This window comes from Pseudobutyrivibrio sp. 49 (assembly GCF_900100545.1).
Taxonomy (GTDB): Bacteria; Bacillota; Clostridia; order Lachnospirales; family Lachnospiraceae; genus Pseudobutyrivibrio.
The window spans coordinates 1-57,671 of the sequence record NZ_FNDP01000009.1 but is presented as its reverse complement, the minus strand read 5'-3'; the positions used below and the strand labels follow the sequence as shown (position 1 = coordinate 57,671).

Genomic DNA, 57,671 nt, shown 5'->3' with positions numbered 1-57,671 from the left:
GGATCCAGAGAAGTGTATCCAGTGTAACCAGTGTGCATTCGTATGTTCACACGCTACAATCCGTCCTTACATGCTTTCAGAGGATGAGGTTAAGGCAGCTCCAGCAAACATTAAGCTTGCTGATACAAAGCCAAAGGCTTCAGAGTACAAGTACACAATGTCAGTATCTCCACTTGATTGTATGGGATGCGGCGAGTGTACAACAGTTTGTCCAGTTGGTGCTATCACAATGGTTCCACAGGCAGACGAGGCAGACGAGCAGCCAGTATTCAACTACTTAGTTGCTAACGTTGGACGTAAGGAAGCAGCAGGTTCTGACCTTACAGTTAAGGGTTCTCAGTTCAATCAGCCACTCCTTGAGTTCTCAGGATCATGTGCAGGTTGTGCAGAGACTTCATACGCAAGACTTATTACACAGCTCTTCGGTGAGCATATGTATATTTCAAACGCTACAGGATGTTCTTCAATTTGGGGTGGTCCTGCAGCTACATCACCATTCACAGTTAACAAGGATTCTAAGAAGGGTCCAGCATGGTGTAACTCACTCTTCGAGGATAACGCACAGCACGGTTTAGGTATGGAAGTTGGACAGAAGTACCTCCGCGAGCGCGCTATCGAGTCTGCTAAGAAGGCAGCTGAGGCTGGTTCTGCAGAGCTTAAGGCAGCATTTGCTAAGTTCGAGGAGACAATGAACTCTACACGTGAGAACGGTGCAGCAACAGACGTACTTGTAGCTGAGCTTACAAAGAACGGTTCTGAGGACGCTAAGGCAGCACTTGCTCTTAAGGATTACCTCGCTAAGAAGTCTGTATGGATCTTCGGTGGTGACGGTTGGGCATACGATATCGGATTCGGCGGTCTTGATCACGTACTTGCTTCTGGTGAGAACGTTAACGTTATGGTATTCGATACAGAGATGTACTCTAACACTGGTGGACAGGCTTCTAAGGCTTCTAACATCGGTGAGGTTTGCCAGTTCGCTGCTTCAGGTAAGGAGATGTCTAAGAAGTCTCTTTCTGAGATCGCTATGTCATACGGTTATGTATATGTAGCTCAGATCGCACTTGGTGCAAACATGGCACAGGCTGTTAAGGTTCTTGCTGAGGCAGAAGCTTACAACGGACCTTCACTTATCATCGGATACGCTCCATGTGAGCTTCACGGTGTTAAGGGTGGTATGAACCACTGCCAGGATGAGATGAAGAAGGCTGTAGAGGCTGGTTACTGGAACCTCTTCTCATTCAACCCAGACCTTAAGAAGGAAGGAAAGAATCCATTCACTCTTACTTCTAAGGAAGGTGACTACAGCAAGTATCAGGACTTCCTCAAGAACGAGACACGTTATGCTCGTCTTACAAAGGCATTCCCAGAGCGTGCTGATAGACTCTTCGCTCTCAACGAGGAGACAGCTAAGGAGCGTTACGCTCACCTTAAGAAGTTAGTAGATCTTTATTCATAAGATTTAGATAGCTTAAATCAAAGCCCCATGCTTTAAAGCATGGGGCTTTTTCTGTTGCGTTCTTGTGGTCACTTTGCTAAAATATTACTAGATATTGTGGTACGAAAATTTCAATATTTGGAGGAAAAGCAATGAAGTGCCCATTTTGCGGAAGCCAAGACACTAGCGTTATTGATTCGAGACCTGCAGATGACAATACAAGTATTAGACGTCGTCGTTCTTGCCCAGAGTGTGGAAAGAGATTCACTACATATGAAAAGGTAGAGACTATTCCACTTATTGTTATCAAGAAGGATAACAATAGAGAGCCATACGACAGAGCAAAGGTCGAGAAAGGCGTTCTTATTGCATGTAGAAAGCGTCCAGTTTCTGCAACACAGATTTCTAAGGTGGTAGACGAAATCGAGACAGAGATTTTCTCTCTTGAGGAAAAGGAGATTCCTAGTACACGCATCGGTGAAATCGTTATGGAGCATCTTGAGAATGTGGATCCAGTTGCATACGTTAGATTTGCATCGGTATACCGCGAGTTCAAGGATGTTAATACCTTCATGGATGAGTTAAAGCGCGTATTAGATAAATAATGCACCAAGCGGCCCCCTTTGGGGAAGAGTGCAAAAGGGAGTTAAGTATTAATCCTTGTGTCCGATATATAGGGTACAAAGATAAATACGGAGATGTTATATGAATATTTCGGGAATTCGCCCATCAGATGGGTTTTATGAAAAGAATATAAATAAGGTTGTATCAGGAATGATTTCTTCAGCTGCTGATAGCAAAGTTGAAGAAGGAATTCAGGTGGCTGGCAATGACAGAGACATAGCTGCTTCTCTTTCAATTAGTGAGGCAGGTAAGGTTGCAGCAAAGAATATCGCTAAGGCAGTTGGCGATATGGAAAAGGATACAGCAATCCATCGTTATCAGTATTTGGTAAAGACCAATACAGAGGTTGCGAAGGCTGATGACAAGGGATTAGAAAACTTCACATTATAATCTGGATTCATCAGACTCAGGCTAAAACAAAAGCCTGAGTCTTTTTTTGCGCATTTTTTAGTCGTTTTTAATCTGCTGAAAAGTCAAGTGGGAAAAATTTTAGATATATGTGAAGAAACTGTGAAAGAAATTCTATTTACTTAATCTAGGTTTGTCTTTACCATTTTCTATGAGAATAAATAAGGGGATGAGATTTACACCCAACTCATCCCTAAAAAATATGAAGAGAATGGAGGACATGTATGAAAGGGGTTAAGAGCAAAGTTATGTCTGTTGCTCTTTGCTCGGCTATGGCCATTACAACTATTGGTAGTGATATAGGCATGGTTGTAAATGCAGAGGAAACTGTAGCCGAGACTCGTGACGAAACCGATGAATTAGTTGAGGAGAAGGTGGAAGCTGATTCAAAGGTTGAAGATGAAGTAGACGAGACAGAAGTGACGGAAGAGACAGATGTAGTAGAGACAGATGTAGCAGAGGTCGAGGAGACTGAAGAATCTGAAACTGAATCTGAGGAAGTGTCAGATGAAAAAGAGCTGAAGAAGCAGGAAGACTCTGAAGAAGATAAGGATGATGAAATCAAGCTTATTGCATCCTTTGATTTCGACAATGAAGAGTCAGGCTTTGAGGGAGCGGGAGCAAAGGCAGTAAACCACGGTGTAAAGGTGGCAGATACTGAGCTTGTTAAGAATGCAGCATACTTCAATGGGGAGAATGCTTATCTTGAAGTAGAGAAAAGCAATGGCGACAGCCTGTTAACCGGGGAAAATGAAATTACAATTTCTTACCTAAGACAGGCAGATAAAAGTGGAAAAAGTTGGACATTCTTTGCGGCTCCAAATAAAAATAGCCAGGTGTACAGAAGTGAAAAGTATCTTGGAGTCCTTGATGTAGGCAACAATATTACTGTTGAAAGATACAATTCAAATAACAATGATCGCCCAGGTCAGCTTTCTGTAAATGGAATTAAGAAAGAATGGGATCATATTGTTGTGGTTCTTGGAAAGGACTATACAGCAGTATATGAAAACGGAAAACTAAAAGAAGCAAAGCATGATTACAGCTTCGACACAGATATGTCAAAAATGCTGAAGGATAACAGTATACTCCAGATTGGTAAAGCTAATTGGGATGGTGGTGAATACTTCGGCGGTTATATCGATGACTATCGTATTTACGAAGGTGCAATGAATGCCTCAGAGGTTGCTGATTTATTCTCACAGTTTGAGGAGAAGATTGCAGAAAAGCCTGAGGAGCCAGAGGTAGTAGAGGATGAGCTTCAGGCAGATTATGATGCTCTTGAGATTTTCCAGGCTGATGATGTAAGAGGAAACATCACTCTTCCTTCAGAAGGAAAATATGGTTCAAAGATTACATGGAAGTCGAGTGACACAGATGTAATCACAGATAAGGCTACAAAGAATGATGATTACGCATCTACACCAGCAGGCGTAGTTACAAGACAGTCTGAGGATACAAAGGTAATTCTTACAGCTACTGTATCCAAGGATGGTGAAGAGAAGGAAAAGGAATTTGAGGTTACTGTTAAGGCTAAGAAGAAGCAGGAAAAGACTACAGATTACCTTTTTGCATACTTCACAGGAAATACAGTAAAAGGCGAGAATATTTTCTTCGCTGTTTCTAATGATGGTCTTAATTACAGCGAGCTAAACGATGGCAAGGATGTACTTACATCTACAAAGGGCGAGAAGGGGTTAAGAGACCCATTTGTTATGAGAAGCCATGAGGGTGATAAGTTCTACCTTATTGCAACAGACCTTAGTATTGGACGCAACGGTGACTGGACAAGAGCTCAGAAGTCTGGAAGCCAGGCAATCATGGTATGGGAGTCTAAGGATCTTATCCACTGGGGCAATCAGCGAATGGTTACTCTTACAGATACCATTGAGGCAGGCTGTACATGGGCACCAGAGGCATATTATGATGAGATTACTGGAGAGTATGTAGTTTTCTGGGCATCTAAGACTACAGCAGATAACTACGGACTTCAGAGAATCTACTATAGCAAGACGAGAGATTTCAACACCTTTACTGAGCCAAAGGTTTGGATTGATAGAAAGACAGTATCCACAATCGATACAACTATAGTAAGTGGAAATGATGGATATCTTTACAGAATCTCTAAGAACGAGGGAGGCGGAACTCTTCCAGATGGAACAAAGCTGACAGCTTCAACCGTATATATGGAGCGTTCTAAGAGTATCTTCGGTGAGTGGGAGAAGGTTGATTCGCCATCTCTTGAGGGCATTCAGGGTGTTGAAGGACCTACAGCTTTCAAGTTTAATAAGGATGATGTAGAGGAAGATACATGGTGTGTTCTTCTCGATCACTTTGGAGGAAGTGGATACAAGCCAGTTATAACAACTGATATTGCAAAGGGTAAGTTCAAGACTCCAGAGGAATATGCTCTTCCATCTGCTCCAAGACACGGAACAGTGCTCAACATTACCTCAGAAGAGTACGATGCTTTGGTAAAGGAATATGGCATCAAGGAGCCAGAGAAGGACCCACTTGATATGGAAAATATTCCAGATGATGTTTTATACTTCATCGATTCAGGTGCAAACTCAAGCACTAAGTTCAACAAAATAAGCGATAAGTTTGGTGTTCTCAATGAGACTCCAGATGCTATCTATGGAGAGGATAGCTCTTGGGGAATCGTAAATGAGGATGAAGCAAATTGTGGAAAATATACATCTTCCAGTGATGATGTATTCTCAGATGGCTGGTGGGCTAGAGGCGACAAAAACTGCGAATATATCGTCCCTCTTTCAGAAGGTGAGTACGTAGCTACTGGTATCTTCAATGAATGGTGGAGCGTAACAAGACCTATGAACTTCTATGTTACATACAAGGATGACAAGGGCAAGGAAGTTAAGTCTGATGTGACAACAGTTAAGCTTTCAGGTTCTGAGCCACGCATCATTGATAAGGTAGAATTCAAGGTGGAGAATGTAGCTAAGACTACTGAGGTTCACTTTGTTGTTACTCCTGAAAAATCAGGAGATCCAGATCCAGTTATTTCAGGCCTTATGATTTCTGGTACAGCTCAGAAAGCTGAAGTGGTAGAAGAAAAGGCTTTTGATACTGAAATCAAGCTTAACCCATCACAATCAACACGTTTCAACGATACAGATGAAGACGGATTTGGTGAGTTCCAGGGCTGGGGTACATCCCTTTGTTGGTGGGCAAACAGAATAGGCTACAATAGCAAGCTTACAAAAAAGGCTGCAGAGGCAATCTTTGGAGATAAAGGACTTCGCCTTAACATTGGACGCTATAATGTTGGTGGTGGTGATGACCCAATCCATAATCATATTATTCGTTCAGATTCTGGTGTGCCTGGTTACTGTGTAGATGTAACGAAGATGGATTTGAGTAAGCATAAGCTCAGCTACTATCAGGAGAAATTTGATAGAGCTGATAGGACTAGCGGATATGCTTGGAACTATGACTGGAGCGCTGACAACAATCAGGTTAACGTTCTTGTTGCAGCCGCAAAGGCTTCAGGAGATGATTTCATCGCCGAAGCATTTTCAAACTCGCCACCTTATTTCATGACAGAGAGCGGATGTTCATCAGGAAATAAGAACGCTAATGATGACAATCTTCGAGAAGATTGTGTCACAGCATTTGCTTGTTACATGGCAGATGTTATCGAGCATCTTGATAAGGCAGACAATGGAGTAAGCTTCCAGAGTGCAACTCCAATGAATGAGCCTTATACAAATTACTGGCAGGCAAATTCAAACAAGCAGGAGGGTTGCCACTTCGATATAGGAGAGTCTCAGTCACGTGTACTTGTTGCACTTAATAAAGAGCTTGAGAAGAAGGGACTTAATATTATCATTTCAGCATCTGACGAGACTTCTATCGACACAGCAATTGATTCTTATAACGCACTTTCTGACGAGGCAAAGGATGTTGTTACAAGAATTGACACACATACATACAGCGGTTCAAAGAGAAGCGCACTTGCTAAAACTGCAGTAAACGGTGGCGAGAATCTCTGGATGTCAGAGGTTGACGGTTCATTTACTGGCGGTCAGGATGCTGGTGAGATGTCAGCAGCTATCGGTATGGGTGCCAGAATTGCCACAGATATTAAGGGATTAGATTGCACAGCGTGGATAATGTGGAACGCAATCGATATGCATGTGGATAGCTCAGATTATGGTAAATCATGGGTTAAGAAGGGATCAGAAAATGATTACCTTACAGTAGCTGCCATGGAAAAGGCATGGGCTTCAAGGACTGACAAGGGATACTGGGGCGTTGCAGCAGCTGACCATGATAACAGCGAGCTTATCCTTTCTAAGAAGTACTATGGATTTGGTCAGTATACACGCTATATCCGACCAGGCATGACAATTATTGGAGCAAATAGCAGCACACTTGCGGCTTATGATCCAAAGAATGATCAGGTAGTTGTAGTAGCAATCAACTCAGCTAAGAAGGACAAGGTGGCAAAGATTGATCTTTCTGGATTTGATGAGATTACAGGAAAGACAAAGATTACAGCTATCAGAACAAGCGGAAGCTTGGAGGATGGTGAAAACTGGGCAGATGTAACAGACTCAGATGAGATTTCACTTAGCAAGGCAGAGTCAGCAGCTTTCGCTAACTTACTTGGCAATTCAATTACTACATATATTATTGATGGAATTCACTACTCAGGCAGTGGCAACGGACAGCAGACAGCAGAGAAGAAGACACGTACAGGTGCTGAGCTTGCAAAGCTTGAGGAAATCAAAATTGAGCGCTCTATGGTTTCAGGTTCTAAGCCATGGGCTGACAGCGCTGATGTAGATAAGGCAATCGACAGCAATCTTCATACATACTTTGATGGATTAGAGTCTGGATACCTTCTTGTGGACCTTGGCAAGGAAGAGGAAATCGCAGCATTCTCATTTGCTCCTAGAAAGGGTTACACAGACAGAATGCTTGGTGGCTGCTTCTATGGCTCAAAGGATGGCGAGAAGTACACATTACTTCATGAGATTTCATCTACAGAGGCACCAACAGCAGAGGTACTTACAAATGTATTTGCTGAGGAGTTCCAGTCTAAATCAAATACATTCAGATACATCAAGTATGAGCCAGCTGACGGAGCTTGTGCAAACATTGCAGAAATCAAGCTTTACAGAGAGCTTACAGGTGATAACAAGACAACATACTCTACAATCTCTGGTACAAACGGTGATGTAAGATATGATAACAATGGTCAGGTTATTCAGGCACACGGTGGACAGATTCAGCAGCTTACAATTGACGGTGTAAAGAAGTACTACTGGATTGGTGAGGACAAGACTAGTGATTATATGCCATGTCCTGGTGTTCACATGTACTCATCAACAGACCTTTACAATTGGAAGGATGAGGGACTTGTACTTCGCACAATGACTTCGGAAGAAGATTTCGATAAGGATTACTTCAAGTCACTTTACGGTGGTCGTGAAGATGGAAAGCTTTCAAAGGAACAGAAGGCAATTTATACAGATCTTTGGGCTGGTACAGCAGAGGGCGGAAGCGTAATCGAGCGTCCTAAGTTCCTTTACAATGAGAAGACAGGCAAATATGTGATGTTCTTCCATGCAGACGGACAGAGCCCATATGCTTCAGGTTCATCTTCAAACTATGCAAAGGCAAAGCTTGGTATAGCAGTGTCTGATACAGTAAACGGACCATACAAGCTTCTCGGTACATACCTTCTTCATCAGGATACCGGTTATGACTATGGCTGGGACAATGAAAATGGTCATGTAAGAGACATGAATGTATTTAAGGATGATGACGGTACAGCTTACGTTATCTATTCATCTGATGGAAATGCAAATATGTATATTGCCAAGCTGAACGATGAGTACACAGGTCTCGAAGGAGATGAGTACACTGTAAACTTCGTTGGAGCAAGCCGTGAGGCACCAGCAGTATTTAAGCGTGATGGAAAGTATTACATGATTACATCAGGCTGCACAGGTTGGGCACCAAACGCTGCACAGTATGCAGTGGCAGATTCTATGCTTGGTGAGTGGTCAGTAAAGGGAAATCCTTGTACAGACGAGGGTGCATCTACAACCTACGATACACAAAGCACATGTGTGGTAGATTTAGGAAAGGGCAGATATATGTACATGGGAGATCGTTGGTCAAATCCTGACAAGGGATACCTCCTTCGTGATTCTAGATATGTATGGCTCCCAATCGAATTTACATCAGATGGCGGAATCAGAATCTTTAGATACAATGACTGGGATTTATCAATTTTTGATTCATTAAAGTCATACGATATAGTTACATCACTTCCTACAGTTGTGGCAAGTGTAAAGGAATTAAAGGAAAATCTTCCAACTGATATCGAAATTAAATATCAGGGGGAGGAAGAGACAATTAAGATTCCAGTTGTTTGGGATTCAATTGAGGCTGACGATAATGCAATCGGTGAAATGGAAGTTTCCGGTCTCATGGAAAATGGACGTACAATCAAATTTACAGCAAATGTTGTAAATGACAAGCTAATCTATTTCTTCGATTGTGCCTCTACAAATGCAGACGGACAGAAGATTGATAACAGCTTCTTCAATAAAGTTCAGAATATGCAGGGTAAGGTACTTCGCAATGACGAGACAGACCAGGCATATACTTCAGAGAATCACGCTGGATACACAGGAAACTTTACAGACGATCTTGGCGTGAAGTATTCAAGTGACGATATCTGGGGACATGGCTTCTGGGCTCGTTCAAACAAAAATATTGATTACAGCTTTGATCTTGAGGCTGGTAAATATGCTGTAGATCTTGGTGTTTCAGAGTGGTGGAATACAACTCGTCCACTTAGAATTACAGTAACAGATGGTGATAAGGAGATTGCAGTTAAGGACTTCACACTTAAATATAGTGATGTTGAAAATCAGCAGACCGTACTCTTCGAGCTAGAAAAGAAGGCAACAGTAACAGTATCACTTTCTAAGACAGGAAGCGCTGATGGTGTATTAAGCTGGATTGCTCTTATCAAGACTGATTTAGTAAAGGCTGAGCCAACACCAGAGCCAACTCCAACTCCTACACCAGCACCACAGCCATCAACTAGTGGAAGTACGGGTGGTTCTTCATCCAGCGCATCATCAGGTAGCAGCTCATCTTCATCAGGAAGTAGCACTAGCACAGCATCATCTACAACTACAACAGTATCAACAAATACTGAGGCTGTAACAGTTCCTGAGACTCAGGTGCCACTTGCTGGAGATACAAATAAGCCTAAGACAAATGGTTCTACTAAAAAGCAGACTAAGACAGAAGAGACTGCTGAGGAAGAAGTAGCTGAGGAAGAGGAAGTAACTGAAGAGACTTCTACAGAAGCTTCTGAAGAGAGCTCAGAGGTAGAGGAAACAACTCCTGAGACATCAGAGGAAACAAAGGAAATTTCTGAGGAGGAAGCTCCTAAGTCAGTATTAGATAAGAGAGATACTTCTTTTGCTCAGAAGGTTGCAGCAGTCATAGTAGTACTTGGCGCAATAGCAGTAATCGCTTATACAACACTCTTAAGAAAAAGAAATTTGAAAAAATAAGACAGTGATATAGGCAATAATTATACAGGGGCATGGTTTTCATGTCCCTGTTTTTGTGTTAAAATCGAGCCTATGAGTAAAAGAAATTTATATCCAAGAGACTATGTAGATAGTACTTATTCAATTGATTTTAAAAAGCTTTATGAGCAGGGCTACAGAGGAGTTATCTTTGATGTTGATAACACACTTGTCCCTCATAATGCCCCAGCAGATGACCGAGCAAAGGAATTTTTTAAGGAGCTTCACGAGATAGGCTTTCAGGCGTTGCTTCTATCTAATAATAAAGAGCCACGTGTAAAGACATTCAAGGAGGCTGTTACATATTGTTCTTACATCTACAAGGCAAATAAGCCATCGGCAAAAGGCTACCAGAAGGCTATGGAGCAGATGGGCACAGATGTCACCAACACTATCTTTGTAGGAGATCAGATTCTCACAGATGTGTGGGGAGCTAACCGTGCAGGCATCCGCTCAGTAATGGTTAAGCCAGTATTAAAATGGAAAGAGGAGCCTCAGATTATCCTAAAGCGCTTCCTCGAGGCGGTTATTTTGCTTGGCTATAGAATTTATAAATTATATGGAAAGGAAATAAATAAGGTACCTGTAAAATGAAAATCGTAATCGCTAACGACCACGCAGCACCAGAACTTAAATTTGAGATTAAGGAGTACATTGAGAGCCTCGGACATGAGGTAATCAACATCGGGACAGATTCAAAGGAAAGCTGCCACTACCCAGAGTACGGCGAGAAGGCAGCCAGAATGGTAGCAGCAGGAGAGGTTGATCTTGGAGTTCTCATCTGTGGAACAGGTGTAGGCATCTCCCTTGCAGCTAACAAGGTTAAGGGCATCCGCTGTGGTGTTTGCTCAGATACAGCTACAGCACGTCTTATCCGTCAGCACAACAACGCAAACATGATTGCTTTCGGAGCAAGAATTGTTGGCTCTGAGCTTGCAAAGGATATCGTAAAAAGCTTCTTAGAGGCTGAGTTTGAGGGCGGTGGACGTCACCAGACAAGAATCGATATGATTTCTGCTATTGAAAATAAAAATTAGTTCTGCTATAATTTTTTGGCATGTTTAAATGCGCAAATAATAGACCTTTAAGGTCGTACCTGATATATACATTAGAGGAGGAATATTAGTAAATGAACGTACAGGTAGAAAATCTTGAGAAGAACATGGCAAAGCTTACAGTCACAGTTGACGCAGCTGAGCTCGAGAAGGCTATTACAAAGGCATATAACAAGCAGAAGAACAGCATTTCTGTTCCTGGCTTTAGAAAGGGCAAGGTTCCTCAGCACATGATCGAGAAGATGTATGGTGCAGAGATTTTCTATGAGGACGCTGCTAATATTATTATGCAGGAGACATATCCACAGGCTTATGATGAGTCTAAGCTTGATATCGTTTCACAGCCACAGGTTGATATTACACAGCTTGAGAAGGGCAAGGATTTCATCTACACAGCTACAGTTGCTGTTAAGCCAGAAGTTAAGCTTGGTAAGTACAAGGGTGTATCTGTAACAAAGATCGATTCTAAGGTTACAGCTACAGAGGTTAACGATTCAATCAAGGCTGAGCTCGAGAGAGATGCTCGCATGGTTACAAAGAACGGTAAGGCTGCTAAGAACGATACAGCAGTTATCGATTTCGAAGGCTTCATCGATGGTGTAGCATTCGAAGGTGGAAAGGGTGAGAACTATGATCTCGTTCTTGGTTCTGGTTCATTCATTCCAGGTTTCGAGGATCAGCTCATCGGTCACAAGGCTGGCGAGGATGTAGATGTTGAGGTTACATTCCCAGAGACATACCAGGCTGAGGATCTTGCAGGAAAGCCAGCAGTATTCAAGTGCCACATCCACGAAGTAAAGAAGAAGGATGTTCCAAAGCTTGATGATGAGTATGTTTCAGATCATACAGAGTTCGAGACAGTAGACGAGTATAAGGCATCTGTTAAGGAGCGCCTTGAGAACAATAAGAAGGCAGAAGGCCGTCGTGCACAGGAAGATGAAGCTATCGCTAAGATCGTTGAGGATTCAGAGATGGAAATCCCAGACGCTATGCTTGATTACCAGGTAGAGAACATGATCAACGACTTCGCTAACAACATGGCACAGCAGGGTCTTTCACTTCAGCAGTACATGCAGTTTACAGGCATGACAATGGACGCTTTCCGTGATCAGGTTCGTCCAGATGCTCTTTCACGTACACAGTCTTCACTTGTACTTGAGGCAATCGCTAAGGCTGAGAAGATTGAGGCTACAGACGCTGATGTTGACGCTAAGCTTGAGGAGATGTCAAAGCAGTACGGCATGGAGCTTGAGCAGATCAAGAACCTTGTTGGTGAGAACGAGAAGGAGTCTATGAAGAAGGATATCGCTATCGAGAAGGCTATCGAGCTCATCATGGACAACGTTAAGGAAACAGCAAAGAAGAAGACTACAAAGAAGGCAGAGGCTGAGGCAACAGAGGCAGCTGACGCAGAATAATAGTCTATTTTGTAAAGTTTTTATTAACTTTTTGTAAAATCCGAGACAGAAGGTTTAAAAACCTCTATAATTAATAACGTAATTTAGCAATAGCCTGAGCGTAAGCTCGGGCTTAGCTTCTATTAAAGGAGGATACTTAAAACTATGGCAACAATACCTTATGTCATTGAACAAAATTCACGCGGAGAGCGTTCGTATGATATTTACTCTAGACTTTTAAAGGATCGTATCGTATTCCTTGGTGAGGAAGTTAACGAGGTTACTGCATCACTTGTAGTTGCTCAGCTTCTTTTCTTAGAGTCAGAGGATCCTAGCAAGGATATTCATCTTTACATCAACAGCCCAGGCGGTAGCGTTACTGCTGGTATGGCTATTTACGATACAATGCAGTACATCAAGCCTGATGTTTCTACGATCTGTATCGGTATGGCTGCATCTATGGGTGCATTCCTTCTTGCAGGTGGACAGAAGGGTAAGAGATTTGCACTTCCAAATGCAGAGGTTATGATTCACCAGCCACTTGGCGGCGCAAAGGGACAGGCTACAGAAATCGAGATCGCTGCTAAGAACATTTTAAAGACTAGAGAAAAGCTCAATCGTATGCTTGCTGCTAACACAGGTAAGGATTACGAGCAGGTTTGCATCGACACAGAGCGTGATCACTGGCTTGATGCTCAGGAAGCTCTTGATTATGGTCTTATTGATGAAATCATTACTAAAAAGAACTAAATAGCCGATAAATATATAGGGCTATTGTTTTTAAATTTATTTAAGAGGTAGTTATGTCAAGAAACGATGATAGAATTCGCTGCTCATTCTGCGGCAAGACACAAAATCAGGTTCGCAAGCTTATTGCAGGTCCTAATGGGGCGTTCATTTGTGATGAGTGCGTAGATATCTGCCAGGAGATTATTGTTGAAGAGCTTGAGGATTTTGCTCCAGCAGCTGACAACGATTCAATCGAAATCAACCTTCAGAAGCCAGAAGACATGAAGGCATTCCTTGATCAGTATGTTATTGGTCAGGATGAGGCTAAGAAGGTTCTTTCTGTTGCAGTGTACAATCATTACAAGCGAATCATGGCAAATCCAGACGACATCGATGTAGAGCTCCAGAAGAGTAATGTGCTTATGCTTGGACCTACAGGTTCAGGTAAGACACTTCTTGCTCAGACACTTGCCCGTGTACTTGGTGTTCCATTTGCTATCGCAGATGCTACTACTCTTACAGAGGCTGGTTATGTAGGTGAGGATGTTGAGAATATCCTTCTTAAGCTTATCCAGGCAGCAGAGTTCGATATAAAAAAGGCAGAAATCGGTATCGTTTATATCGATGAGATAGATAAGATTACAAAGAAGTCTGAGAACGTATCTATTACACGTGATGTTTCAGGTGAAGGCGTTCAGCAGGCACTTCTTAAGATTATCGAGGGTACAGTTGCAAATGTTCCACCACAGGGCGGACGTAAGCATCCACAGCAGGAGACTATTGCCATCGATACAAAGAACATTCTCTTCATTTGCGGTGGTGCATTTGAAGGTCTTGAGAAAATCATTTCTCAGCGTACTAATGTCAGCGCTATTGGTTTTGGTGCAGACGTTAAGGATAAAAACAATCAGAAGATTGACGAGCTTTTACAGCAGGCTCTTCCACAGGATTTCATTAAGTATGGTCTCATTCCTGAGTTCATCGGACGTGTGCCTATTAATGTATCCCTCAATGAGCTTACTGAAGAGGATATGATTCGTATCCTTAAGGAGCCAAAGAATTCTCTTACAAAGCAGTACCAGGCATTATTTAAGATGGATGGTGTAAAGCTTCACTTTGAGGATGAGGCACTTCGCGAAATCGCTAAGAAGTCAATCGAGAGAAAGACTGGAACCCGTGGTCTTCGTGCTATCGTTGAGTCAGTTATGATGGATTACATGTATCATGTTCCATCTGACGAGAGCATTACAGAGATCACAGTAACAAAAGAGATGGTAGATGCAAATCTTCTCCTTATCGATAAGGAAGCAGAGGATGAGGCAGCAGTCGTATCCATCGAGGATAAAAAGGAAAAGAGCGCATAATGGTTATCCGTTCATGTAATCTTGAAACAGTGTGCGGGCCTACATCCACACTTCCTAAGAACGATCTCCCAGAGGTTGCCTTCGCAGGTAAGTCAAATGTAGGCAAGTCATCACTCATAAATGCGGTTATGAACCGCAAGGCTTTAGCCAGAGTTTCAGCACAGCCGGGCAAAACTCAGACGATAAATTTCTACAATATTAATGACGAAATTTACGTAGTTGATTTGCCGGGCTATGGCTTTGCTAAGGCATCTGAGAAAGAGCGTGAAAGATGGGGTAAGATGATTGAAACATATCTCAACACCTCAGATATGATTCGCGCTGTTTTTCTGCTTGTGGATATTCGTCACGCACCATCTGCCAACGATAAGCAGATGTTTGAGTGGATGGATTATGTTGGCTACGATCCAATCGTTATCGCCACAAAGGCTGATAAGATTAAGAGAAGCCAGCTAGACAAGCAGATTAAGATCCTTCGCGAGGGCTTAGGTGCTGGAAAGGACACCATCATTGTACCTTTCTCATCTCAGACTAAGCAGGGATTAGACACTATCCAGGACTTCTTAGACCAAGTAATAGAAAACGAAGCATCTCTCACAGATGTGGATGACTTAGACTAATGAAAAAAAACAAATATATTTTTGTGCTGCTACTGCTAATCTCCATCACCGTGGTGTGCAGTATCGGCACATTTTTTTATGTAAAACTAAATAATGAACAGGTGGCAAAGGAGGATGAGATACTGGTAATGACCAGCTGTAATCCTGTATACATTGCCACTTTAAACCTTCTTGATGGAGTAGAAGGCTATAAGGTTCAGAATCTTTCACAGCCTACCACAGGTTGCCTTCACGATTACACCCTTACCACAGAGGACATGAAGAATCTGTCAAAGGCAGATGTGCTTATTGTAAATGGCGGGGGTATGGAAGGCTATCTTGATGATGTGGTGGCCGCATACCCAGACCTTAAGATTATAGATACCTATGAGGCTATAGAGCATTCAGATGGATTCATTGGTATGGACGAGTATTTGATAGAGGAAGATGAAGAGGAAAGCCATGAAGAAGAGGATGAGGTGTCTGAACACCATCACGATCATGGTGCCAACAGCCATATTTGGATGGATGACAGATTATATAAATGTCAGGTGGCTGCTATAGCCAATGAATTAATGGGGCCTAATCCAAATAGAGAAGAGACTCCTATTTCTAAGAACTTTTTCGAGTATAGCCATAAGCTTGAGAATGAAATAGACAAACAGGGATTAGATGTGGCAGTGGCAAATGAAGACGTTGCCATCCTTCATGAAGCATTTGCATATACAGCACAGTCTCTTGGAGCCAATGTAGTAGCAACTATGGACTTAGATGAAGAGCGCCAGGTCAGTGCAGGTGAAGTCAGCACATTCATTGATGAAATCAAAGAACATAATGTTAAGCTTGTCTTTGCAGAATATGACTATGGCAAATCTATGGGAGACCTCATCGAGGAGCAGACAGATGCGAAGGTAGTATACCTTGAGACATTGATGCATGGTAATTATTCTAAACAAGACTATATCAAAGTGATTAATGAGAATTACTCTAGAATAGATAATAGAATAAATAATTGACGGCTAAGAGTGTAGATGTTAATATTTATATGTAAAAAGTGCTACCGATAGACGGTTAGCCCTAATGAAACAGTTACTAAAAAATAGCCGCTTGTTTTCTCAGGACAGGGCGGCTATTTCTTTGTCTTAGTACTAATTACAAGAATTAGTGTTATGACAGATACTAACATGTCTACAAACATGAATAAATCACTATATGAGACCATTGGCATCACCCTCCTTTATACTCAGAGGGAAGAACCCTCTGGTGAGGGCTAACCGCCTACCGTAAATCGTAGCACCAAACCATAATATCGAATGCATGTTTTGGTGTCAAGGAGTATTTATGACATGAAAAAAATTATCCCATGTGGATTCCACTGTATTAAATTCAATAATTTAGGCGTAGCCTTCGGAGACCAGCAGGTACTGGAGAATATTAATCTACATGTGCACTGTGGTCAGATGACTGCTGTGGTAGGCCGTAATGGTGCAGGTAAGTCTACTTTGGTGCGTGCCATCCTAGGTGAGGTGCCATATACAGGTGAAATCCAGTTTAAGAATAAAATGAATAATAACATGCCAAGTCTTAAGATTGGCTATGTGCCTCAGACTGTTAATATAGATAGAAGCACACCACTTTCAGTGTATGATTTATTCCAATCCTTCACAGGCAAACTCCCAATTCTTCTTAATAGCAAGAAAGAGCATGAGCATGTCCGTGAAGCCTTAGCAGAGTTTGATGTGGCCGAGCTTATTGACCAGCCAGTAGGTACACTTTCAGGTGGACAGCTACAGAGAGTGCTTCTTGCTATGGCAGTGCATGATACCCCAAACCTTCTATTATTAGATGAACCAGTTTCAGGTATCGATAAGAATGGTATGAATGCCTTCTATGAAAAGATGAAATATCTGAAGGAGACACATGATCTTGCAATTATCCTTGTAAGTCATGACCTTGATTATGTATATAAGTATGCAGACAATGTCATCCTTATAGATAAGACAGTGGCAGCAGCAGGCCGTCCAAAGCTTGTGTACGAGACAGACGCATTCAAGAATGTATTTGGCAAGGGAGCAACAGGAGAAGTGGAGGTGAATGCAAATGTTTAACGAAATGTTTAGCTACGCCTTCATGATTAGAGCTACAATAGCTATCCTGCTTATTTCTCCATTGTTTGGAATGGTAGGTACCATGATTGTTCAAAAACGAATGGCATATTTCAGTGATGCACTTGGACATTCAGCACTTACTGGTATCGCAGCAGGTGTCATCATGGGCATAGCCAACACCACAGTGTCCATGATTATCTTTGGTGTTTGCTTCGCACTTCTTCTTAATTATATAAGTAGAAAGGGGCTCAGCTCATCAGATACACTTATCTCTGTTTTTGCAAGCTGTGCCACAGCCCTTGGTCTTGCAATCCTTTCAAGAGGCGGCAGTTTTAGCAACTACTCAGCAATACTTGTAGGTGATATATTATCAATCACCGTTACAGAGATTATTCAGCTTATAGTATTGTTCGCTGTAATCCTTATTTTCTGGTGTGTAAGTATCAACAGACTGACAGCTATCAGTATCCATGCCACTTTGGCAAAGAGCCGAAGCATGCAGGTGCGAGTAATGGAAGATGCTTTTGCGGTACTTATAGCACTTCTAGTAATGCTTAGCATTAAGTGGGTTGGAATCCTTCTTATTAATGCATTGCTTATCCTTCCAGCAGCCAGCAGCAGAAATATCTCTGAGAATTTTAGAGAGTATACCTACTTCTCTATGATATTCAGTATTTTCTCTGGCGTGGCAGGACTTTTTGTATCCTACTTCACAGATATGGCCACAGGCCCAATGATTGTAATCATAGCAAGTGTTATTTACTTTGCGACATATATATACGGCAAAGACCGTTAAAAGGAAGGCTTCCCAATGTGGAAGCCTTTTATGATGAATTATGATAAAAAATGCGAATTATGATTGATTATGATAATATTATCAAAAATTGGCAGTTTTATGATAGATTATGATAAAATATGCGTATTATGATAATTTATGATATAATATGCATATCAATAGAATTGGAGTTTGGAGGGAACTATGAAGAAGGATAACCCATTTACACTTACCTTTGGAAAGCAGCCAGGTGAATATATTTCTAGATATGAGAATACTGATACAATCATTAGCACATTCGAGGCAGACAATCCTATTAGTAATGCCTATTTGATAGAAGGTGTTAGAGGTAGTGGTAAGACTGTGCTTATGACTACTATTGCTAATATTCTTTCTGAGAAGACAGAATGGGTTGTTGTAGATCTTAATTCTACTCAGGACTTGGTTGAGGATTTTGCACAGAGATTAAGTGATGAATGTAGGAAAATCCCCAATTTGTTTAAGAATGGATTTAGTGTTTCTGCCGGTGGTATTAGTATAGGACTAAATGGAATAGGGCAGACACAGGATAATGTAGGTATTATAGATAGCATACTGGCATCATTGAAAAAGAAGAATAAGAAAGTTCTTATTACAATAGATGAGGCTATGCCTACAGAGAATATGAGACATTTTGCAAGCCAGTTTCAGATATACCTGAGAAAGGACTACCAGATTTTCCTATTGATGACAGGTTTATATGAAAATATTTATGCAATTCAGAATGACCCTGCATTAACATTTTTGCTTAGAACTCCTAAAATAAACATGGAACCGCTGAGCATACCACAGATTACCAAGCAATATAAATCAATTTTCAATCTTGAAATAGAGGATGCTCATAAGATGGCTATTGTTACTAAAGGGTATGCTTTCGCATTTCAGGCATTAGGAATGCTATATTATGAGTATAATGATAGCTTGGAATGGGACGAGATTTTATCTAAGCTAGATGATTTGTTAGATGATTTTGTTTACAAAAAGATATGGGAAGGCTTGTCAGAGAAAGATCGAGATCTTATAAGAGCAATTGGTTCAAAGGTTGCATCAGTTTCAGACATATGTGATGTGCTTCAAATTTCAAACACCAGCTTCCCTAGATATAAAGAGCGTCTGCTAAAAAAAGGAGTTATATCTGTGGCAGGCAGAGGATTGGTTGAACTTTCTTTGCCTAGATTTGCAGAAGTTGTTGAGTTATATCCATAAATATAATATTTAGAAAAGAGCGTCCATTTTGGAGGCTCTTTGTATTATATAACAACAAAATAAATGAATATGGTAAATTAAATATAACAAAACCTGATCTTGTCGTTATTTTTGAATGAAAGTTAACAGGCAATTTATGAACAATTAGTGAAAAGTCTGTTAATTTCAAAAAAAGGTGCTATTATAAGGTTACAGAAACGAGGAGAGATTTCTGTGCGTTAAAATTTTATAACGCAAAAGCAAAGACAGTATACCGCACGAGTACTGTTGGTTAGGTATTAACATTCAAGTCTTTTTGGAGATTCGGATTTGGGTGTTAATGTGAGGTTATTAACTGATGTGCTAGGCACATCAACCGGGAAAGGATTCTCGGACAGGTATCTACAAGGAGGTAGAGATTATGGTAGTACAACACAATATGCAGGCGTCAAATGCTTCAAGAATGCTTGGTATCACAGCAAGTAGTCAGGCAAAGTCAACAGAGAAGTTAGCATCTGGTTATAAGATTAACCGTGCAGCTGATGATGCAGCTGGTCTTTCAATTTCTGAAAAGATGCGCAAGCAGATTAGAGGGCTTTCTCAGGCGTCTACAAATGCACAGGATGGTGTATCTGCAGTGCAGACAGCTGAAGGTGCTCTTACAGAAGTTCATTCAATGCTTCAGAGAATGAATGAGCTTGCAGTTCAGGCTTCAAACGGAACAAACAGTGAGTCAGATCGTTCTTCTATCCAGGATGAAATTAATCAGCTTACAACTGAAATCGATCGTGTTGCTGAGACAACAAAGTTCAACGAGTCTTACTTATTAAAGGGTGACTACGGAACAAAGACAATCAAGATTGCAGCTCATGATGCAGGTCTTGCTGGAACACTTACTCAGAACACAGAGAGAGCAACTCTTACAATGAATGCTCTTGCTATGGGCGATTCAGTAACAATCGGTGGAACAAAGTACACTATTGGTGTTTCAGGGGCTGACGCTGATACTCAGCTTGCTAATGCTTTGGATGTACTTGGTACATCTTCAGGCGGTTTAAAGGATGGTGAAGTAATTAAGATTGATGGAAAGTCATTTACAATTAATACACAGAAGACAAATGCAGATACTTCTGAGGTAAAGGGCTCTGATCTTGGATTATTTGCTGGTAAGGGTTCTGAGATTGAGTACAATGGTAAGACAGTTAAGCTTTTCAGCAAACATACTAACGCAGGAGCAGATCCTGATACAGATGATAATGATTCTCAGCTTATTTCTGCAAAGCAGGCTTATACACTTATTCAGAACGAATTCAAGGCAGCTTCTAACATTGGAGCTACGACACAAGTATCTGATCTTAAGTTTAAGTTTGGCTCAGGTACAGCAGCAACATCAATTTCAGGTACAGATGTAAATGGAAAGAAACCATCAGAGGTTAGACCAACAGGTGCAAATGCTACACCTACAAAGGTAGAATTCTCACTTAAGAAGGGCGAAACAACTGTTCAGGAAGACCTTACATTCAACCTTCATGTTGGTTCTGATGCTGATATGACAAATAAGATTGGTGTTACAATTAGTGCTATGGATTCAGCAGCTCTTGGTATTAAGGGTGTTAATGTAGCTGATGCTACAGGTAAGGCTGCTACATACGCTATCGATGCAATCGCTGATGCTGTTTCTAAGGTATCTGCACAGAGATCTTCTCTTGGTGCTATCCAGAACAGACTTGAGCATACAATCGCTAACGTTGATAACGTAGTTGAGAACACTAACGCTTCTGAGTCACGTATCCGTGATACAGATATGGCTGAAGAAATGGTTAACTACAGCAAGAATAATATTCTTACACAGGCAGGTCAGGCAATGCTTGCACAGGCTAACCAGTCTACACAGGGAGTACTTTCTATCTTAGGGTAATGAAAGTTAATCTTGGGTAACTATTAACCAATTATATCGTGCGACTAGATAATAAAGCATAATTACAGGGGCTTCTTCCATTTGGAAGAGGCCCCTTTTTCTAATTAATAGGAAATTTCAAAGAAATCTCCTATTAATTAGAAAACATGCTTCGCATGTAAGATGTGTCTCGGCGGCAGAGGAATATAATTGCTTTCAGCAATTGCCGCCTCGCACTGCTGGAGTTTGCAAAGCAAACTCTATTAAAATAAATATTTTTTTAGAAATTTTTAAAATAGGGGTTAAGTTTATAACACTGTCTCCGATATATAAGGTGTACGGAAGAGAAATGGCTTAAAACTAACCCGATTTAGAATAGAAATAAAAAAGATTAAAAAAATTTCTAAAAGGGGTTAAGTAATAAAACCAATCTTCCGATAAAGCATATGTAAGGTGAAAGAAAAGGAATTCTTTACCTTCGAAAAATAATAATCCAATTTCAAATGAATTCGAAACAGGACATGGATGTTATGGATCGAAAGTAATCAAATTTATTTTCCAATCTCGCTTTACAACTAAATATGCAACTTGAAAAACTTGTACTAACTATACTAGATATTGTTTCGATATTCATAAACAGTATGCCGCGCGAGTACTGTTTTGGATATAAATGTAATTTGTTAACAATATGTGCATAGCACATCTTCCGGGAAAGGAATCCAGGAAGTATCTACAAGGAGGTAGAATTTATGGTAGTACAACACAACATGCAGGCAAGTAACGCTTCAAGAATGCTCGGTATCACATCCGGACAGCAGGCAAAGTCAACAGAGAAGTTAGCATCTGGTTATAAGATTAACCGTGCAGCAGATGACGCAGCTGGTCTTTCAATTTCTGAGAAAATGCGTAAGCAGATCAGAGGTCTTGATCAGGCATCTACAAACGCATCTGACGGTGTATCAGCTGTACAGACAGCTGAAGGTGCTTTAACAGAAGTTCACTCAATGCTTCAGAGAATGAACGAGTTGGCAGTACAGGCAGCTAACGGAACAAACAGTGAGTCTGATCGTTCTTCAATCCAGGACGAAATTAATCAGCTTACAACAGAAATCGATCGTGTTGCTGAGACAACAAAATTCAATGAAACTTACTTACTTAAGGGTGACTACGGCAAGAAGACAATCAAGATTGCAGCTCATGATGCAGGTCTTGCAGGAACTCTTACCCAGAACACAACAAAGGCTACATTTACAATGGATGCTCTTGCAATGGGTGATACCTACACAATCGGTGGTACAAAGTACACAATCGGTGTAGAAGGAAATAATCAGGCAGATCAGCTTAAGAATGCGCTTAAAGTTCTCGGAACAAAGGCTCAGGATTCTGATGAGACTACTGATACTAACATCAAGACATTATCAGTTGGCGAAGTAGTAAAGATTGATGGTAAGTCATTCACAATCGCTAATACTACTAATGCTGATACATCTGAGGTTAAGGCTACACAGCTTGGATTATTCGCAAGTATGGGCTCAACAATTGAGTACAACGGCAAGACAGTTAAGCTTTTCAACACAGCTACAGGCCCTGCAGCAGATAAGGGTGGCGTAGATGAGAAGGACGCAACACTTATCACAGCAGCAAAGGCTTATCAGCTTATAGCTAACGAGCTTCGCTCAGCATCTTCAATTGGTGCAGATAAGGTTATTAATCCTGCAAATGCTAAGTTTGGCACACAAGATATTACTGTATCAGATGCAACTACTTCAACTGGTACTGTTGATGCTAAGTTACCTTCACAGGTTAAGAATTATACTATTGGCACAACAACTACACCAGCTACAAAGGTTTCATTCACTCTTACAAAGGGCGAAGCTGAAGTACAGAATGACCTTACATTCAACCTTCATGTTGGTTCTGACGCTGATATGACAAACAAGATTGGCGTTACAATCACAGACATGAGCTCTGCATCACTTGGTATTCAGGGACTTAACGTAGCTGATGCTACAGGTAAAGCTGCTACATACGCTATCGATGCTATCGCTGACGCTGTTGCTAAGGTATCTGCACAGAGATCTTCACTCGGTGCTATCCAGAACAGATTAGAGCACACAATCGCTAACGTAGATAACGTAGTTGAGAATACAAATGCTTCTGAATCTCGTATCCGTGATACAGATATGGCAGAAGAGATGGTTAACTACAGCAAGAATAACATCCTCCAGCAGGCTGGTCAGGCAATGCTTGCTCAGGCTAACCAGGCTACACAGGGCGTACTTTCAATTCTTGGATAATAAATACATGAACATCTTAAGCATAGCTTAGGATTTATCCAAAATAATTGTTTCGCGCAGACTAGTTACCAACTAGTAAAATTGGGGCTCTCCGAAAGGAGAGCTCCTTTTTTGATGTGCGGACTAAAGTTTTTTCACACTCCTCCGATAAAAAAAGTAGATGAAACATTATTCATCATAATAAAATCGTAGCTTTAAAACTGAATAAGGCTATACTACTTAATTTCTTTCCTACTTGATAACCTGGGGTGGTTGGTCACACCTCTTGTTATATAGATACGGATGCAGCCTAAAGTATGTAGCATTCCATATCAGCGAAACTTTTAAAATTTTGTTATGCGTTCGTCGCATCTCTTATGAATGGAATCAGAAGAGTATCTACAAGGAGGTAGAAATTATGGTAGTACAACACAATATGCAGGCAGCTAATGCTTCAAGAATGTTAGGAATAACAACAAATGCTCAGTCTAAGTCTACTGAGAAACTTTCTTCAGGATTTAAGATCAACCGTGCAGCAGATGATGCAGCAGGTCTTTCAATTTCTGAAAAGATGCGTAAACAAATCAGAGGTCTTGACCAGGCGTCAACCAACGCGTCTGACGGTATCTCAGCAGTACAGACCGCCGAAGGTGCCCTCACAGAAGTGCACTCTATGTTACAGAGAATGAATGAGTTGGCAGTCCAGGCAGCAAACGGTACAAACTCTGAATCTGACCGTTCATCTATTCAGGATGAAATCCTTCAGTTAACAACAGAAATCGACCGTGTAGCTGAAACGACAAAGTTCAACGAGACCTATCTTCTCAAGGGGGATTACGGCACTAAGACTCAGGTAATCGCAGCTCATGACGCAGGTCTTGCCGGTACAATCACACAGAATACCACAACAGCCACATTTACTATCGATGCCCTTGCAATGGGTGATACAGTCACAATCGGTGGCGTTAAGTACACAATCGGTATTCAGGCAGACGAAGGCGCAACAGATTCAGTTGCAAGCCAGTTGGCTAATGCATTAACAGTTGTTGGAACATCAGCAGGACAGTTAAAAGATGGTGAAGTAGTAAAGATTGATGGAAAGTCATTTACAATTGCTTCTAAGACAAATGCTGATACATCAGAGGTTGCAGCTACAGAGCTTAACAAGTTTGCTAGTCAGGGTTCTACAATCGAGTACAATGGAAAGGTTGCAAAACTTTTCAGTACAGCAGATGGCACAGACCCTAAGGACGGTGTAGATGCAAAAGATGCTACACTTGTTACAGCAGCAAAGGCATATCAGCTTATGTCTAACGAGCTTAGAGCAGCTTCATCAATCGGTTGTGATGCAATCGTAGATCTTCCACAGGCTAGATTTGATACAAAAGAGTTCTACAATCCATCAACAACAAATCCAAACAACACAGATGCTAAGAAAGCTGTTAACGGCTTGAAGCCAACAATGGTTACAGGTGATAACCTGAAGAAGGTTGAGTTTGTATTGAAGAAGGGTACTGCAGTAGTTCAGAAGAGCTTATCATTCAATCTTCATGTTGGTTCTGACGCTGACATGACAAACAAGATTGGTGTAACAATTGACTCTATGACAGCTACAGCACTTGGTCTTCAGGGACTTAACGTAGGTGATGCAACCGGTAAGGCAGCAACATATGCGATTGACTGTATTGCAGATGCCCTTGCAAAGGTATCAGCACAGAGATCTGGTCTTGGTGCTATTCAAAACAGACTCGAGCACTCTATCGCAAATCTTGATAACGTAGTTGAGAACACAGAAGCTTCTGAATCTCGAATTCGTGATACAGATATGGCAGCAGAAATGGTTACATACAGCAAGAACAATATTCTTGCTCAGGCAGGCCAGTCAATGCTCGCACAGGCAAATCAGGCAACTCAGGGTGTTCTTTCATTACTTCAGTAATTAGCGTGGCCAAACGCAATAAGGTACTTTACGTACTATCCACAAAATTGGGGTCCTTCGGGACCCCGATTTTAATTTGCAAAAATTGCTATAAACCTATATAATTGATAAGGATAATATCTTTTTGTCCAACTATTGTTTGCACTTTCTAAATTGGAAAAATATGGTGCTATACAGTTAGAAGGAGTTTTAAATGAAAAAAGTAGAAGATTACGTAAGAACTATTCCGGATTTTCCAGAACCAGGTATTATGTTTAGAGATGTCACAACAGTTCTTCAGGACGCTGAGGGCTTCAAGCTCGCCATCGATGAGATGAAGAAGCTTCTTGATGGAGTTGATTTTGACGTTATAGCAGGAGCTGAGAGCCGTGGATTCATCTTCGGCGCACCACTTGCATACGCTATGGGCAAGCCATTTGTCCTTATCCGCAAGAAGGGTAAGCTCCCATGTGAGACAGTTGAGAAGTCTTATGACCTCGAGTACGGTTCAGCTACAATCGAGATGCATAAGGATTCAGTTAAGCCAGGACAGAAGGTTGTTGTAGTTGACGATCTTATCGCTACAGGCGGTACTATCGAGGCAGCTTGCGAGCTTATCGAGGAGCTTGGTGGCGAAGTTGCCAAGGTTGTATTCCTTATGGAGCTTGCTGGTCTTAACGGACGCGAGAAGCTTGCAAAGTATGATGTAGCTTCAGTTGTAACATACGAAGGAAAATAAATAAAAATTTTAGGCTTCCCATTGTGGGGAGCCTTTTTTATAATATAAATATGGAATTAACGCAGATTGCTCATATAAACACAGGATTTACACAAAAGTTTGGTATACCTAGACAAAGTGGATTAGTTGGTGAAATAGGCCACATTATCTTCGAACCAGAATTCAGAAATCCCACTTTCATCGATGGAATCACGGATTACGACTATCTGTGGCTCATCTGGGGATTTTCCAAGAATAAGCCCTTAGAGGGAGGCACAGTTCGTCCTCCTCGCCTAGGAGGGCAGAAGCATATGGGGGTCTTCGCCACCCGAGCACCATTTAGGCCAAATAATATCGGTCTTTCATCTGTGGAGCTCATAGAGGTTCAGGAGACAGAGGAGTTCGGCCCAGTCCTTGTGGTAAAGGGCGTGGATATGCTTGATGGCACACCAATCTACGATATAAAACCTTACATTCCTTATGCGGATGCTCATCCCGATGCCAGGGGAGGCTTTACAGATGAGCTTTCAAAGGAAGCACAGGTTAAGGTGGATTTTCCACAGGAGTTTTTACAGAAGCTTCCGGAGGAAATCAGAGAATCAGCAGTGGAGCTGTTAGGGCAGGATCCAAGAGCTGGCTATGACCGTGGAAAGCAGCGAGATTTTAGGCTTGCCTATCACGGATATGATATAGTATTTTTAGGTAAAGATGGGGAAATAACAGTTACTGATGTATTGAAAATTTGATTCAAATTAAGGAGGGGCTCATTATGTATGACTATATTGCCATTGAACGTACCTACGGTAGTGGTGGACACAAGATTGCTGAACAGCTTGCAAAGCGATTAAATTATCGCTTGTACGACCGCAGCGTAGTAGTTGAAACCTGTAAACGTATGGGGCTGGATTATGATGTGGTTTCAGGCATGGATGAGCAGAATCCTGTTAAGACATTCTTCAATGCTCCAGGAGATAATCCTTCCATGGAGGAGAAGATTTATGATACTCAGGTGTCTATTATTAAAGAGGCAGCTGAGCAGCCAGGCTGTATTTTTGTAGGCCGTGGCGCCAGCGAGATTCTTAAGGATAAAAAGATTCTTAAGGTATTCATTACAGCACGTGATTCATATCGCCGTGACCGTGCTAAGAATGTCGAGAAAATCGAGGAAAACAAAATCGATGAGACAATGAAGAAATTTGATAAGAAGCGTGAGAAATTCTTTACCACCCACGTAAATGGTGGAAAGTGGGGTTCTATCGAGTACTTCGATTTGATTATTGATTCCAGCGAGATTTCAGAGGATGGTGCAGTTGCAATGTTAGAGGCATTGGCAAAGGCTTAAGATTATTGGTTATAAAGGCTACTTCAGGAGACTGGAGTGGCCTTTTTTTATTGTGTTTGGACCTTGTAAAAATTTAGTTGTTGGTGGACAACTTTTTGTTGATGGTTATTATTTTTAGACAACGTTAAAATAATAACAAAGTAAAAGGAGGATTCAACAATGAAATACCAGGGACTTTTTGAGCCTATCAAGATTGGTAAGCTCGAAATCAAGAACCGTTACGCAATGGCTCCTATGGGACCTCTTGGTCTTGGAGATTGCGAAGGTGGATGGAATGACAGAGGTATCGACTACTACACAAGACGTGCTCAGGGTGGTATCGGTCTTATCATCACAGGTGTTACTTTCTCAGACACTGAGGTAGAGAAGCCTTCATTCCCAAACACACCAAACTCTACTTACAATCCAGTTCAGTTCGTAAGAACAAGCCGTGAGATGACAGAGCGCGTACACGCATACGGCTCAAAGATTTTCTTACAGATGTCAGGTGGATTTGGACGTGTTACTATTCCTACAAACTTAGGTGAGTTCCCACCAGTTTCAGCATCAGCTATTCCACACAGATGGCTTGATAAGACTTGCCGTCCACTTACAGTAGAAGAGATTCACGGAATCGTTGAGAGCTTCGGTAAGGGTGCTTACAATGCTAAGCGTGCAGGCTTCGATGGTGTTGAGATTCACGCTGTTCACGAGGGTTACCTTATCGATCAGTTCGCTATTTCATTCTTCAATCAGCGTACAGATGAGTACGGCGGAAGCTTAGAGAATAGACTTCGTTTTGCTAAGGAAATCCGTGAAGAAATCGCAAAGACTTGTGGTTGGGATTTCCCAGTTGCTATGAGATTTTCTCTTAAGTCTATGGTTAAGGACTTCCGTGAGGGAGCACTTCCAGGTGAAGAATTCGAAGAGAAGGGCCGTGATATCGAGGAAGGTATCGAGGCAGCAAAGCTCCTTGAGAAGTATGGTTATGATGCTCTTGATGTAGATGCAGGTACATACGATGCTTGGTGGTGGAATCACCCACCAATGTATATGGAGAAGGCTCCTTACAAGGAATTCGCTAAGATTACTAAGGAGCACGTTAACATCCCAGTTATCATGGCGGGTCGTGTTGACAATCCAGATACAGCGCTTGACTGCTTAAACAATGATATCTGCGATATGGTTTCACTTGGTCGTCCTACACTTGCAGATCCAGATATCGTAAACAAGATTCGTAGAGAGAATCTTAGCCAGATTCGTCCATGTATCAGCTGTCAGGAAGGCTGCATGGGTCGTATCCAGACATACTCACTTATCAACTGTGCGGTTAACCCACAGGCTGGTAAGGAAAGACTTAATCAGTACAACCCAATCGTTAAGAAGAAAAAGGTTCTTGTTGTTGGTGGCGGTGTCGCAGGTTGTGAGGCAGCACGTGTACTTGCAGAGAGAGGTCACGAGCCAGTTCTTTATGAGGCAACAGGTCGCCTCGGTGGTAACCTTATCCCTGGTGGTGCTCCAGCATTCAAGGAGGATGACATCGCTCTTGCTAAATGGTACGAGGATGAGATGGTTCGTCTTGGCGTAGAGGTTCACCTTAATACAAAGGCTACTGACAAGGAAATCCTTGATAAGCAGTTTGATGCAGTTATCCTTGCTACAGGTTCACGTCCAAAGATGTTCTCACTTGGCGATGATGAGAAGGTTTACTCAGCAGAGCAGGTACTTCTCGGCGAGAAGGAGACAGGCGACAATGTAGTAGTTGTTGGTGGCGGTCTTGTAGGTTGCGAGCTTGCACTTGATCTTGCTCAGAAGGGTAAGAAGGTTACAATCGTTGAGGCTCTTGAGAAGCTCATGGCTGTTAACGGACCTCTTTGCTCAGCTAACAAGGAAATGCTTGAGAAGCTTATCCCATTCAATGGTATCGATGTAGTTACAGGCGCTAAGGTTACTGAGTACAAAAACGGTGTACTTAAGGCTTCAGTTGGCGAAGATACTAAGGAATTAAATGCGGACAGTGTTGTTCTTTGCGTAGGCTACGCTAGCGAGAATACACTTTACAACCAGCACAAGAATGATGTGGACGAAATTTATCTTCTTGGCGATGCTAGACAGGTATCTAACATCATGTATGGTATCTGGGATGCATTCGAGGTTGCAAACCACATTTAATTACTTTTAACCCCAATTAATTACATAAAACCCTATACTGTTATATTATTTTTATAAAAAATCCCCCATTTTTATATAAAAAACTTATCTCCCCTATTAATATATATCCCGTCAGGTCCGTTGCCTGACGGGATTTTTTATATTAAAATTATCCTATGAATACGCGAAATTTTAAATGTTTCCAAACTGTATATGAGGAGAGAAATCTTCAGGTAGCTGCCAGTAAGCTTTTCATGTCTCCACAGGGCCTCAGCAAATTGATTAAAGGATTGGAGGAGGAGTGTGGTACTACGCTTTTCTCCAGAACAAAGGACGGCTTTATCCCTACAGAAAGTGGTAAGGTTTTCTACGAGAAATCCAAAATCATTACAAAGGATCTCAATGAAATGTTTTCCGCTATCGAGGCGGTGAACGACAGGGAAAAGCGTTTCAGAATGGGTTTTGCAGCGGGAACTATTCGTGCAATCAATATCCCTGCGGTAAATGATTTCATGAAGTCCAATCCAGAGATTGTGGCCAGCTGGGACGAGCAGGAAAATGGCACGGTGCTGAAGCGGGTTCTAAACGATGAGATTAACTGCGGCCTGGTGGTAGGAAAGCCAGAGGCTACAGGTCTTGTGACCAAGTTGATAAAGTCAGTTGAAATTGTGCTTTATGTTTATAAGGGGCACCGACTTTGGGACTGCGACCATGTGAACATTCGTGACATTAAGGACGAGCAGCTGATTTCCATGGGAGAGAAATACCGTATTTACCATGATGTGGTCAATGCCTGTCACATGAATAGCTTTAATCCTGAGATTATTGCCAGAGTAGGAGACGGTGTTACCCTTCACAGCCTTGTTAAGAACAAGATTGGCATCGGTATTTGTCCTAGATTCTTTGAAGATGATGAGGACATAAAGTCTGTTGCTATTAATGATGCCTACACCTGGGATGTGTACGGAATATACATGGAGAATTCGCCAGATGCGGGGCTGGCTAAGAGATTTTTACAGGAAATGTAATACAATATGTAATACAAAATGTAATACAACTAAAATAATTTAAGGGGGAATATTTGTAATGGAAAAGATATTTGTTAATCAGGTAGGCTTTTTGTCTGAAGGGGCGAAGAAGGCTGTCTTGAATTTTGATGCGCCAGAATTTAGACTTGTGGATGAGTCCGGAAAGTCAGTATTTGAAGGCAAGACCAGTCATTTTGGTACTGATGAGATTTCCGGTGAGGACACTTTTGTAGCGGATTTTAGTGGCTTCAGCGGACAGGGCAAATTCAAGGTGGAGGCAGATTCTGTAGCAAGTGCCACATTTGCCATTGGTGACAGCGTCTACGACAAGCTTATGCACGATATCTGCAAGTGCTTTTATTATCTTCGCTGTGGAGATGCTCTTGATAAGAAATATGCTGGGGAATATTATCACGAGCCTTGTCATCTTTCAAAAGCTACAGTTTATGGGGAGGATGTGGAGCCCGTTGATGTAACGGGTGGCTGGCATGATGCAGGTGATTATGGTCGCTATTCTACAGCTGGTGCAGTAGCAGTTGCCCATCTTTTATATGGCGTACGTTTCTTCAAGAATCTTCTCGATGTAAAGTTTGAGATTCCTGAGGAGAAGTGCGATAAGGGCACATTGCCAAACATCCTTGCAGAGGTAAAGGTGGAGTTGGATTTCCTTATGAAGATGCAGCGTGAGAACGGCAGCGTTTGGCACAAGGTTACCACATTTAGTCATGCCCCATTTATCATGCCAGAGGAGGATAAATCTGAGCTTTTCCTATTCAGCGTTTCATCTCTTGCAACTGCTGATATTGCTGCAGTATTTGCACTGGCTTATACAATATATAAGGATTATGATAAGGCTTATGCCGATTTGTTGATGGAGCGAGCATTAAAAGCTTATGCATGGCTTGAGGCAAATCCACAGGCTACATTATTCAAAAATGCCGAAGGCTCTAACACTGGCGAGTATCCTGAAAACGAGGACAACTCTAACAGATTCTGGGCTGCAGCAGCATTATTTGAAGCTACCGGAGAAAAGAAATATTATGATGAGGCTATGAAGCAGAAGCCACTTATCGAAGCATATGATAAGAGCGATGCTTTCAAGGAGTACACAGGAAACGTGTTCACATGCCTTGGATGGGGTGATGTGGCAGGTCTTGGCGCATTATCACTCATTCTTAAGAATGATGGCAGCGAGCTTTGCACATTTGCAAAGGAGTGCTTCGCAGGTGAGGCAGATAGACTTTGCAAGAATGCTAAGACAAACGGCTTTGGCTTATGCATGCTTAAGGAAAACTTCATCTGGGGCAGCAACATGGAGCTTTTGAAATATATGATGGTTCTAACTGTTGCTAACACATTAAAGCCAGAGGAGAGATTCGTAAATGCGATAACAGCTGGTCTGGATTATCTTCTTGGCTGTAACAGCATGGACGTAAGCTACGTTACAGGCAATGGCGAGAAGGCATACAAGAACCCACATCTTCGTCCAACAGCAGTAGATGACATTGAGGAGCCATGGCCAGGCCTTGTTTCTGGAGGTCCAAACACAGGTCTACAGGATGAGCAGGCTCAGAAGCTTCCAAAGGATACAGCTCCTATGAAATGCTATCTGGATCATGTGGACTGCTATTCTCTTAATGAGATTACCATCTACTGGAATTCACCACTTGTATTTGTAATGGCCGGACTATTAAAGTAATACTGATGATTCCATGAAAATAGTGGGAGCTTGCCTGATGGCAGGCTCCTTTTTTGGACAATTTTACTCGTGTTTTAGGGTGTAAAATGTGGACTAGATTTTTTATGGAAGGAATTAGTGTATGAATTATTCTGTAATAGCTCTTGATTTAGATGGCACACTTTTAAATAGCAAAAAGGAAATTAGTAAGCGAAATAAAGAAACAATTATGAAGGCAGCCAAGGCCGGAGCAAAGATTGTCCTCGCCTCTGGACGCCCAGTTCCTGGGGTTAAGAAAATTGCCCATGCACTTCGTTTGGAGGAAGTGGGAGGATACATTCTAGCCTACAATGGTGGCATGATTATCGATTGTAAGACTGGAGAGGTGATTCGTCGCGAGACAGTACCTACCGAGTTCTATCACACAATCGTTCAGATTGCCCACAAACATGGTGTTACACCACTTACATACGATGCAGAAGGAATCATCACTGACAATGCGGACCATGAGTACGTGCAGCTTGAAGCAAGAATCAACAACATCCCTGTAAAGGAAGTTTTCCATCTCAATGAGGTGGCAGCCCTTGACCCACCTGTAAAGTTTTTGATGGTGGGAGACCACAAGGTTTTGAAGCAGGCCGAGGCTGAGCTTAATGAAAAGTTAAAGGGTGAGGTAGAGGTGTTCTTCTCAGAGCCATTTTTCCTTGAAATTACTCCACGAGGAATCGAAAAGGCTTCTTCTTTGGAGCTTCTTTTGAATCGTATCGGTATGGAGCGAAAGCACCTCATGGCTTGTGGCGACGGTTTCAACGACATTCCTATGATGAGATATGCAGGTCTCGCTGTTGCCATGGAAAATGCCCAGGATGAGACAAAGGAATGGGCAGATTACGTTGCACCTTTAAATGATGAGGATGGCGTTGCAGTAGCAATAGAGAAATTTTGCTTAAGTTGACATCTCCTGAAAAGCGTGTTATAACTGTATTACTACAGTTAATACAGATAGTAAGGAGATTTTGAGATGAAAAAGAGATTTTTAGTAATGATGATGACAATGGTAATGGGCTTATCCATGGTAGCTTGTGGAAAGAGCAATGATGATTTCTACAATTCGAACTGTGGATGCGGCGTAGATTACGATTGTGATGACGATGGTGTTGTAGAAACAGGTCTTAAGGCAGAAGATGCACATACTGAAACTACTATAGATAGCGATGTGTTTGATATTCATATTTCAGTAATGGATGATGGTGATACAGTACTTGACAGACTTACAGAAGAGTTTGGTGACCCTACAAACACAGAGGTTAATGACAACTATCACACAGATACATTTGATGATATTTCAGTTACATACTGTGAGGAAGATGGTAAGAAGGAGCTCATTGAATTTAAGGTTATGTCTGACAGATACAAGACTAGCAAGGGAATCACAATCGGCTCTACAGTAGATGATGTAAATGCAGCTTATGGTGAAGCCTTATGTGAATATGATGAGGGTGATGAGCACTATATGAATTACTTCTACGATGATGGCTTCAGCATCTACTTCACATGCGCTAACGGTGAAGTAATCACATACCAGATCGTAATGGGTAGAGGCTAAGAGCAACTAAATTTAACTAAAAGAGTAAAATATGTAAGCTTCGCTTGGTAGACAGGCGAAGCTTTCTTTTTTATTATTAAGAAAAATGTTAAAATATTTAGCAAAGGTGGTAAAAATATGAGAAAGACATACTTAGATAATGTTCGTTGGATAACAGTAGTGCTAGTTGTCATATATCATGTTATTTACATATTCAACGGCGTAGTTGTACATGGAATCATCGGACCATTTAGTGAACATCAGCCACAGGATACATATCAGTATATCGTGTATCCATGGTTTATGTTTTTGCTTTTTGTGGTATCGGGCATGTCAGCTCGCTTCGAGCTGGGCAAACGAACAGAAAAAGAATTCATCAGAGTAAGGACAAGAAAACTTCTTGTGCCTTCCACAATCGGTCTTCTGGTCTTCGGCTGGGTTCTCGGCTATTACAACATGCTTATAAGCGGTGCATTTGATACTATGGGCAATGTACCAAAGCCGGTTCTTTTTCTGATAATGTCAGTCAGTGGATGTGGCGTTTTGTGGTACATCCAGATGCTTTGGATATTCAGCATGATTCTGGTATTGATTAGAAAGATTGAAAAGGACAGATTCTATAATATCTGTGGAAAGGCCAATCTTCTGATAGTCATGCTACTTGTCATCCCAGTATACGGAGCTGCCCAGATACTTAATACACCGATGATAGTGGTGTACAGATTTGGTATCTACGGACTGGGCTTTTTGATTGGCTATTTTGTACTGTCACATGATGTCGTGATGGATAGACTTGGCAATAACTGGCTGATATTAGGTATTCTCGCAGTTGTATCCTGCGTAGCCTTTGTGATTTTATACATAGGTCAGCCTTATGCAGATCATGTTGTCTTAGATACAATCATGTGCAACGTTTACACATGGTTTGGAACTATTGGCATACTTGCCTTCATGAAAAAATGGGGCAATTTCGAGAATGCCTTCACTAAGTGGATGTGCAAAAAATCCTGGGGCTTATATGTATTCCATTATCTGATGATAGCAGTCAGTGGATGGTATCTGCATACATTATGTCCGGACCTTGCACCTGTTATCGTATACCTGCTGGTTGCAATAGCAGCATTTGCAGGTTCATACCTTCTGTATGAGATTATTAGCAGCATACCTTTCATAAGATGGTGTGTTTTAGGAATAAAAAAGTAGAAGAGATAATGAGTTTTGCAGATAACTCAGTTGTTGCCGGCGATGAATTCAAGGGTGGAGATATTCCTCGAATTATGGTAATATACTGTAGATTTAGACAAAATATTTAAAACATAAGAGATTTTTCATATAGAAGGAGATATATTACCATGAAACTCGGAATCGTAGGTTTACCAAACGTTGGTAAGTCAACCTTATTTAATTCACTTACAAAGGCAGGAGCACTTGCAGCAAACTATCCATTTGCTACAATCGACCCAAACGTTGGTGTCGTATCAGTTCCTGATAAGCGTCTTGATGTACTTACAAAGATGTACAACTCAAAGAAGACTGTTCCTGCAACAATCGAATTCGTTGATATTGCTGGACTTGTAAAGGGTGCTTCAAAGGGTGAGGGACTTGGAAACCAGTTCCTTGCAAACATCCGTGAGGTAGATGCAATCGTTCACGTTGTACGTTGCTTCGAGGATGCTAATGTAGTTCACGTTGATGGAAGCATCGACTCACTTAGAGATATTGAGACTATCAACCTTGAGCTTCTTTTTGCAGATATGGAAGTTATGGAGCGTCGTTACTCTAAGACAGAGCGTTCAGCTCGTATGGATAAGACACTTCAGAAGGAAGCTGCTATGCAGAAGCGTCTTCTTGATCACATGGAAGCTGGCAACATGGCTAAGACTTTCGAGCTTAACGATGAGGATGAGGAGAACTACTTCAAGGAGTACAATCTTCTTACAGCAAAGCCAGTTATCTATGCTGCAAACGTTGAGGATGAGGATCTTGCAGATGATGGCGCTAACAATAAGAACGTACAGGCTGTTCGTGAGTACGCTGCAAAGGAAGGTTCTGAGGTATTCGTAATCTCAGCTCAGATTGAGCAGGAGATTTCAGAGCTTGAGTCAGAAGAAGAGAAGCAGGAGTTCCTTGAGGCTATGGGACTTTCAGAGTCAGGTCTTGACAAGCTCATCACTGCATCTTACAGACTTCTTGGACTTATCTCTTACCTTACATCAGGTGAGGATGAGACTCGTGCATGGACAATCAAGAAGGGAACAAAGGCTCCACAGGCTGCTGGAAAGATTCACACAGATTTCGAGCGCGGATTCATCAAGGCAGAGGTTATAAGCTATGATGATCTTATGGCAAACGGTTCTATGACAGCTGCTAAGGAAAAGGGTCTTGTACGTATGGAAGGTAAGGAATACGTTGTTGCTGATGGTGATATCATCAACTTCAGATTTAACGTATAAGCCGTATCGCTTCACACTTTTTTGAATATTATGTATTATTATGAGGATTATAGATAGATAATCATTTATTTTCCTTCAAAGGAGGTACATATGAAGCTTACAAATATCAAAGATACGGAAGCATTTTTCAAGGTTATTGATAGCTGCACAGGCACAGTAGAGCTTGTTACAGGCGAAGGTGATAGATTAAATCTCAAGTCAAAGCTTTCACAGTTTGTTTCACTTGCAAATATCTTCAAGGCAGAGGAGAGTATTCCAGAGCTTGAAATTATTGCATATGAGCCAGATGATGCAAAGAGATTACTTGAATTTATGATTAATCAGTAATATAACATTTAAAAGATGAGGGGGTCACGTTTATAAGTGCCCCCTTCTTTAATGTAAATTTTTAATCAACTAAGGAGCGACATAAATGTTAGAGAATCTTATTTTTTGTTTGAATGCAACTGTACCAATTTTTCTTCTGATGGTTTTGGGAGGAGTGTTCAGAGCCACTGGGATTTTTAATGAAGACCTCACCAAGGGACTGAATAATTTCGTTTTCAAGATAGCTCTTCCAGTCCTTGTTTATAAGGAGCTTGCCACATCAGATGTGGAGGAGCTGTGGGACACAGGCTTCATTGTTTTTTGTTTTGTGGCTACCTTGATTTCTATTCTGATTGGCTGGGCCTTTTCATTTCTTGCTCACGATAAGCGCACCCGTACCGAGTTCATACAGGGAACTTATCGAAGCAGTGCAGCACTCCTAGGAGTGGGAATTGCAGTAAATCTTTACGGCACAGCAGGCATGACGCCCCTTATGATCATTGGAGCAGTTCCTCTTTATAACGTGGCTGCTGTAATTATTCTTACTCTCGGCTCTAACGACGGTAAGCTTACACCGGCACTTTTAAAGAAGACTGCCATAGGAGTTATCAAGAATCCTATCATCATAGGAATCACACTGGGAATAATCCGTTCCTTTATTCCTGTTTCAATTTTACTTCCAAAGACACTAGATTCAGTTAGTGCACTTGCTACACCGCTTGGACTAATGGCTCTTGGAGCCAGCTTCCAGATGGGTGAAGCTATTAAGAAGTACAAGCCTACAATTGTGGCTACTTTCTTTAAGCTGATTGGTTTTTGTGCCCTTTGGTTGCCTGTTGCCATAGCCCTTGGCTACAGCCATGATAAGCTGGTGGCAGTCCTTATTATGACAGGTTCACCAACTACAGTTTCATCATTTGTCATGGCTAAAAGTATGGGGTATAATGGAAACGTTTCAGCAGGTATTGTAATGCTGACCACCATATTGTCAGCCTTCACACTTACAGTATGGCTTTATATTTTAAGGTCCATGGGACTTATTTAAAGGAGAATTTATTTTTATGAGAGCGTATGAGAGATTATTAAATTACGTAAAAATATACACCACTAGCGATGAAGACAGCACTACTGTGCCTTCTACAGCTCGTCAGTTTGACTTGGCTAAGCTTTTGGTAGAGGAGCTTAAAGGTCTTGGCGTTGTAGATGCACACGTAGATGACAAGTGCTATGTTTACGGCACTATCCCTGCAACAGCAGGCTATGAGGACAAGAAGGCTATCGGCTTTATTGCCCACATGGATACTGCACCAGATTTCACTGGTGAAAACGTTAATCCAGTTGTTGAAGAGAATTACAGCGGCGAGGATGTAGTTCTTGGCACATCAGGTCGTGTGATCAAGGTCTCTGATTTCCCACATCTTAAGACATTAAAGGGTCGCACCCTTATTCATACAGATGGCACTACACTTCTTGGTGCAGATGATAAGTCAGGAATCGCAGAGATTATGACTTTTGTTGAGGAGATTCTTAGCAGCAATCAGCCTCACGGCAAGATTTGCATTGCCTTCACTCCAGACGAGGAGATTGGCGCTGGCGCAGATCATTTTGATGTAGAGGGCTTTGGTGCAGATTTCGCTTATACTGTAGACGGAGGCGAGGAAAACGCTGTTGAGTATGAGAACTTCAATGCAGCAGGTGCAGAGGTTAAGTTCAATGGTGTTAATATCCATCCAGGTGATGCAAAGGATATCATGGTTAATGCAGCACTTGTAGCAATGGAGTTCAATGCACTTCTTCCACCTACAGAGGTTCCTTCACAGACAGAAGGATATCAGGGCTTCTTCCACCTTACAGATATGTCAGGTGATGTTGCAGAGGCTACACTTTCTTACATCATCCGTGACCACGATGAGGAGAAGTTTGCTTACAAGAAGAAGATTATGGAGCATGCAGCCAACATCATCAATCAGAAGTATGGTGAGGGCACTTGCGAGCTTACAGTTAAGGATCAGTACCAGAACATGCTTGAGATGATTAAGCCACATATGTTCTTAATAGATTATGCCTTTGATGCCTTAAAGGATGTAGGAGAGAATCCTAAGGCAGTTGCAATCAGAGGTGGCACAGACGGTGCACGCCTTTCATTTATGGGATTACCATGTCCAAACCTTGGAACAGGTGGATACAACTTCCACGGCCCAATGGAGCACATCACAGCCGAGGGTATGGATACCGTAGTTAAGGTTCTTCATGGAATCACTAAGCGCTTTGCGGAAAATTAAACTGGCGTAATTAGGGGGAAGATAAATGTCATCAGAGAAGAGAAAAGAAATATTTGTAGATATTTTGATGGATGCCTTGTCAGGCTTGTGTATAGGTATTGCATTGTATAATTTTGCTGCAGATGCAAAATTCCCATTGACAGGACTGACTGGTATCGCTATGATTTTCTATCAGTACTGGGGATGGAAAATCGGTATTGCCACCATCATCATGAACATTCCACTTATCGTGTGGGCATATAAGGTTTTAGGAAAGAAATTCTTGCTGAAATCTTTCAAGACTATGGCTGTAGGCACGGTTATGATGGATTTTGTGGCACCGCTGGTGCCAAAGGTTAATATTGGCAATCTGTTTTTGAATGCCGTAGTAGTTGGCGTGTTTACAGGACTTGGTTATGCGCTGGTTTATATGCGCAATTCATCTACTGGTGGAGCTGATTTCATCATGATGATTATCAAGGCAAAGCATCCACATATGTCCCTTGGAAGAATTTTCTTCATCGTGGACACTGTAATTATTGTTATCGATACCATTGCATATGCTCATTCCTTTGAAGCACTTTGCTATGGTTTTGTAATAAGCTATATTGGTTCTCTTGTAGTTGATAAGGTAATGATTTCTGCCGATGCAGGTATGATGTGTATGATTGTTACCAACAAGGCTGAGGCCATCGCAGACGCTATCGATAAAGCTGTGGAGCGTGGCACCACAATTTTTACCGCAAAGGGCGGTTATAAGGGAGATGAGAGACAGGTGCTTATGTGTGCCTGCTCAGACAAGCAGATGTATCAGGTCAATCGCGTTGCAAAGAAGATTGATGTGGATGCATTTATTGTCATCATGGAATCTAAGGCCGTTTACGGCGAGGGGTTCAAGCGTTTTAAGGGTTAAAAGTAATAAGGAGTATTTATGTCAGAGAAAATTTGCGTTCTTGGCGTAGCAGGAGGTTCTGCTTCAGGCAAGACTACAATCATCAACAAATTACAGGATTTCTTTGGAGAGGATATTGCAGTAATCAGCCATGATGCTTATTACAAGGCTCATCCAGAGATGTCTTTTGAAGAGCGTAGCCAGCTTAACTACGATCACCCAGATTCATTCGAGTCAGATAGAATGGCTGAGGATGTTAGAAAGCTTATCAAGGGTTATGCCATCGATATGCCTGTTTATGACTATGTAAATCACAACCGTTCAGATGAGACTGTTCGTGTTGAGCCTAAGACTGTTATCGTTATGGAGGGTATTCTTATTCTTGAGAATAAGGAGCTCCGTGATTTAATGGATATTAAGATTTTTGTTGATACAGATGCTGATGAGCGTCTTATGCGTCGTATCCAGCGTGATATGATTGAGCGTGGTCGAAGCATCGAGTCAATCATCGAGCAGTATTCAAAGACAGTTAAGCCAATGCACGAAGAGTTCGTTGAGCCTTCAAAGAAGCATGCTGATATCATCATCCCACGTGGTGGTGAGAACGCAGCCGGCATTGAAATGCTTACTACATATATGACCAAGAAGTTACACGACGAGGAATAATCCTCATTTTGCTTGTGCAAAATGCTTTTTGCGCCACAGAGGTTTTTGTTTATTACAGCAAAAATCCCTGTGGCGTTTTTGTTTCCCTTTATTTAAGGAATACATCTATGATAAAATCGAATAGCAATAATTGATAATAATTTATCAATTTGCGATAGGAATTAAAGGGAGAAAAAATTAAAAATGGAAAAGAAGCCTATAGTGTTGGCTGTTGCTGGTAAAGGCGGAGTTGGTAAAACCTCTCTTGCGTCAGTAATGGTCAAGTTATTAGTGGAAGCTTATCCAGACAAGAAAATCTTAGCAATTGATGCGGACCCAGCTGTTGGTTTGTCCACAGCCCTTGGCGTGGAGCCAGAGCTTACTCTTGATGATATCAGGAAGGAAGCTGTGGAGGCAGCTGAGAATGGGGATGCCAAGGCTACTGTTGAGGTGCTTGGCGAAGCCAGATATCGCATTTTCGATGCTATGGTTGAGATGGATGGCTTTTCTTTTATTGCAATCGGACGTCCTGAAGCGGCAGGATGCTATTGCAAAATTAACACATATCTTAAAGAGGTCATCGCTCAGGTGGCCGACAATTTCGATTATATCGTTATAGACGGCGAGGCTGGTATCGAGCAGATTAATCGCCGTGTCATGGAAAAGGTTACACACCTTGTTCTTATTACCGATTCTAGTAAGAAGGGCTGTGGAGTAGTTAAGACAATCAAAGAAGTGGCAGACAACCTTGTAATGTACGACGAGATCGGAGTAGTAGTAAATCGTGTTCCATCCGAGGACGTTTTACAGTACATGGATTTGGGAGATATTCCACTTTTAGGTTGGATTCCAGCAGATGCCAATCTTACAGAACGTGATCTAAAAGGAGAATCCGTTTTCTACATTCCAAGCGAAGCACCAATCGTAGAGGGCTTACGTAGTTCGCTCAAAAAGATGGGTGTTTTATAAAATTTTTAAATGAGCATGTAGCTATCAAGCTCTTAGTGTTGCACAGCGAGACATGTTAGTCGAGCGGAGCAATATCTAAGGCTTGAGAGTGTAACATGCGGATTAGGGAGAATTGAATATATGAAGGATTTAAAGCATTTATACTACTTTGAAAACCTTCTAATGGACGCCGATAATGAGCTGGTTAGACAGGCCCAGGCTGAGGGCCGCGTCTGCGTTGGTTCAGTTTGTTATCAGATTCCAGAAGTGTTGATGAACTTAGGTAATGCTTTCACAGTAAGACTTCGTGCGCCTCGTACAGGTTCCATGGAAATGGGAACCTACTACCTGACCAGTCTTTTATGTGAATATTCCAGAGCATTGCTTGAGCGTGCCATCGAAGGCGGATACCAGTTTTTAGATTGCCTTATGGCACCAGATGGATGCACCATGATCAACCGTTGCGTTGAGAACATGGAGCTCCTTAAGATGAATGAAAAGGAGCATTTCTTCTACCAGTACCTTGAGGTTCCAATGAAGGCTGATGAAAATGGATTAAACCTCTATATTGGTCAGTGCAGAAGCAAAATCCTTGAGCCATTACATGAGAAGTTTGGTATCGACATTAGTGATGAGGCTCTTAGAAAGGCAGTAGAAGAACACAACAAAATCTGCCGTCTTATCACAGAGCTTGGAAACTTCCGTAAGGAAGAGAAGCCTCGTATTACAGGCTATGAGTTCCACATCATCACAATGTGTACTTATGTGTGCCCTCACGATTTACTTATCGAGAAATTAGAGGAGACACTTGAAGAGGTTAAGAATCGTCAGCCAGACGAGAAGTGGCCATTTAGAGCAAGAGTTGCTGTGGTTGGTTCTGAGATTGACGATATTGATATGATTAAGCTTGTTGAAGATTCAGGAGCTTATGTTTGCGCAGACAGATTCTGCTTTGGTTCATTGCCAGGACGACAGGAAATCATCCTTAACGATGAGGAGGATGTTCTCACACAGATTTGCCGTCAGTATATGATGAGCTGCATGTGTCCACGTCACATGGATACACCAAAGATGAATCGTAGACGCGAGTATGTAGATGAAATTGCCAAGGAATACAAAGCAGATGGAATCATCTACGAGCAAATGAAATTCTGCGACCCATGGGCATATGAGAGAATGGTTGGAAGCCATGTTTTACGCGACGAATACGGCTACCCAGTTCTTACAATTGACCGCCCATACGCAGTAGGAAATTCCGGACAGTTACGCACCCGTGTACAGGCCTTCGTGGAGAGTATCGAAATCAAGAAAATCCAAGGAGGTAGAAAGTAATGGGAAAAGCAGTCGGCAGCTCACAGCTTGGAAAGCTTTATAGTGGTGATAAAAAGGTTTTCAAGCATCGTGAATGGAGAGGAATAAAAGATACTTGGTACGATTACACCAGATGGCTGGGAATTATGGCCATGCTTGGTAAATTTATGCTTCATCCAAAGAATGTAAAAGGATTCTTTAGATATCGTTGGATGCTCAATTATTTAGCTGTTCCAATGATGATTGATAAGCATTCAATGGGGCTTCGTGGCCCACAGCTTCGCATCTGTCGTGAAGAGTACGATTTAGTAGCTTCAGACGTTGCTAAGCTTCTTACAAAGATCTTTTCTATGGATCAGAATCTTGGCGCTAAGCCTGAGAAGTCAAAGCATGTAGTCCTTATGGATGAGAATGAGATGACCAACATCATGTGTGGTTTTCCAAATCTCGAGGGACTTAGCTGGGAGACAGCAAGCTGCTATGTTTGCGTGCTTCTTCAGGGAGATGCCATGACACATTATCTTGATGTAGTTCAGGAATGTGGTATGCCTGGTGATGTTTGCCCTATGCCAGCATCCGAGGCAGGTATTTGTATCGATGGAGATATGCCAATCTTTGGTAAGTGTGCCGTTCAGTGTAACACTACCTGTGATGGTTCCCTTATGGGAAATGGTGTTATTTCACGAGCTCTTGAGCGCAATGGAATTCCAGTTCATCAGCTTGCTACACCACTTCGTCACACAGAGCCAGGAGTTCAGGAGTATGCTGCTCAGGAGGTTAGAAATGCAATCGCCTTTATCGAGGAGCAGACAGGCGAGAAATTCGACTGGGATTACTACTTCGAGTGTGCTAAGCGCATCAACATCGGAGCACGTGAGTGCTCAGAATGGCTTGAGCTTTCAAAGACAGATTATCCTCAGGTAATTGGAAATAACATCCTTCTTTACCGTGAGACAGAATACATGGCAATCGCTGGTAAGGTTCCAGCCTTTGCAGAGCTTGATAAGAAGATTACAAAGATGGCTACAGAAGCCTACAAGAACAAGACAATGCTTGCTAAGGAATACCGCCATCGTGCAGTAATCTGGGGCGTTCAGTCACAGTTCTATACAGATTTTGTAGCATGGCTGTTAAATTGCTGGGGAATTCTTCCACTTTTTGATATGCTTACTATGGTTTCTCTTGATCCTATCTCAGAGGATGATAAGGAACAGGCATATTACGATATGGCTCACCAGTACGAGAACATGATTATGAGAAACCGTACTCATGGTGGTTACGAGGTTCTTCTTGATGATCTTTGGAGATACTGTGAGGAGTTCAATGCGGATATGGTAATCCTTTGGGAGCACATTGCATGCAAGGCTCTTGATGGTATGCACGGTATGTTCGAGCAACAGGCCAGAGAGCATGGCATTAAGCTTGTGTGGGTAAACCACGATCTTTACGATCCACGTGTTATCCCAAGAAAGAATCTTCGTCAGGATGTTAACCGCTATATGCGTAGCGTATTGCGTGAAGAACCGTTAGATCCTACATTAGAGGACTACGATGATACTAATTTATGGTAGGAGAATAATAATATGAAATATTTTGGTGGATGTGATTCCGGTTCTACATACACAAAGTGTGTAATCATTGATGAGACCGGAAAGATGGTAGCTGATGTGACTCTTAAGAGTCGAATCAATGCAGTGCTTTCTTGTCAGGATGCTCTTGACCAGGCAGTAGCTCAGGTTCCAGAGTTAAGCAGTGCTGAGGATTTAACATATCTTGTAGGTACAGGATATGGTCGTAACAAGGTTCCATTTGCTGATGAGAACATTTCAGAGATTAGCTGTCATGCCATGGGTGTGCACGTTGCAGACCCTGAGGTAAAGGCTATAATTGATATCGGTGGTCAGGACGTTAAGGGTATCGCTGTGGATACAGACGGTACAGTTCTTAACTTCGCCATGAACGATAAATGTGCAGCAGGTACAGGACGTTTCTTCGAGGCTATGGCAAGAGCCTTCGAGATGGATTTGGACGAGTTCTCAAATCTTTCCCTCAAGGCAAAGAACGTTATTCCAATCACTGCTCAGTGTACAGTTTTCGCTGAGTCAGAGGTTATCTCACTTGTTGGTGAAGGTAAGCCTATGGATGAAATCGCTGCAGGTATCGAGCTTTCAGTTGCTAAGCGCTGCTTCGTAATGTCGAAGAAGGCTGGTGCTGTTGATAAGATTACACTTACAGGTGGTTGTGCAAAGAATGCAGGTCTTAAGGCAGCTATTGAGCAGGTTCTCAAGCTTAAGGTAATCGAGCTTCCAGTGGACCCACAGCTTATGGGAGCACTTGGCGCAGCTGAGTTCGCACGACAGAAAGGACTATAAAATGTTGAAAATTCTTTTAATAATTGCACTTATTTTGCTGTGTCTCTTCGTATTATCGTTTATCGTTTATTTCTTTAACTTAGATATGAAACTTACATCAGCAATTCAACCGCTGTTAGCTAAGCACTATGACAAGATAAAGAGAAATAGAAAGATTTAATCAATGAAGCTATATGATGAGACTATAAAGTGCATTATGTCTTCCTTTGAAGGGGCGCCATTAAAGCAGCTTGATATCGCAAATGCGAATTGGGCTGATGCAGGCGATCACAATCTTATCCTTAGAGCAGACATGGCTTATGAGCTGGGTGGTGGCACACATCCCGCAGTCAGCGCAATGGGTGTTACAGCAAACACCGAGCTTGTTCCAGCTGATGAAGTTTATATTCTTGGACCAAATTTGTCTGAGATAAAGGCAGATCAGCCTTACGCCAGAGTTGCTCTTGTGAGGGTAGCAGAGGACAGCCTGGGAGATGGCAATGTACTTTATAACGCTATTAGAAAAATCGAATATGTGAGATATCACATAAATCCAGAAGGGTACATGACTCGTATCTCTGCATCAAACGGCAGAGAGCCGGTTAGAGTCAGTGCTGAGGCTATTAAAAAAGGTCTTGGTTTCGCCCAGGTAGGTAAGCTTTTCTTGGATACCTACCATGAAAACAAAAATATTGAAGCTGTAAAGCTCATATTTATAACTGATCCAGATTTCGATTATAAATCGTTGTCTGAGCAGTCACGTCATCTTGAAGAGATCACTGGCACAATCGATCACATCTTCAAGAACGTAATGATGGATTGTGGCTCGTGTTCATTGCAGAAGGTTTGTGACGAAGTTGAGGGGCTTCGCGAGCTACATTTTAAAGAAAGAAAGGGAGTATAAGGAAATGCCAGAAATGAGTAAAGCAGTCATTCCACCACACATGAATGACAAGGCACCAAGCAAGAAAATCATTGAGCTTGGTAGAAAAATTACAGATGTTGCTGGACACAAGATGTTCGGTGTAAAGGTTGAGGATCCAGAGTACTGGGGTCTTGCAGAAATCGTAACAGAGGAGATGGCAGAGGTTGGTCTTACTATGAAGCTTCGCCATCATTACACATTTGATGAAATGTGCAAGATGAATCCTGAAAAGGCAAAGGACAAGGAAGCATTTCAGAAGCTTCTTGATGAGATGTCATATATTGGTCTCTTAGAGTACGATTACGGCGATCACTACGACCACAATGGCCGCACAGCTGAGCCTTCAGAGAGAAGATATTGTCTTCCTATGTTCGTTCCAGGTTCTGCGGAGCTTTTCAACATGGAAGAGTCAGTTCCTGGCGAGCGTTCAAATAATAGATTAAAGGAGCATCCAGCTCTTGCATCCTTCTTCGAGAGAATGACATTTATGCCACTTGATGGACTTACACACCTTATCCCACCAGGCGGTGCTGGTGTAGGTATGCACGTTATCCCTGTTGAGAAGGCTATCGAGTTCGAAAACGAGAAGTTAGACCTTGAGCAGATTTCATACTGGCTCAAGAAATACGAAGGCCACATCGGTGTTGGTCAGTGTTCATGCCGTGTATCAAGAGCTTGTCTTGAGGAAGGTTGTGGCGATGACGAGATGAACTGGTGTATCGGTCTTGGTGATTTCGCTGATTACTGCCGCGAGACTGGTAAGGGTCATGACATCACATACGAAGAGGCTATGCGTATCGTTGAGCGTGCTGAGACTCTTGGTTATGTTCACCAGATTACAAACATCGATGGTGAGAACAAGATCTTCGGTCTTTGCAACTGTAACGTAAACATCTGTAATGCCCTTCGTACATCACAGCTTTTCAACACACCTAATATGTCACGTTCAGCTTATACAGCTCACGTTGAGGCAGAGAAGTGCGTTGCCTGCGGTAAGTGCGTAGAGTACTGCCCAGCTGGAGCTGTTAAGCTTGGTCAGAAGCTTTGCAAGAAGGACGGAACTCAGGTTGAGTATCCAAAGGTAGTTCTTCCAGACAAGGTTCACTGGGGCAAGGAAAAGTACGATGAGAATTATCGTGATAACAACCGTAAGAACTGCTACGAGACAGGTACAGCTCCATGTAAGGTAGCTTGTCCTGCACACGTTTCTGTTCAGGGTTATGTAAATATGGCTAAGGAAGGCCGCTATGAGGATGCTCTTGCCCTTATCAAGAAGGACAACCCATTCCCAGCTATCTGCGGTCGTGTATGTAACAAGAGATGTGAGGCTGCTTGTACACGTGGTACAATCGACGCTCCTGTTGCTATCGATGACATTAAGAAGTTTATTGCTGAGCGCGATCTTCACGCTGAGACAAGATACATTCCACCAATCGACATCGCATCAAACCGCTTAACACAGTGGGATGACAAGATTGCTATTATCGGTTCAGGCCCTGCAGGTCTTTCATGTGCTTACTACCTTGCAACAAAGGGTTATAAGCCAACAGTATTCGAGAAGAACAATCGTCCAGGTGGTATGCTCACATGGGGTATCCCTTCATGGAAGCTTGAGAAGGACGTTGTTGAGGCTGAAATCGATGTTATCCGTCAGCTTGGTGTTGAGATTAAGTGCGGCGTTGAGGTTGGTAAGGACATCACTCTTGATGAGCTTCGTGCTCAGGGCTACAAGGCATTCTATGTTGCAATTGGATGCCAGGGTGGTAAGATTCCACCAATCCCAGGTACAGATGCTAAGAGCGGTATCGACATCGCTGTTACCTTCCTTCACAAGGCTACAGAAGATCAGAACCAGAAGATGGATGGCAATGTAGTTGTTGTCGGTGGTGGTAACGTAGCTATCGACTGTGTACGTACAGCTGCTAGATTTGGTGCTGGCAAGCCACAGATGTTCTGCTTGGAGCAGCGTGATGAGATGCCTGCAAACAATATCGAGATTACAGAGACTCTTGAAGAGGATATCGCAATCAACAACGGTTGGGGGCCAAAGGAAATCCTTAAGGATGCTGAGGGCAACGTAGCTGGTATCGTATTCAAGAAATGTACATCTGTTAAGGATGCAGATGGCAAGTTCAATCCACAGTACGATGAGAACGACACTATGACAGTAGAGTGCAAGAACATCATCTTCGCTATCGGTCAGGGTATTGAGTGGGGCGGACTCCTCGGTGATGGAAAAGAAAAGGTTGAGTTCTGGCATGGCAACTACCCAGTGGCAGATCACCTTACATACCAGACAGCGCAGCCAGACATCTTTGTTGGTGGTGATGTTTACTCAGGTCCTAAGTTCGCTATCGACGCTATCGAGGCTGGTAAGTGCGCTGCTGATTCACTTCACAGATTCGTACAGCCAGGCTGCTCTATGACAATCGGTAAGAACCGTCGTGATTTCACCGAGCTTGACAAAGACAATATTCTTGTGGAAGAATATGATACAGCAGGACGTAATGAGCCTGCTATCGATACAAGCATTGATATGAAGCATTCCTTCAGAGATGCTCACCTTACTCTTACAGAGGAGCAGGTTAAGGCAGAGGCTAGCCGTTGCCTTAAGTGTGGTGCGTCAGTAGTAGATGAGAATAAGTGTATCGGATGTGGTGTCTGCACAACTAAGTGTGCTTTCGATGCTATCCACCTTCACAGAACTCATCCAGAGTGCACACACATGGTTCCTGCTGAGGATAAGTTCAAGCATATCGGTGCTTACGCACTTAAGCGTGCTGCAAAGGTTGCCTTCTCTAAGAAGACAGAGGCTGAGAAGCAGGCTGAGCGCGAACACAAGGAGTATAAGCGTAACTGTAAATAATTCATGGTTATGTCAATGAGCCAGTAAGTAACAAGCTCTTAGGTTTCTGAATGAGGCATGCTATGGCCGAAAGAAGAAACACTAAGGCTTGTGACTGTAACTGGCGGTGTTGGCTTAGAAAGGGTAGTATAAGTAATGCATGAGTTAGGAATTGTATTTCACGTTGCGAAACAGGTAGAGGAAGTAGCCGAGCAGAACGGTGCTGAGCATATCAGCGAGGTAGTTCTCTCAATCGGTGAGGTTTCTACAGTTATTCCAGATTATCTGATTGATTGCTGGGCATGGAATGCAAAGAAATATCCAAGACTTGAGGGTAGCAAGCTTGTTTGTGAGACCATCAAGGCTGTGACTTTCTGCGAGGATTGTAAGCAGGAGTATGAGACAGTTGCTCACGGAAAGACTTGTCCACATTGTGGCAGTGGCAATACATATCTTGTCACAGGAAATGAAGTTATACTAAAAGAAGTTATAGCGGATTAATAGAAATCCCACGGCTGAGAGCCGTGGGATTTTTTTACATAATCTTGTTTTAATCTGTAGCTTCTACTGAAAGATCAACATCAACATCTTGATCTTTATCTTCAATCATTCTTCTATAGATGTTTGCAAGTAAGGCGCCTGAGATGTTGTGCCATACTGAGAAGATGGCACCAGGTACTGTTGCCATTGCAAGATCAGGGAATGCTGTAGCAGCAAGTGAGGTAGCAAGACCAGAGTTCTGCATACCAATCTCAACTGAAAGAGCCTTCTTTTTAGAAAGAGGAAGCTTAAGAGCCATTCCAAGTAACAATCCACAAGCGTAACCAAGAAGATTATGAAGGATTACAACCACGAAGATGATTGCGCCTGTTGTAAGAATTTGTTCAGAGTTGTGTGATACAACAGCAGCTACAATCAAAGTTATAGCAAGTACAGAAACAAGAGGAAGTGCCTCTTTAACCTTTGCTGTATATTTGCCAAAGAAGTGGTTGATGACGAATCCAAGAGCGATAGGAACAATTACCACCTTGATAATTGAGATAAACATTGCCAACACATCAACAGATACTGTTGTGCGAAGGAATAAATAAGTGATTACGGGTGTAAGAAGTGGAGCAAGAAGTGTGTTTACACTGGTCATTCCAACAGATAAAGCTACATCACCTTCGCTAAGGTATGTGATGACGTTGCTTGATGTACCACCAGGGCATGTACCAACGAGGATTACACCTGCAAGAAGTCCTGCTTCCAGTCCAAAAGCCTTTCCAAGAAGAAAAGCAAGAAGCGGCATGATAGTGAACTGTGCAAGGCAACCGATAAGTATATCCTTTGGATGAGTAAATACTAAAACAAAATCTTCAGGCTTAATTGTAAGACCCATTCCAAACATTACTATCATAAGGAGATAGTTAATCCAACTAGTCTGAATCCAAAGGCAGGTGCCAGGCTTAAAAAGAGCCAAAGCCGCTACTACAAGTACGATGATTGCCATGTACTTTCCGATAAAGCTACTGATTTGTTTCATAACAAAAAATCCATCCTTTCTGAACATATAATTTAGCGCTTTAAAGTGCTACTGCTATAAATCAAGATATCACTACAGATTTTATTTTTCAACTATCAATGGTAAAATTATTCATGATTAACATCTAAACGAGGGTGTGACTATGAATAAGAGAATCTTTATATTGTTGATTGCACTAGGGCTGTCTATGTCAAGTTGTGGAAATCAGATAGAAAATGTTGAATCAAATGAAAAAGAAGAAAAAGAAGAAAACATTGTTATGAATAAAAATGAAACAGAGAATAATAAAGATTTCTACGCCGTGGAATTTGATGAAAACAGCGATATCTTCGCCAGAATAAAAGGGAAATCCTACAAGGACAATTGCACCGTACAACTATCGGATTTACGATATTTACATGTGAAGCATATAGGCTTTGATGGACAGCCACATGATGGAGAGATTATCTGTAACAAATATATAGCAGAAGATTTGCTTGAGATATTTGAAGAGCTTTACAATGCAGGTTATCCAATCGAGAAAATCAGACTTGTGGATGAGTACAATGCAGATGATGAGAGTTCTATGGCTGACAATAATTCATCAAGCTTTAATTTTAGATTTATCAGCTACACCACAAAAATTTCCAAGCATGGTTATGGTCTTGCCATGGACATCAATACTTTGTACAATCCATATGTGAAAACCGTAGATGGTCAGCTTTCAATTGAGCCTGCTAATGCAGCAGCTTACGTTGACCGCACACAGGATTTTCCCTATAAGATTGACGAGAATGATTTAGCATACAAGCTCTTTACAGCCCACGGTTTTGAGTGGGGCGGTGCCTGGAAAAAGTCAAAGGATTATCAGCATTTCGAGGTACCAGACTCAGTGGTAAAGAAGCTTTACAACTAAGGAGAATAGACATAATGAAAAAAATTGCATCTACTATCTACTGGCTTGCTGTAGCAGTCGGGAGTTTAGTGTTGTTAAACTATACAAGCTATGTAAAACCCCAGTGGCTATTCTTTGGGATAGCAGTGGCAGTTGGGGCTGGCATATGCATTTTCAAATCAATAAAAAACGAGAACTATGTAGGCCAGACGCTGGCTATATCTAAGAATAACAACAGAAATCCTGTATATGATTACCTGAGACTGGTGGCGGTGCTTCTTGTAATCATTATCCATGTACTTAATCTGGATTTGAGACTTGCAACTGATATGGCAGGTACAGGTATCTACAACACCATGAATTATATTCGTTGCTGGAGTGGAAATTGTAATACCTTCTTCATTATGATTTCCGGAGCACTTCTGCTGGTGGATAAGGAGGAATCCGTATTTACCTTTTACAAAAAGCGACTTCTTAGAATTGCTATTCCTTTGATAGTTTATTATCTTTGGTATCTTTGGCAGTATGAAAAGATTGGTGTGCTTACATGGCAGGAGATAGCCATAAAGATATTATCAGCAGATGTTTACAACGATAATGTGCCACATTTTTGGCTTGTGTACGAGATAGTGGCAATTTATGTGGCTGTGCCATTTCTTAGAATTATGCTTAAGAACATGTCATATACAATGCTGACACAGCTTGTGGTTATTACTTATGTTCTTTCGATTTTTATGAAGTTTATTCCAAATCAGATTGGAACTATTATTCCACTTTCAGGCTGGTGCGCAGTGGCAATAGTTGGATATTGGTATAGCCGAGAGGAATCTAGGAAGTTTGATACATGGATGATAATCGCTGGAGTTCTTGTGAGCATACTAGAGTACTTTAAGATTGATCCAAACCTGGCTTATCAGGATTCAATGACAGCGCTTACTCAGTATTTTATAATCACTGTTCTTGCAGTATTTGCCATCTGCTTTAAGCTTCAGAACCATCTTAAGAATTTTTACCTTTTGAGATTGGTTAGCAAGTACAGCTACGGAATCCTTTTGATTCATATGTGGGCTTTGTATTTCGTTGTAAGAAACATTATTCATGTTTCATCGGTAATGTACAAGGGCGTGGGCTTTATAATTTTGGTGGTAGTTACTCTGCTTATTTCCACAGTGGCTGCATATCTTATAGAAAATCTCTTTATTGATATTTTCAATACAGTCATATCAATTATTTATAGAAAAAAATAAATAACAACAAAGGAAATACCCTCGGGTGGCTGAAGCCCGAGGGTATTTTAGTTTGCATGTCAATTAGAACATGCAGATATAGGGAGAAAATATATGAAAGGTCCGAATGACCTGGATATAAGCTAATTAAAAGAAACAACAGATGTTGCACAGCAGATTAAGAATAATCATGCTTGCACACCAGCGAACAACGCCGAAATATGGGCGATTGTAGCCGTAATAGTAACGTTTGTATTCATACCAGTTGTCATAGTTCTGTTGATTCTGGTTTTGGTTGCCATAAGGTCCATAATTATTGTAAGGACCATAGTTGGCAGACTGGTTATTGTTGTAGTAATCCTGATAAAAGGGACCGCCATTTTGGCGCTCATCCATAATACGGTTATATGCTGCCTGGATTTCTTTAAACTTTTCTTCTGCAGCCTCTTTATTAGGATTGTTTATATTGGCATCTGGGTGATATTTTCTACTGAGACTTCTGTAGGCTTTCTTAATTTCGTCTTCAGAAGCATTTCTTGATACACCTAATATGCTATAAGGATCTGTCATTTACGATTCTCCTTGGAATTATTCTTTCTCTTTTCTTTAAGCTGAAGATATTCGTATCTGGTCCATACACCGGAGTAAATAATATTTCTTAGAATATCTACATTATCGACTATAGGTAGTCTTTCAAAGGATTTGGCACATTCTGTCATCAGCGATGTAAGATTGATTTTTACAAAGCACTCAAATTCCTTTGGTGATTCTTTTTTCAAAAATAGGAGAGGATTGTAGCTTCCTCTTTTTTCATCTTTTTTTATGTCATCATAGGCATCAATCAAATAAATGAATTTGCCCATGTAATAACCCATACCATGAAGGGTTTGTCCCCAGGAATCCTGTTTCCAGTTAAATAGCTCGCCCAGCATTTCACCGGTGTAGCCTGAAACAAGATCAATGTTTCTTTCGCCTGTTTTTTCAGCATATGACAGCTTGTTGATATAATCCTCAACTGCCTTAACCTGTCTAGGATACTGTATACTGATTCTGTCGTAATCTTTTTTCAGCGAACTTGCAGCCATGCCTGAAAGCTTTGAACCATCATCGGCATAATTATCCATTAGGCTATGGTAGGAAAGAATGATATCCATAGCGGCTGCGTATTCCATAGCTTCGCTGGAAAATCCCTGCTTCTTTTTTGCAGGATGAATCATGCATCTGAAATCCTGTTGATTAAGCTCAGGTTCATAGAGACTCTGAAGCAGTATTGCTAAAAAGCATAAATCAAAATTAAGAAGCATCTGGCCTTTGACACCTGCCTGCTTTCCTAATTCCCTGCACAAGCCACAGTAAAAGCTCTGATATGTGCGCTTATCTTCTGGAGATAGCTGACTTCGATCTGCGTTAATATATCCAAACAATCCTTTAAACCTTCTTTATAAACTGTGTGCGACATCTATTACAGGTAACCTGAATTTTACCTCTGCCTCTTGGTACACGAAGCTTTTGCTTACAGCTAGGACATTTAAAAATCTTGTAGGTTCTACGCTGGTCCATGTCGTAGCGCATTTTTGCGATTTTGTTTTTTATATTTGGTGTAAGTCTAATAAAGAAGCCTCGAATCTTTGCTGTCTTCTGAAGAAACATCTGATTCTCATAATATCTCTTCTGATAGTTTTTGGAGAACATTCTCCATATGCTATAAATTAGACATGCCATTGCAAGCAGGTAGGCTATATTGGAATGACTAAACATAGTAACCAGCATTAGTATCATCGCAGCCCATGTAAAGGTTCTGCCTAGAGCATCCACACCGGTTCTTCCAGCGAACATTCGTGCTAATTTGTATCTGAAATTGTTCATTTGCTACCTCCTAAACAATTAGCTTATCTGCACTTTAAAGGTTTCCAGGTCCACCGTCAACAGTTTGGGAAGGGATTTAAGAAAAGTTTAATAAATGCTTAAGAAAGCTTGATAAATCAGTTGGGTTAGTGTAAACTAACTTTAGTTTAACGAGTTGCACAGGAGTTGGAAATATGGTACTCTTTTAATTGTGGTGAGTTGTATGCAATCGATTTATCACAGGTTCAAAATAACAGGAGGTTTTTATTTTGAGAACATTTGTAAATGAATCGTCAGAGAACTATTTAGAGACAATTCTTGTACTTAGCAAGAAGCTCCCAGTTGTTCGTTCTGTAGACGTGGCTAACGAGTTGAATTTTAAGAAATCATCAGTCAGCATTGCTATGAAGAATCTTCGTGAGAAGAATCACATCACAGTGACTGACGCTGGATATATTTACCTAACAGATGAAGGAAAGGCCATCGCTGAGATGATTCTCGAGCGCCATGAGCTTATTACTGATATTCTTGTTAAGCTCGGTGTTGATGAGGAGATTGCGTCTGAGGATGCATGCCGTATCGAGCACGTAATCAGTAAGGAAAGCTTTAAGGCTGTTCGTGATTATGCGAAGGATAAGATTTTAAAGTAATTATGGATATTGCAGTAAATAATAACGAACAAAGAGACATTATCGTGCAGCAGCTTCGAGAGGCGGGCTGTCGAATTACAAAGCAGCGTCTTGTGGTTTTGGATATCATCCTTAATTCAGATCCTTCCTGCGTGAAGGAGATTTACCGCGAGGCCATCAAAATCGATAAAAATATTGGTACTGCCACAGTTTACCGTATGGTAAATACCCTCGAGGAGATTGGCGTACTTAACCGCAAGAATATGTATCAGGTGGATTGTACAGCCTGTGAGCAGCATTGTGCTGATGAGGACTGTGATCCAAATTGTCCTGGTGGAAGCTGTCTTGCCTGTGAGACCAACGTGGTTGTCACATTGGACGACGATTCAAAGATAGTATTAAACAGAGCAGATTTACAGGACATTTTATACGAGGGATTGAAGGCAAAAGGCCGAATTTCTGACCAGAAGATATCTAGACTTGCGTTATAAAAAGGTGTATTATAAAAGGGCTGTCAAACCGTTGACAGCCCTTAGTTTTATTTATTAGAAGAGGAGATATAAAATGACTCAGTCACGTACACACAACTGTAACGAGCTTCGTCTTTCAGATGCAGGCAAGCAGGTTACTTTAGTTGGTTGGTTCGAAAACATTAGAAAGGTGTCTAAGAATCTTGGCTTCGTTATCCTTCGTGATTTCTATGGCACTACACAGATAGTTGTTGAGACAGAAGAGATGATGGCTGTTATCGATTCTGTTAATAAGGAATCTACAATCTCTGTTACTGGAGAGGTTCGCGAGCGTTCTTCTAAGAACACAGAGCTTCCAACTGGTGAGATTGAGGTCGTTCCTACATCAATTGAGATTCTTGGAAAGTGTACTCACAACGAGCTTCCATTCGAGATTAATCGTTCAAAGGAAGCAGATGAGAACACTCGTCTTAAATATCGTTATCTTGATCTTCGTAACCCAGAGGTTAAGAGCAAGATTATCCTTCGTAGCAAGATTGTAGCAGAGCTTCGTGCAGCTATGATTGCTCACGATTTCATGGAGATTACTACTCCAATCCTTACATGTTCATCACCTGAGGGTGCTCGTGATTACCTTGTTCCAGCTCGTAATCATCCAGGAAAGTTCTATGCACTTCCACAGGCACCACAGCAGTTCAAGCAGATTCTCATGGCATCTGGTTTCGACAGATACTTCCAGATTGCTCCATGTTTCCGTGATGAGGATGCTCGTGCAGATCGTTCTCCAGGAGAGTTCTATCAGCTTGATATGGAGATGGCATTTGCATCTCAGGAAGATGTCTTCGCAGTTATCGAGGATGTACTTCCACCTATCTTTGCTAAGTACGGCGTTTACAATTCAGCTTCTACAGCTCCATTTGTACGCATTCCATATCTTGAGTCTATGGACAAGTACGGTTCAGATAAGCCAGATCTTCGTATCGACCTCGTTCTTCAGGATGCTACAGAAGTTATGGCTGATTGTGGATTCGGTCCATTCGAGGGCAATGTTGTTAAGGCTATCGTTGTTGATAATCTTACAGCTACACGTAAGCAGATTGATGCTATGATCGCTGAGGTAGAGGTTGCTACAGCTCAGAAGACATACTGGTTCAAGCTTGATGAGAACGGCGAAATCGTTGGTGGTATCGCTAAGTTCCTTCAGGAGAGAAAGCAGGCAGTCATCGATGCACTTGGTCTTAAGCCAGGCGATTTCGTTGGTCTTGCAGCAGGTCCACTTCTCGTTGCTCAGAAGACAGCTGGTGTATTCAGAAAACTTCTCGGCGCAGCAGCAGAGGGTCACATGAAGAAGGATACATACGAGTTCTGCTGGATCGTTGATTTCCCTATGTACGAAATCGGCGAGGAGTCAGGCGAGCTTGAGTTCTGCCATAACCCATTCTCTATGCCACAGGGCGGTATGGATGCTCTTAAGAACAAGGAGCCACTTGATATCTTAGCTTACCAGTACGACTTAGTATGTAATGGTGTTGAGCTTTCATCAGGTGCTATCCGTAACCACGATCCTGAAATCATGATCGAGGCATTCAAGCTTGTTGGTCTTGGTGAGGATGATGTTAAGGCTAAGTTCCCAGCTATGTACAACGCATTCACATATGGTGCACCACCACACGGCGGTATCGCTCCTGGTGTAGACCGTATGGTTATGCTTATTGCTGGTGAGGAAGCTATCCGCGAGGTTATTCCTTTCCCAATGAACAAGAACGCACAGGATATCATGATGGATGCTCCTGCAACAGTAGAGCAGAAGCAGCTTGACGATGTACACATCGCAATCGTGATGCCTAAGGAAGATTAATAAAGAATTTATGAAGAGATCTAGTCTTTGACTAGGTCTCAGAGTGTAGACAAAGAGGATGCTGCAAAACCAAGTTTTGCAGCATCCTTTCCTTGTTTGCGCGCCATGGGCGCGCTCTAATGGGTGAAAGTCCCGAACATGCCCAGATAGTGGGAAGTGTATAGCCGAACAGCAAGGGTGTCCATTGTGAGGTGGAATCTGAAGGAAGCTGTAAGCAAATCTCCGGTCCGACGGACAGAAATCACATATAAGGCTAGGCTACGAGAGATAAGTTGGCAAGGAACAACGAAGTCTAATAACTATCACATTTGTAGTAGCAGAGTAAATGTGGCGGATATATGGAGAGAAAGAGCGTGCACCTTAAGCGTGGAGGTCTCACAGAGGTTTCATTAGCCTAGTAACAACGAACTGTGAGAAGTCAGCCG

Annotated in this window: 47 protein-coding genes and 1 pseudogene (1 of these 48 running past the window's edge); 44 read left to right on the top strand and 4 right to left on the bottom strand. The window is 41.8% G+C overall.

Annotated elements, in window-relative coordinates:
* The 39 genes from nifJ to BLP54_RS09045 all read left to right on the top strand — a co-directional run.
* Positions 1 to 1,459, top strand: partial view of a pyruvate:ferredoxin (flavodoxin) oxidoreductase gene (nifJ, locus tag BLP54_RS09235; protein ID WP_090169036.1) — the 3' end only. It extends 2,075 nt beyond the left edge of the window; 1,459 of the gene's 3,534 nt are visible here — the last part of the coding sequence; its start codon lies beyond the left edge, outside the window; it ends in the stop codon at positions 1,457 to 1,459.
* Positions 1,460 to 1,590: 131 nt separating this feature from the next.
* Positions 1,591 to 2,043, top strand: a complete 453-nt coding sequence (nrdR, locus tag BLP54_RS09230) for a transcriptional regulator NrdR (RefSeq protein WP_090169035.1) — start codon at positions 1,591 to 1,593, stop codon at positions 2,041 to 2,043.
* A 100-nt stretch (positions 2,044 to 2,143) separates the two neighbouring features.
* Complete coding sequence (locus BLP54_RS09225) at positions 2,144 to 2,452, top strand: hypothetical protein (protein ID WP_090169033.1); 309 nt, start codon at positions 2,144 to 2,146, stop codon at positions 2,450 to 2,452.
* Between the two features lie 242 nt (positions 2,453 to 2,694).
* Positions 2,695 to 10,041, top strand: a complete 7,347-nt coding sequence (locus BLP54_RS09220) for a family 43 glycosylhydrolase (RefSeq protein WP_090169031.1) — start codon at positions 2,695 to 2,697, stop codon at positions 10,039 to 10,041.
* A gap of 72 nt (positions 10,042 to 10,113) precedes the next feature.
* Entirely contained in the window at positions 10,114 to 10,653 is a 540-nt protein-coding gene (locus BLP54_RS09215) for a YqeG family HAD IIIA-type phosphatase (RefSeq protein WP_090169028.1), read from the top strand.
* Positions 10,650 to 11,096 (top strand): ribose 5-phosphate isomerase B, encoded by a 447-nt coding sequence (gene rpiB, locus BLP54_RS09210; RefSeq protein WP_090169026.1) that lies wholly within the window; start codon positions 10,650 to 10,652, stop codon positions 11,094 to 11,096. The genes BLP54_RS09215 and rpiB overlap by 4 nt, the downstream gene beginning before the upstream one ends.
* A gap of 92 nt (positions 11,097 to 11,188) precedes the next feature.
* Positions 11,189 to 12,532 carry a trigger factor gene (tig, locus tag BLP54_RS09205; protein ID WP_090169025.1) on the top strand — a complete coding sequence of 448 codons (1,344 nt, stop codon included), beginning with the start codon at positions 11,189 to 11,191 and terminating at the stop codon, positions 12,530 to 12,532.
* A 144-nt stretch (positions 12,533 to 12,676) separates the two neighbouring features.
* Entirely contained in the window at positions 12,677 to 13,261 is a 585-nt protein-coding gene (gene clpP / locus BLP54_RS09200) for an ATP-dependent Clp endopeptidase proteolytic subunit ClpP (protein ID WP_090169022.1), read from the top strand.
* A gap of 53 nt (positions 13,262 to 13,314) precedes the next feature.
* Positions 13,315 to 14,604, top strand: a complete 1,290-nt coding sequence (gene clpX, locus BLP54_RS09195) for an ATP-dependent Clp protease ATP-binding subunit ClpX (RefSeq protein WP_090169019.1) — start codon at positions 13,315 to 13,317, stop codon at positions 14,602 to 14,604.
* Entirely contained in the window at positions 14,604 to 15,224 is a 621-nt protein-coding gene (yihA, locus tag BLP54_RS09190) for a ribosome biogenesis GTP-binding protein YihA/YsxC (RefSeq protein WP_090169018.1), read from the top strand. Before clpX ends, yihA begins: the two co-directional genes overlap by 1 nt.
* Positions 15,224 to 16,219 carry a metal ABC transporter substrate-binding protein gene (locus BLP54_RS09185; RefSeq protein ID WP_090169015.1) on the top strand — a complete coding sequence of 332 codons (996 nt, stop codon included), beginning with the start codon at positions 15,224 to 15,226 and terminating at the stop codon, positions 16,217 to 16,219. Before yihA ends, BLP54_RS09185 begins: the two co-directional genes overlap by 1 nt.
* A 330-nt stretch (positions 16,220 to 16,549) precedes the next feature.
* A complete protein-coding gene (locus BLP54_RS09180) occupies positions 16,550 to 17,311 on the top strand; it encodes a metal ABC transporter ATP-binding protein (RefSeq protein ID WP_090169013.1) in 762 nt (253 codons plus the stop codon).
* A complete protein-coding gene (locus BLP54_RS09175) occupies positions 17,304 to 18,107 on the top strand; it encodes a metal ABC transporter permease (RefSeq protein ID WP_090169012.1) in 804 nt (267 codons plus the stop codon). The genes BLP54_RS09180 and BLP54_RS09175 overlap by 8 nt, the downstream gene beginning before the upstream one ends.
* A 183-nt stretch (positions 18,108 to 18,290) precedes the next feature.
* Positions 18,291 to 19,331 (top strand): ATP-binding protein, encoded by a 1,041-nt coding sequence (locus BLP54_RS09170; RefSeq protein WP_090169010.1) that lies wholly within the window; start codon positions 18,291 to 18,293, stop codon positions 19,329 to 19,331.
* Between the two features lie 400 nt (positions 19,332 to 19,731).
* Positions 19,732 to 21,228: a flagellin N-terminal helical domain-containing protein gene (locus tag BLP54_RS09165; protein ID WP_090169008.1), complete on the top strand. Its 1,497-nt coding sequence runs from the start codon at positions 19,732 to 19,734 to the stop codon at positions 21,226 to 21,228.
* Between the two features lie 728 nt (positions 21,229 to 21,956).
* Positions 21,957 to 23,504, top strand: a complete 1,548-nt coding sequence (locus BLP54_RS09160) for a flagellin N-terminal helical domain-containing protein (RefSeq protein ID WP_090169006.1) — start codon at positions 21,957 to 21,959, stop codon at positions 23,502 to 23,504.
* 397 nt (positions 23,505 to 23,901) lie between these two features.
* Complete coding sequence (locus BLP54_RS09155) at positions 23,902 to 25,422, top strand: flagellin N-terminal helical domain-containing protein (protein ID WP_090169004.1); 1,521 nt, start codon at positions 23,902 to 23,904, stop codon at positions 25,420 to 25,422.
* A gap of 193 nt (positions 25,423 to 25,615) precedes the next feature.
* Complete coding sequence (locus BLP54_RS09150) at positions 25,616 to 26,140, top strand: adenine phosphoribosyltransferase (protein ID WP_090169002.1); 525 nt, start codon at positions 25,616 to 25,618, stop codon at positions 26,138 to 26,140.
* A gap of 50 nt (positions 26,141 to 26,190) precedes the next feature.
* Positions 26,191 to 26,865, top strand: a complete 675-nt coding sequence (gene tsaA, locus BLP54_RS09145) for a tRNA (N6-threonylcarbamoyladenosine(37)-N6)-methyltransferase TrmO (protein WP_090169000.1) — start codon at positions 26,191 to 26,193, stop codon at positions 26,863 to 26,865.
* A 23-nt stretch (positions 26,866 to 26,888) separates the two neighbouring features.
* Positions 26,889 to 27,461, top strand: a complete 573-nt coding sequence (locus BLP54_RS09140; protein WP_090168998.1) for a cytidylate kinase-like family protein — start codon at positions 26,889 to 26,891, stop codon at positions 27,459 to 27,461.
* A 159-nt stretch (positions 27,462 to 27,620) separates the two neighbouring features.
* Complete coding sequence (locus BLP54_RS09135; protein WP_090168996.1) at positions 27,621 to 29,612, top strand: oxidoreductase; 1,992 nt, start codon at positions 27,621 to 27,623, stop codon at positions 29,610 to 29,612.
* Positions 29,613 to 29,767: 155 nt separating this feature from the next.
* A complete protein-coding gene (locus tag BLP54_RS09130) occupies positions 29,768 to 30,619 on the top strand; it encodes a LysR family transcriptional regulator (RefSeq protein WP_090168994.1) in 852 nt (283 codons plus the stop codon).
* Between the two features lie 58 nt (positions 30,620 to 30,677).
* The gene (locus BLP54_RS09125; protein WP_090168993.1) at positions 30,678 to 32,318 is read left to right on the top strand and encodes a glycoside hydrolase family 9 protein; all 1,641 of its coding nucleotides are present in this window, start codon (positions 30,678 to 30,680) and stop codon (positions 32,316 to 32,318) included.
* Between the two features lie 121 nt (positions 32,319 to 32,439).
* The gene (locus tag BLP54_RS09120) at positions 32,440 to 33,252 is read left to right on the top strand and encodes a Cof-type HAD-IIB family hydrolase (RefSeq protein ID WP_090168991.1); all 813 of its coding nucleotides are present in this window, start codon (positions 32,440 to 32,442) and stop codon (positions 33,250 to 33,252) included.
* A gap of 66 nt (positions 33,253 to 33,318) precedes the next feature.
* A complete protein-coding gene (locus tag BLP54_RS09115; protein ID WP_090168989.1) occupies positions 33,319 to 33,903 on the top strand; it encodes a hypothetical protein in 585 nt (194 codons plus the stop codon).
* A gap of 117 nt (positions 33,904 to 34,020) precedes the next feature.
* Entirely contained in the window at positions 34,021 to 35,085 is a 1,065-nt protein-coding gene (locus BLP54_RS09110) for an acyltransferase family protein (protein ID WP_090168987.1), read from the top strand.
* Between the two features lie 149 nt (positions 35,086 to 35,234).
* Complete coding sequence (gene ychF / locus BLP54_RS09105) at positions 35,235 to 36,335, top strand: redox-regulated ATPase YchF (protein ID WP_072911057.1); 1,101 nt, start codon at positions 35,235 to 35,237, stop codon at positions 36,333 to 36,335.
* Between the two features lie 90 nt (positions 36,336 to 36,425).
* On the top strand, positions 36,426 to 36,662 hold the full coding sequence (locus BLP54_RS09100) for a polya polymerase (protein WP_090168985.1): 237 nt from the start codon (positions 36,426 to 36,428) through the stop codon (positions 36,660 to 36,662).
* A gap of 85 nt (positions 36,663 to 36,747) precedes the next feature.
* A complete protein-coding gene (locus BLP54_RS09095; RefSeq protein ID WP_090168983.1) occupies positions 36,748 to 37,686 on the top strand; it encodes an AEC family transporter in 939 nt (312 codons plus the stop codon).
* 16 nt (positions 37,687 to 37,702) lie between these two features.
* Positions 37,703 to 38,923, top strand: coding sequence for a peptidase T (gene pepT, locus BLP54_RS09090; protein WP_090168982.1), 1,221 nt, complete (start codon positions 37,703 to 37,705; stop codon positions 38,921 to 38,923).
* A gap of 25 nt (positions 38,924 to 38,948) precedes the next feature.
* A complete protein-coding gene (locus BLP54_RS09085) occupies positions 38,949 to 39,815 on the top strand; it encodes a YitT family protein (RefSeq protein ID WP_090168980.1) in 867 nt (288 codons plus the stop codon).
* Positions 39,816 to 39,833: 18 nt separating this feature from the next.
* Positions 39,834 to 40,460, top strand: coding sequence for a uridine kinase (gene udk, locus BLP54_RS09080; protein ID WP_090168978.1), 627 nt, complete (start codon positions 39,834 to 39,836; stop codon positions 40,458 to 40,460).
* 183 nt (positions 40,461 to 40,643) lie between these two features.
* Entirely contained in the window at positions 40,644 to 41,408 is a 765-nt protein-coding gene (locus tag BLP54_RS09075; protein ID WP_090168976.1) for an ATP-binding protein, read from the top strand.
* Between the two features lie 120 nt (positions 41,409 to 41,528).
* Positions 41,529 to 42,719, top strand: a complete 1,191-nt coding sequence (locus BLP54_RS09070) for a 2-hydroxyacyl-CoA dehydratase family protein (protein WP_090168974.1) — start codon at positions 41,529 to 41,531, stop codon at positions 42,717 to 42,719.
* Positions 42,719 to 44,269: a 2-hydroxyacyl-CoA dehydratase family protein gene (locus BLP54_RS09065; protein ID WP_090168972.1), complete on the top strand. Its 1,551-nt coding sequence runs from the start codon at positions 42,719 to 42,721 to the stop codon at positions 44,267 to 44,269. Before BLP54_RS09070 ends, BLP54_RS09065 begins: the two co-directional genes overlap by 1 nt.
* Before the next feature lie 12 nt (positions 44,270 to 44,281).
* A complete protein-coding gene (locus tag BLP54_RS09060) occupies positions 44,282 to 45,070 on the top strand; it encodes an acyl-CoA dehydratase activase (protein ID WP_090168969.1) in 789 nt (262 codons plus the stop codon).
* A gap of 163 nt (positions 45,071 to 45,233) precedes the next feature.
* Positions 45,234 to 45,953 carry a carbon monoxide dehydrogenase gene (locus tag BLP54_RS09055; protein WP_090168967.1) on the top strand — a complete coding sequence of 240 codons (720 nt, stop codon included), beginning with the start codon at positions 45,234 to 45,236 and terminating at the stop codon, positions 45,951 to 45,953.
* 13 nt (positions 45,954 to 45,966) lie between these two features.
* Entirely contained in the window at positions 45,967 to 48,840 is a 2,874-nt protein-coding gene (locus tag BLP54_RS09050) for an FAD-dependent oxidoreductase (protein WP_442960170.1), read from the top strand.
* A gap of 135 nt (positions 48,841 to 48,975) precedes the next feature.
* Positions 48,976 to 49,320, top strand: a complete 345-nt coding sequence (locus BLP54_RS09045; RefSeq protein WP_090168965.1) for a hydrogenase maturation nickel metallochaperone HypA — start codon at positions 48,976 to 48,978, stop codon at positions 49,318 to 49,320.
* A gap of 49 nt (positions 49,321 to 49,369) precedes the next feature.
* Here the strand turns inward: BLP54_RS09045 and BLP54_RS09040 are convergent, their stop codons facing one another.
* Positions 49,370 to 50,344, bottom strand: coding sequence for a bile acid:sodium symporter family protein (locus BLP54_RS09040; protein WP_090169118.1), 975 nt, complete (start codon positions 50,342 to 50,344; stop codon positions 49,370 to 49,372).
* Positions 50,345 to 50,486: 142 nt separating this feature from the next.
* Here BLP54_RS09040 and BLP54_RS09035 point away from each other — a divergent pair, with 142 nt between their 5' ends.
* Both BLP54_RS09035 and BLP54_RS09030 read left to right on the top strand, forming a co-directional pair.
* Positions 50,487 to 51,239: a M15 family metallopeptidase gene (locus BLP54_RS09035; protein WP_242870669.1), complete on the top strand. Its 753-nt coding sequence runs from the start codon at positions 50,487 to 50,489 to the stop codon at positions 51,237 to 51,239.
* A 14-nt stretch (positions 51,240 to 51,253) separates the two neighbouring features.
* On the top strand, positions 51,254 to 52,465 hold the full coding sequence (locus BLP54_RS09030) for an acyltransferase (protein WP_090168963.1): 1,212 nt from the start codon (positions 51,254 to 51,256) through the stop codon (positions 52,463 to 52,465).
* Positions 52,466 to 52,828: 363 nt separating this feature from the next.
* Here the strand turns inward: BLP54_RS09030 and BLP54_RS16395 are convergent.
* The 3 genes and pseudogenes from BLP54_RS16395 to BLP54_RS09015 all read right to left on the bottom strand — a co-directional run.
* Positions 52,829 to 53,014 (bottom strand): annotated as a pseudogene (locus BLP54_RS16395) (DnaJ domain-containing protein); the annotation flags it as partial.
* Entirely contained in the window at positions 53,011 to 53,868 is an 858-nt protein-coding gene (locus BLP54_RS09020; RefSeq protein ID WP_090168959.1) for a DUF5685 family protein, read from the bottom strand. The pseudogene BLP54_RS16395 and the gene BLP54_RS09020, both read right to left, overlap by 4 nt.
* A gap of 4 nt (positions 53,869 to 53,872) precedes the next feature.
* Positions 53,873 to 54,310, bottom strand: a complete 438-nt coding sequence (locus BLP54_RS09015; RefSeq protein ID WP_242870668.1) for a hypothetical protein — start codon at positions 54,308 to 54,310, stop codon at positions 53,873 to 53,875.
* A gap of 248 nt (positions 54,311 to 54,558) precedes the next feature.
* Here BLP54_RS09015 and BLP54_RS09010 point away from each other — a divergent pair, with 248 nt between their 5' ends.
* The 3 genes from BLP54_RS09010 (at position 54,559) to aspS (ending at position 57,246) form a co-directional block, all read left to right on the top strand.
* Entirely contained in the window at positions 54,559 to 54,939 is a 381-nt protein-coding gene (locus BLP54_RS09010; RefSeq protein ID WP_090168957.1) for a metal-dependent transcriptional regulator, read from the top strand.
* Between the two features lie 2 nt (positions 54,940 to 54,941).
* Positions 54,942 to 55,409, top strand: a complete 468-nt coding sequence (locus tag BLP54_RS09005; RefSeq protein WP_072911114.1) for a Fur family transcriptional regulator — start codon at positions 54,942 to 54,944, stop codon at positions 55,407 to 55,409.
* Between the two features lie 73 nt (positions 55,410 to 55,482).
* Positions 55,483 to 57,246 carry an aspartate--tRNA ligase gene (gene aspS, locus BLP54_RS09000; protein WP_090168955.1) on the top strand — a complete coding sequence of 588 codons (1,764 nt, stop codon included), beginning with the start codon at positions 55,483 to 55,485 and terminating at the stop codon, positions 57,244 to 57,246.
* Positions 57,247 to 57,671 lie beyond the last annotated feature (425 nt).

What these genes read in the sequence shown, in the direction of transcription:
- BLP54_RS09175 (WP_090169012.1), top strand. Translation starts at nt 17,304, where the DNA reads ATGTTTAACGAAATGTTTAGCTACGCCTTCATGATTAGAGCTACAATA.
- BLP54_RS09185 (WP_090169015.1), top strand. Translation starts at nt 15,224, where the DNA reads ATGAAAAAAAACAAATATATTTTTGTGCTGCTACTGCTAATCTCCATC.
- BLP54_RS09100 (WP_090168985.1), top strand. Translation starts at nt 36,426, where the DNA reads ATGAAGCTTACAAATATCAAAGATACGGAAGCATTTTTCAAGGTTATT.
- BLP54_RS09060 (WP_090168969.1), top strand. Translation starts at nt 44,282, where the DNA reads ATGAAATATTTTGGTGGATGTGATTCCGGTTCTACATACACAAAGTGT.
- BLP54_RS09065 (WP_090168972.1), top strand. Translation starts at nt 42,719, where the DNA reads ATGGGAAAAGCAGTCGGCAGCTCACAGCTTGGAAAGCTTTATAGTGGT.
- tig (WP_090169025.1), top strand. Translation starts at nt 11,189, where the DNA reads ATGAACGTACAGGTAGAAAATCTTGAGAAGAACATGGCAAAGCTTACA.
- BLP54_RS09055 (WP_090168967.1), top strand. Translation starts at nt 45,234, where the DNA reads ATGAAGCTATATGATGAGACTATAAAGTGCATTATGTCTTCCTTTGAA.
- BLP54_RS09125 (WP_090168993.1), top strand. Translation starts at nt 30,678, where the DNA reads ATGGAAAAGATATTTGTTAATCAGGTAGGCTTTTTGTCTGAAGGGGCG.
- BLP54_RS09165 (WP_090169008.1), top strand. Translation starts at nt 19,732, where the DNA reads ATGGTAGTACAACACAATATGCAGGCGTCAAATGCTTCAAGAATGCTT.
- BLP54_RS09005 (WP_072911114.1), top strand. Translation starts at nt 54,942, where the DNA reads ATGGATATTGCAGTAAATAATAACGAACAAAGAGACATTATCGTGCAG.
- aspS (WP_090168955.1), top strand. Translation starts at nt 55,483, where the DNA reads ATGACTCAGTCACGTACACACAACTGTAACGAGCTTCGTCTTTCAGAT.
- BLP54_RS09155 (WP_090169004.1), top strand. Translation starts at nt 23,902, where the DNA reads ATGGTAGTACAACACAATATGCAGGCAGCTAATGCTTCAAGAATGTTA.
- BLP54_RS09035 (WP_242870669.1), top strand. Translation starts at nt 50,487, where the DNA reads ATGAATAAGAGAATCTTTATATTGTTGATTGCACTAGGGCTGTCTATG.
- BLP54_RS09130 (WP_090168994.1), top strand. Translation starts at nt 29,768, where the DNA reads ATGAATACGCGAAATTTTAAATGTTTCCAAACTGTATATGAGGAGAGA.
- yihA (WP_090169018.1), top strand. Translation starts at nt 14,604, where the DNA reads ATGGTTATCCGTTCATGTAATCTTGAAACAGTGTGCGGGCCTACATCC.
- BLP54_RS09220 (WP_090169031.1), top strand. Translation starts at nt 2,695, where the DNA reads ATGAAAGGGGTTAAGAGCAAAGTTATGTCTGTTGCTCTTTGCTCGGCT.
- BLP54_RS09070 (WP_090168974.1), top strand. Translation starts at nt 41,529, where the DNA reads ATGAAGGATTTAAAGCATTTATACTACTTTGAAAACCTTCTAATGGAC.
- pepT (WP_090168982.1), top strand. Translation starts at nt 37,703, where the DNA reads ATGAGAGCGTATGAGAGATTATTAAATTACGTAAAAATATACACCACT.
- BLP54_RS09215 (WP_090169028.1), top strand. Translation starts at nt 10,114, where the DNA reads ATGAGTAAAAGAAATTTATATCCAAGAGACTATGTAGATAGTACTTAT.
- BLP54_RS09170 (WP_090169010.1), top strand. Translation starts at nt 18,291, where the DNA reads ATGAAGAAGGATAACCCATTTACACTTACCTTTGGAAAGCAGCCAGGT.
- BLP54_RS09050 (WP_442960170.1), top strand. Translation starts at nt 45,967, where the DNA reads ATGAGTAAAGCAGTCATTCCACCACACATGAATGACAAGGCACCAAGC.
- BLP54_RS09180 (WP_090169013.1), top strand. Translation starts at nt 16,550, where the DNA reads ATGAAAAAAATTATCCCATGTGGATTCCACTGTATTAAATTCAATAAT.
- BLP54_RS09030 (WP_090168963.1), top strand. Translation starts at nt 51,254, where the DNA reads ATGAAAAAAATTGCATCTACTATCTACTGGCTTGCTGTAGCAGTCGGG.
- clpX (WP_090169019.1), top strand. Translation starts at nt 13,315, where the DNA reads ATGTCAAGAAACGATGATAGAATTCGCTGCTCATTCTGCGGCAAGACA.
- BLP54_RS09140 (WP_090168998.1), top strand. Translation starts at nt 26,889, where the DNA reads ATGTATGACTATATTGCCATTGAACGTACCTACGGTAGTGGTGGACAC.
- BLP54_RS09015 (WP_242870668.1), bottom strand. Translation starts at nt 54,310, where the DNA reads ATGAACAATTTCAGATACAAATTAGCACGAATGTTCGCTGGAAGAACC.
- BLP54_RS09115 (WP_090168989.1), top strand. Translation starts at nt 33,319, where the DNA reads ATGAAAAAGAGATTTTTAGTAATGATGATGACAATGGTAATGGGCTTA.
- BLP54_RS09150 (WP_090169002.1), top strand. Translation starts at nt 25,616, where the DNA reads ATGAAAAAAGTAGAAGATTACGTAAGAACTATTCCGGATTTTCCAGAA.
- BLP54_RS09045 (WP_090168965.1), top strand. Translation starts at nt 48,976, where the DNA reads ATGCATGAGTTAGGAATTGTATTTCACGTTGCGAAACAGGTAGAGGAA.
- BLP54_RS09135 (WP_090168996.1), top strand. Translation starts at nt 27,621, where the DNA reads ATGAAATACCAGGGACTTTTTGAGCCTATCAAGATTGGTAAGCTCGAA.
- udk (WP_090168978.1), top strand. Translation starts at nt 39,834, where the DNA reads ATGTCAGAGAAAATTTGCGTTCTTGGCGTAGCAGGAGGTTCTGCTTCA.
- rpiB (WP_090169026.1), top strand. Translation starts at nt 10,650, where the DNA reads ATGAAAATCGTAATCGCTAACGACCACGCAGCACCAGAACTTAAATTT.
- BLP54_RS09160 (WP_090169006.1), top strand. Translation starts at nt 21,957, where the DNA reads ATGGTAGTACAACACAACATGCAGGCAAGTAACGCTTCAAGAATGCTC.
- BLP54_RS09085 (WP_090168980.1), top strand. Translation starts at nt 38,949, where the DNA reads ATGTCATCAGAGAAGAGAAAAGAAATATTTGTAGATATTTTGATGGAT.
- clpP (WP_090169022.1), top strand. Translation starts at nt 12,677, where the DNA reads ATGGCAACAATACCTTATGTCATTGAACAAAATTCACGCGGAGAGCGT.
- BLP54_RS09225 (WP_090169033.1), top strand. Translation starts at nt 2,144, where the DNA reads ATGAATATTTCGGGAATTCGCCCATCAGATGGGTTTTATGAAAAGAAT.
- BLP54_RS09110 (WP_090168987.1), top strand. Translation starts at nt 34,021, where the DNA reads ATGAGAAAGACATACTTAGATAATGTTCGTTGGATAACAGTAGTGCTA.
- BLP54_RS09120 (WP_090168991.1), top strand. Translation starts at nt 32,440, where the DNA reads ATGAATTATTCTGTAATAGCTCTTGATTTAGATGGCACACTTTTAAAT.
- BLP54_RS09095 (WP_090168983.1), top strand. Translation starts at nt 36,748, where the DNA reads ATGTTAGAGAATCTTATTTTTTGTTTGAATGCAACTGTACCAATTTTT.
- ychF (WP_072911057.1), top strand. Translation starts at nt 35,235, where the DNA reads ATGAAACTCGGAATCGTAGGTTTACCAAACGTTGGTAAGTCAACCTTA.
- nrdR (WP_090169035.1), top strand. Translation starts at nt 1,591, where the DNA reads ATGAAGTGCCCATTTTGCGGAAGCCAAGACACTAGCGTTATTGATTCG.
- BLP54_RS09040 (WP_090169118.1), bottom strand. Translation starts at nt 50,344, where the DNA reads ATGAAACAAATCAGTAGCTTTATCGGAAAGTACATGGCAATCATCGTA.
- BLP54_RS09075 (WP_090168976.1), top strand. Translation starts at nt 40,644, where the DNA reads ATGGAAAAGAAGCCTATAGTGTTGGCTGTTGCTGGTAAAGGCGGAGTT.
- tsaA (WP_090169000.1), top strand. Translation starts at nt 26,191, where the DNA reads ATGGAATTAACGCAGATTGCTCATATAAACACAGGATTTACACAAAAG.